At 71.1% G+C, this 53,156-nt stretch carries 62 protein-coding genes (1 of these 62 running past the window's edge); 30 read left to right on the forward strand and 32 right to left on the reverse strand.

The features are described from left to right. Nucleotides 1-477, reverse strand: a 477-nt coding sequence (locus tag Ade02nite_RS24885) for a hypothetical protein (RefSeq protein WP_203768575.1), incomplete at its 3' end; no start/stop codon positions are given. Between the two features lie 190 nt (nucleotides 478-667). On the opposite strand from Ade02nite_RS24885, the gene Ade02nite_RS24890 reads away from it, so the two are divergent. From Ade02nite_RS24890 to Ade02nite_RS24900, 3 genes are all read left to right on the forward strand, one after another. Then, entirely contained in the window at nucleotides 668-1,906 is a 1,239-nt protein-coding gene (locus Ade02nite_RS24890) for a serine/threonine kinase C-terminal domain-containing protein (protein ID WP_203768577.1), read from the forward strand. A 64-nt stretch (nucleotides 1,907-1,970) separates the two neighbouring features. Next, nucleotides 1,971-2,186, forward strand: a complete 216-nt coding sequence (locus tag Ade02nite_RS24895) for a hypothetical protein (RefSeq protein ID WP_203768579.1) — start codon at nucleotides 1,971-1,973, stop codon at nucleotides 2,184-2,186. Between the two features lie 36 nt (nucleotides 2,187-2,222). Then, on the forward strand, nucleotides 2,223-2,954 hold the full coding sequence (locus Ade02nite_RS24900; protein ID WP_203768581.1) for a M50 family metallopeptidase: 732 nt from the start codon (nucleotides 2,223-2,225) through the stop codon (nucleotides 2,952-2,954). Nucleotides 2,955-2,958: 4 nt separating this feature from the next. Here Ade02nite_RS24900 and Ade02nite_RS24905 read toward each other — a convergent pair whose 3' ends face one another. The 3 genes from Ade02nite_RS24905 to Ade02nite_RS24915 are packed head-to-tail and all read right to left on the reverse strand — an operon-like array spanning nucleotide 2,959 to nucleotide 5,668. Then, nucleotides 2,959-3,540 (reverse strand): LytR C-terminal domain-containing protein, encoded by a 582-nt coding sequence (locus tag Ade02nite_RS24905; protein ID WP_203768583.1) that lies wholly within the window; start codon nucleotides 3,538-3,540, stop codon nucleotides 2,959-2,961. Next, nucleotides 3,521-4,054 (reverse strand): SigE family RNA polymerase sigma factor, encoded by a 534-nt coding sequence (locus Ade02nite_RS24910; RefSeq protein ID WP_239169028.1) that lies wholly within the window; start codon nucleotides 4,052-4,054, stop codon nucleotides 3,521-3,523. The genes Ade02nite_RS24905 and Ade02nite_RS24910 overlap by 20 nt, the downstream gene beginning before the upstream one ends. A gap of 27 nt (nucleotides 4,055-4,081) precedes the next feature. Beyond that, a complete protein-coding gene (locus Ade02nite_RS24915) occupies nucleotides 4,082-5,668 on the reverse strand; it encodes an acyl-CoA carboxylase subunit beta (RefSeq protein WP_203768585.1) in 1,587 nt (528 codons plus the stop codon). A 120-nt stretch (nucleotides 5,669-5,788) separates the two neighbouring features. Here Ade02nite_RS24915 and Ade02nite_RS24920 point away from each other — a divergent pair, with 120 nt between their 5' ends. From Ade02nite_RS24920 to Ade02nite_RS24930, 3 genes are read left to right on the forward strand one after another with little or no spacing between them, the layout of a single operon-like run. Further along, a complete protein-coding gene (locus Ade02nite_RS24920) occupies nucleotides 5,789-6,868 on the forward strand; it encodes a hypothetical protein (RefSeq protein WP_203768587.1) in 1,080 nt (359 codons plus the stop codon). A 19-nt stretch (nucleotides 6,869-6,887) separates the two neighbouring features. Beyond that, nucleotides 6,888-7,742: a biotin--[acetyl-CoA-carboxylase] ligase gene (locus Ade02nite_RS24925; RefSeq protein ID WP_203768788.1), complete on the forward strand. Its 855-nt coding sequence runs from the start codon at nucleotides 6,888-6,890 to the stop codon at nucleotides 7,740-7,742. 4 nt (nucleotides 7,743-7,746) lie between these two features. Beyond that, nucleotides 7,747-8,331 (forward strand): PH domain-containing protein, encoded by a 585-nt coding sequence (locus tag Ade02nite_RS24930; RefSeq protein ID WP_203768589.1) that lies wholly within the window; start codon nucleotides 7,747-7,749, stop codon nucleotides 8,329-8,331. Here Ade02nite_RS24930 and Ade02nite_RS24935 read toward each other — a convergent pair. From Ade02nite_RS24935 to Ade02nite_RS24945, 3 genes are read right to left on the reverse strand one after another with little or no spacing between them, the layout of a single operon-like run. Continuing rightward, on the reverse strand, nucleotides 8,328-8,861 hold the full coding sequence (locus tag Ade02nite_RS24935; RefSeq protein ID WP_203768591.1) for a GtrA family protein: 534 nt from the start codon (nucleotides 8,859-8,861) through the stop codon (nucleotides 8,328-8,330). The genes Ade02nite_RS24930 and Ade02nite_RS24935 overlap by 4 nt on opposite strands. Before the next feature lie 27 nt (nucleotides 8,862-8,888). Further along, nucleotides 8,889-9,446 (reverse strand): GtrA family protein, encoded by a 558-nt coding sequence (locus tag Ade02nite_RS24940; RefSeq protein ID WP_239169029.1) that lies wholly within the window; start codon nucleotides 9,444-9,446, stop codon nucleotides 8,889-8,891. Between the two features lie 51 nt (nucleotides 9,447-9,497). Then, complete coding sequence (locus Ade02nite_RS24945; protein WP_203768593.1) at nucleotides 9,498-10,259, reverse strand: sigma-70 family RNA polymerase sigma factor; 762 nt, start codon at nucleotides 10,257-10,259, stop codon at nucleotides 9,498-9,500. A 304-nt stretch (nucleotides 10,260-10,563) separates the two neighbouring features. Between Ade02nite_RS24945 and Ade02nite_RS24950 the strand changes: the two genes are divergently transcribed. From Ade02nite_RS24950 to Ade02nite_RS24960, 3 genes are read left to right on the forward strand one after another with little or no spacing between them, the layout of a single operon-like run. After that, on the forward strand, nucleotides 10,564-12,369 hold the full coding sequence (locus tag Ade02nite_RS24950) for a phosphoenolpyruvate carboxykinase (GTP) (protein ID WP_203768792.1): 1,806 nt from the start codon (nucleotides 10,564-10,566) through the stop codon (nucleotides 12,367-12,369). Nucleotides 12,370-12,385: 16 nt separating this feature from the next. Then, on the forward strand, nucleotides 12,386-13,510 hold the full coding sequence (locus Ade02nite_RS24955) for a geranylgeranyl reductase family protein (RefSeq protein ID WP_203768595.1): 1,125 nt from the start codon (nucleotides 12,386-12,388) through the stop codon (nucleotides 13,508-13,510). A gap of 32 nt (nucleotides 13,511-13,542) precedes the next feature. Beyond that, complete coding sequence (locus Ade02nite_RS24960; protein ID WP_203768597.1) at nucleotides 13,543-14,325, forward strand: isoprenyl transferase; 783 nt, start codon at nucleotides 13,543-13,545, stop codon at nucleotides 14,323-14,325. A gap of 7 nt (nucleotides 14,326-14,332) precedes the next feature. On the opposite strand, the gene otsB is transcribed toward Ade02nite_RS24960, so the two are convergent. Beyond that, nucleotides 14,333-15,139 carry a trehalose-phosphatase gene (gene otsB, locus Ade02nite_RS24965; protein WP_203768606.1) on the reverse strand — a complete coding sequence of 269 codons (807 nt, stop codon included), beginning with the start codon at nucleotides 15,137-15,139 and terminating at the stop codon, nucleotides 14,333-14,335. 340 nt (nucleotides 15,140-15,479) lie between these two features. On the opposite strand from otsB, the gene phoH2 reads away from it, so the two are divergent. The 3 genes from phoH2 (at nucleotide 15,480) to Ade02nite_RS24980 (ending at nucleotide 18,702) form a co-directional block, all read left to right on the forward strand. After that, on the forward strand, nucleotides 15,480-16,784 hold the full coding sequence (phoH2, locus tag Ade02nite_RS24970) for an RNA 5'-3' helicase PhoH2 (protein WP_307871232.1): 1,305 nt from the start codon (nucleotides 15,480-15,482) through the stop codon (nucleotides 16,782-16,784). Between the two features lie 325 nt (nucleotides 16,785-17,109). Then, entirely contained in the window at nucleotides 17,110-17,844 is a 735-nt protein-coding gene (locus Ade02nite_RS24975; protein ID WP_203768610.1) for an aggregation-promoting factor C-terminal-like domain-containing protein, read from the forward strand. A 96-nt stretch (nucleotides 17,845-17,940) separates the two neighbouring features. After that, a complete protein-coding gene (locus Ade02nite_RS24980; protein ID WP_239169030.1) occupies nucleotides 17,941-18,702 on the forward strand; it encodes a S1 family serine peptidase in 762 nt (253 codons plus the stop codon). A 5-nt stretch (nucleotides 18,703-18,707) separates the two neighbouring features. On the opposite strand, the gene Ade02nite_RS24985 is transcribed toward Ade02nite_RS24980, so the two are convergent. Both Ade02nite_RS24985 and glpX read right to left on the reverse strand, forming a co-directional pair. Beyond that, nucleotides 18,708-19,343: a rhomboid family intramembrane serine protease gene (locus Ade02nite_RS24985; protein WP_203768619.1), complete on the reverse strand. Its 636-nt coding sequence runs from the start codon at nucleotides 19,341-19,343 to the stop codon at nucleotides 18,708-18,710. Between the two features lie 64 nt (nucleotides 19,344-19,407). Continuing rightward, nucleotides 19,408-20,451: a class II fructose-bisphosphatase gene (gene glpX, locus Ade02nite_RS24990; protein WP_203768620.1), complete on the reverse strand. Its 1,044-nt coding sequence runs from the start codon at nucleotides 20,449-20,451 to the stop codon at nucleotides 19,408-19,410. Between the two features lie 102 nt (nucleotides 20,452-20,553). On the opposite strand from glpX, the gene Ade02nite_RS24995 reads away from it, so the two are divergent. Then, nucleotides 20,554-21,237, forward strand: a complete 684-nt coding sequence (locus Ade02nite_RS24995) for a DUF4245 domain-containing protein (protein WP_239169031.1) — start codon at nucleotides 20,554-20,556, stop codon at nucleotides 21,235-21,237. 35 nt (nucleotides 21,238-21,272) lie between these two features. Here Ade02nite_RS24995 and Ade02nite_RS25000 read toward each other — a convergent pair whose 3' ends face one another. From Ade02nite_RS25000 to Ade02nite_RS25015, 4 genes are all read right to left on the reverse strand, one after another. Continuing rightward, entirely contained in the window at nucleotides 21,273-21,476 is a 204-nt protein-coding gene (locus Ade02nite_RS25000) for an exodeoxyribonuclease VII small subunit (RefSeq protein WP_203768622.1), read from the reverse strand. Nucleotides 21,477-21,729: 253 nt separating this feature from the next. Continuing rightward, on the reverse strand, nucleotides 21,730-22,956 hold the full coding sequence (xseA, locus tag Ade02nite_RS25005) for an exodeoxyribonuclease VII large subunit (protein ID WP_203768624.1): 1,227 nt from the start codon (nucleotides 22,954-22,956) through the stop codon (nucleotides 21,730-21,732). Between the two features lie 9 nt (nucleotides 22,957-22,965). Beyond that, the gene (locus Ade02nite_RS25010; protein ID WP_203768626.1) at nucleotides 22,966-23,526 is read right to left on the reverse strand and encodes a hypothetical protein; all 561 of its coding nucleotides are present in this window, start codon (nucleotides 23,524-23,526) and stop codon (nucleotides 22,966-22,968) included. A 30-nt stretch (nucleotides 23,527-23,556) separates the two neighbouring features. Continuing rightward, nucleotides 23,557-23,856 carry a hypothetical protein gene (locus Ade02nite_RS25015; RefSeq protein ID WP_203768628.1) on the reverse strand — a complete coding sequence of 100 codons (300 nt, stop codon included), beginning with the start codon at nucleotides 23,854-23,856 and terminating at the stop codon, nucleotides 23,557-23,559. A 20-nt stretch (nucleotides 23,857-23,876) separates the two neighbouring features. On the opposite strand from Ade02nite_RS25015, the gene Ade02nite_RS25020 reads away from it, so the two are divergent. Then, the gene (locus Ade02nite_RS25020) at nucleotides 23,877-24,890 is read left to right on the forward strand and encodes a 4-hydroxy-3-methylbut-2-enyl diphosphate reductase (protein WP_379037261.1); all 1,014 of its coding nucleotides are present in this window, start codon (nucleotides 23,877-23,879) and stop codon (nucleotides 24,888-24,890) included. On the opposite strand, the gene rmuC is transcribed toward Ade02nite_RS25020, so the two are convergent. Then, on the reverse strand, nucleotides 24,887-26,023 hold the full coding sequence (rmuC, locus tag Ade02nite_RS25025; protein ID WP_203768632.1) for a DNA recombination protein RmuC: 1,137 nt from the start codon (nucleotides 26,021-26,023) through the stop codon (nucleotides 24,887-24,889). The two genes, Ade02nite_RS25020 and rmuC, sit on opposite strands and share 4 nt — an antisense overlap. A 54-nt stretch (nucleotides 26,024-26,077) precedes the next feature. Between rmuC and Ade02nite_RS25030 the strand changes: the two genes are divergently transcribed. Next, nucleotides 26,078-26,821 (forward strand): hypothetical protein, encoded by a 744-nt coding sequence (locus Ade02nite_RS25030; protein ID WP_203768640.1) that lies wholly within the window; start codon nucleotides 26,078-26,080, stop codon nucleotides 26,819-26,821. Here the strand turns inward: Ade02nite_RS25030 and Ade02nite_RS25035 are convergent. The 3 genes from Ade02nite_RS25035 to Ade02nite_RS25045 all read right to left on the reverse strand — a co-directional run bounded on the left by Ade02nite_RS25035 (nucleotide 26,818) and on the right by Ade02nite_RS25045 (nucleotide 30,901). Continuing rightward, the gene (locus Ade02nite_RS25035; protein WP_203768642.1) at nucleotides 26,818-27,363 is read right to left on the reverse strand and encodes a hypothetical protein; all 546 of its coding nucleotides are present in this window, start codon (nucleotides 27,361-27,363) and stop codon (nucleotides 26,818-26,820) included. The genes Ade02nite_RS25030 and Ade02nite_RS25035 overlap by 4 nt on opposite strands. Nucleotides 27,364-27,443: 80 nt before the next feature. Then, the gene (gene valS, locus Ade02nite_RS25040) at nucleotides 27,444-29,981 is read right to left on the reverse strand and encodes a valine--tRNA ligase (RefSeq protein WP_203768644.1); all 2,538 of its coding nucleotides are present in this window, start codon (nucleotides 29,979-29,981) and stop codon (nucleotides 27,444-27,446) included. Between the two features lie 182 nt (nucleotides 29,982-30,163). Then, a complete protein-coding gene (locus Ade02nite_RS25045; protein WP_203768646.1) occupies nucleotides 30,164-30,901 on the reverse strand; it encodes an SDR family NAD(P)-dependent oxidoreductase in 738 nt (245 codons plus the stop codon). Between the two features lie 185 nt (nucleotides 30,902-31,086). On the opposite strand from Ade02nite_RS25045, the gene Ade02nite_RS25050 reads away from it, so the two are divergent. Further along, entirely contained in the window at nucleotides 31,087-31,371 is a 285-nt protein-coding gene (locus Ade02nite_RS25050) for a hypothetical protein (RefSeq protein ID WP_203768648.1), read from the forward strand. A gap of 192 nt (nucleotides 31,372-31,563) precedes the next feature. Here Ade02nite_RS25050 and Ade02nite_RS25055 read toward each other — a convergent pair whose 3' ends face one another. The 3 genes from Ade02nite_RS25055 to Ade02nite_RS25065 form a co-directional block, all read right to left on the reverse strand. Continuing rightward, nucleotides 31,564-32,466 (reverse strand): LysR family transcriptional regulator, encoded by a 903-nt coding sequence (locus Ade02nite_RS25055; RefSeq protein WP_203768649.1) that lies wholly within the window; start codon nucleotides 32,464-32,466, stop codon nucleotides 31,564-31,566. 4 nt (nucleotides 32,467-32,470) lie between these two features. Continuing rightward, nucleotides 32,471-33,001 (reverse strand): methylated-DNA--[protein]-cysteine S-methyltransferase, encoded by a 531-nt coding sequence (locus tag Ade02nite_RS25060; RefSeq protein WP_203768651.1) that lies wholly within the window; start codon nucleotides 32,999-33,001, stop codon nucleotides 32,471-32,473. 79 nt (nucleotides 33,002-33,080) lie between these two features. Beyond that, on the reverse strand, nucleotides 33,081-34,595 hold the full coding sequence (locus Ade02nite_RS25065) for a DNA-3-methyladenine glycosylase 2 family protein (RefSeq protein WP_203768653.1): 1,515 nt from the start codon (nucleotides 34,593-34,595) through the stop codon (nucleotides 33,081-33,083). 80 nt (nucleotides 34,596-34,675) lie between these two features. On the opposite strand from Ade02nite_RS25065, the gene ychF reads away from it, so the two are divergent. Then, the gene (gene ychF / locus Ade02nite_RS25070; protein ID WP_203768655.1) at nucleotides 34,676-35,761 is read left to right on the forward strand and encodes a redox-regulated ATPase YchF; all 1,086 of its coding nucleotides are present in this window, start codon (nucleotides 34,676-34,678) and stop codon (nucleotides 35,759-35,761) included. Between the two features lie 13 nt (nucleotides 35,762-35,774). Here the strand turns inward: ychF and Ade02nite_RS25075 are convergent, their stop codons facing one another. Continuing rightward, the gene (locus tag Ade02nite_RS25075) at nucleotides 35,775-36,161 is read right to left on the reverse strand and encodes a squamosa promoter-binding protein 15 (protein WP_203768657.1); all 387 of its coding nucleotides are present in this window, start codon (nucleotides 36,159-36,161) and stop codon (nucleotides 35,775-35,777) included. Nucleotides 36,162-36,231: 70 nt separating this feature from the next. Between Ade02nite_RS25075 and Ade02nite_RS25080 the strand changes: the two genes are divergently transcribed. Together Ade02nite_RS25080 and Ade02nite_RS25085 are read left to right on the forward strand one after the other, a co-directional pair. Next, on the forward strand, nucleotides 36,232-36,516 hold the full coding sequence (locus tag Ade02nite_RS25080) for a hypothetical protein (RefSeq protein WP_203768659.1): 285 nt from the start codon (nucleotides 36,232-36,234) through the stop codon (nucleotides 36,514-36,516). Beyond that, nucleotides 36,498-36,911 carry a PIN domain-containing protein gene (locus Ade02nite_RS25085; protein ID WP_203768666.1) on the forward strand — a complete coding sequence of 138 codons (414 nt, stop codon included), beginning with the start codon at nucleotides 36,498-36,500 and terminating at the stop codon, nucleotides 36,909-36,911. The genes Ade02nite_RS25080 and Ade02nite_RS25085 overlap by 19 nt, the downstream gene beginning before the upstream one ends. Nucleotides 36,912-36,922: 11 nt before the next feature. On the opposite strand, the gene Ade02nite_RS25090 is transcribed toward Ade02nite_RS25085, so the two are convergent. The 4 genes from Ade02nite_RS25090 to Ade02nite_RS25105 are packed head-to-tail and all read right to left on the reverse strand — an operon-like array spanning nucleotide 36,923 to nucleotide 38,922. Continuing rightward, nucleotides 36,923-37,459: a Uma2 family endonuclease gene (locus tag Ade02nite_RS25090; protein WP_239169032.1), complete on the reverse strand. Its 537-nt coding sequence runs from the start codon at nucleotides 37,457-37,459 to the stop codon at nucleotides 36,923-36,925. Nucleotides 37,460-37,472: 13 nt separating this feature from the next. Beyond that, nucleotides 37,473-37,871 carry a GtrA family protein gene (locus Ade02nite_RS25095; protein ID WP_203768668.1) on the reverse strand — a complete coding sequence of 133 codons (399 nt, stop codon included), beginning with the start codon at nucleotides 37,869-37,871 and terminating at the stop codon, nucleotides 37,473-37,475. Then, nucleotides 37,868-38,560 (reverse strand): glycosyltransferase family 2 protein, encoded by a 693-nt coding sequence (locus Ade02nite_RS25100; protein WP_239169033.1) that lies wholly within the window; start codon nucleotides 38,558-38,560, stop codon nucleotides 37,868-37,870. The genes Ade02nite_RS25095 and Ade02nite_RS25100 overlap by 4 nt, the downstream gene beginning before the upstream one ends. Next, nucleotides 38,557-38,922, reverse strand: coding sequence for a DUF2304 domain-containing protein (locus Ade02nite_RS25105; RefSeq protein WP_203768670.1), 366 nt, complete (start codon nucleotides 38,920-38,922; stop codon nucleotides 38,557-38,559). The genes Ade02nite_RS25100 and Ade02nite_RS25105 overlap by 4 nt, the downstream gene beginning before the upstream one ends. Nucleotides 38,923-38,995: 73 nt before the next feature. On the opposite strand from Ade02nite_RS25105, the gene Ade02nite_RS25110 reads away from it, so the two are divergent. After that, nucleotides 38,996-40,699, forward strand: coding sequence for a glycosyltransferase family protein (locus Ade02nite_RS25110; RefSeq protein ID WP_203768672.1), 1,704 nt, complete (start codon nucleotides 38,996-38,998; stop codon nucleotides 40,697-40,699). A gap of 24 nt (nucleotides 40,700-40,723) precedes the next feature. Here Ade02nite_RS25110 and Ade02nite_RS25115 read toward each other — a convergent pair whose 3' ends face one another. Continuing rightward, entirely contained in the window at nucleotides 40,724-41,179 is a 456-nt protein-coding gene (locus tag Ade02nite_RS25115; protein ID WP_203768680.1) for a GNAT family N-acetyltransferase, read from the reverse strand. 66 nt (nucleotides 41,180-41,245) lie between these two features. Here Ade02nite_RS25115 and Ade02nite_RS25120 point away from each other — a divergent pair, with 66 nt between their 5' ends. Then, nucleotides 41,246-41,836, forward strand: coding sequence for a TetR family transcriptional regulator C-terminal domain-containing protein (locus tag Ade02nite_RS25120; RefSeq protein ID WP_203768688.1), 591 nt, complete (start codon nucleotides 41,246-41,248; stop codon nucleotides 41,834-41,836). Here the strand turns inward: Ade02nite_RS25120 and Ade02nite_RS25125 are convergent. Then, nucleotides 41,833-42,318 carry a MarR family winged helix-turn-helix transcriptional regulator gene (locus tag Ade02nite_RS25125; RefSeq protein WP_203768690.1) on the reverse strand — a complete coding sequence of 162 codons (486 nt, stop codon included), beginning with the start codon at nucleotides 42,316-42,318 and terminating at the stop codon, nucleotides 41,833-41,835. The genes Ade02nite_RS25120 and Ade02nite_RS25125 overlap by 4 nt on opposite strands. Before the next feature lie 97 nt (nucleotides 42,319-42,415). On the opposite strand from Ade02nite_RS25125, the gene Ade02nite_RS25130 reads away from it, so the two are divergent. From Ade02nite_RS25130 to Ade02nite_RS25150, 5 genes are all read left to right on the forward strand, one after another. Further along, nucleotides 42,416-42,979 (forward strand): NADPH-dependent FMN reductase, encoded by a 564-nt coding sequence (locus Ade02nite_RS25130; RefSeq protein WP_203768692.1) that lies wholly within the window; start codon nucleotides 42,416-42,418, stop codon nucleotides 42,977-42,979. 107 nt (nucleotides 42,980-43,086) lie between these two features. Continuing rightward, the gene (locus Ade02nite_RS25135; protein ID WP_203768701.1) at nucleotides 43,087-43,944 is read left to right on the forward strand and encodes a G5 domain-containing protein; all 858 of its coding nucleotides are present in this window, start codon (nucleotides 43,087-43,089) and stop codon (nucleotides 43,942-43,944) included. A gap of 8 nt (nucleotides 43,945-43,952) precedes the next feature. Then, nucleotides 43,953-44,696 (forward strand): class I SAM-dependent methyltransferase, encoded by a 744-nt coding sequence (locus tag Ade02nite_RS25140; protein WP_203768703.1) that lies wholly within the window; start codon nucleotides 43,953-43,955, stop codon nucleotides 44,694-44,696. After that, on the forward strand, nucleotides 44,687-45,520 hold the full coding sequence (locus Ade02nite_RS25145) for a nucleotidyltransferase domain-containing protein (RefSeq protein WP_239169035.1): 834 nt from the start codon (nucleotides 44,687-44,689) through the stop codon (nucleotides 45,518-45,520). The genes Ade02nite_RS25140 and Ade02nite_RS25145 overlap by 10 nt, the downstream gene beginning before the upstream one ends. After that, nucleotides 45,517-46,245 (forward strand): Type 1 glutamine amidotransferase-like domain-containing protein, encoded by a 729-nt coding sequence (locus Ade02nite_RS25150; RefSeq protein WP_203768705.1) that lies wholly within the window; start codon nucleotides 45,517-45,519, stop codon nucleotides 46,243-46,245. The genes Ade02nite_RS25145 and Ade02nite_RS25150 overlap by 4 nt, the downstream gene beginning before the upstream one ends. Here the strand turns inward: Ade02nite_RS25150 and Ade02nite_RS25155 are convergent. Next, nucleotides 46,242-46,604, reverse strand: a complete 363-nt coding sequence (locus Ade02nite_RS25155) for a PH domain-containing protein (RefSeq protein WP_203768715.1) — start codon at nucleotides 46,602-46,604, stop codon at nucleotides 46,242-46,244. The two genes, Ade02nite_RS25150 and Ade02nite_RS25155, sit on opposite strands and share 4 nt — an antisense overlap. 23 nt (nucleotides 46,605-46,627) lie before the next feature. Further along, entirely contained in the window at nucleotides 46,628-46,954 is a 327-nt protein-coding gene (locus Ade02nite_RS25160) for a 4a-hydroxytetrahydrobiopterin dehydratase (protein ID WP_203768717.1), read from the reverse strand. A 183-nt stretch (nucleotides 46,955-47,137) separates the two neighbouring features. Between Ade02nite_RS25160 and Ade02nite_RS25165 the strand changes: the two genes are divergently transcribed. Then, the gene (locus Ade02nite_RS25165; RefSeq protein WP_203768720.1) at nucleotides 47,138-47,563 is read left to right on the forward strand and encodes a (deoxy)nucleoside triphosphate pyrophosphohydrolase; all 426 of its coding nucleotides are present in this window, start codon (nucleotides 47,138-47,140) and stop codon (nucleotides 47,561-47,563) included. Here Ade02nite_RS25165 and Ade02nite_RS25170 read toward each other — a convergent pair. Both Ade02nite_RS25170 and Ade02nite_RS25175 read right to left on the reverse strand, forming a co-directional pair. Beyond that, nucleotides 47,549-49,081, reverse strand: a complete 1,533-nt coding sequence (locus Ade02nite_RS25170; RefSeq protein WP_203768722.1) for a long-chain-fatty-acid--CoA ligase — start codon at nucleotides 49,079-49,081, stop codon at nucleotides 47,549-47,551. The genes Ade02nite_RS25165 and Ade02nite_RS25170 overlap by 15 nt on opposite strands. 85 nt (nucleotides 49,082-49,166) lie before the next feature. Then, nucleotides 49,167-50,339 carry an acyl-CoA dehydrogenase family protein gene (locus tag Ade02nite_RS25175; RefSeq protein ID WP_203768730.1) on the reverse strand — a complete coding sequence of 391 codons (1,173 nt, stop codon included), beginning with the start codon at nucleotides 50,337-50,339 and terminating at the stop codon, nucleotides 49,167-49,169. A 63-nt stretch (nucleotides 50,340-50,402) separates the two neighbouring features. Between Ade02nite_RS25175 and Ade02nite_RS25180 the strand changes: the two genes are divergently transcribed. The 3 genes in view from Ade02nite_RS25180 to Ade02nite_RS25190 are tightly spaced (each overlapping or abutting the next) and all read left to right on the forward strand, a layout consistent with a single transcriptional unit that may run on beyond the window. After that, entirely contained in the window at nucleotides 50,403-51,029 is a 627-nt protein-coding gene (locus Ade02nite_RS25180; protein ID WP_203768737.1) for a TetR family transcriptional regulator, read from the forward strand. Beyond that, on the forward strand, nucleotides 51,029-52,438 hold the full coding sequence (locus Ade02nite_RS25185; RefSeq protein WP_203768739.1) for an aldehyde dehydrogenase family protein: 1,410 nt from the start codon (nucleotides 51,029-51,031) through the stop codon (nucleotides 52,436-52,438). Before Ade02nite_RS25180 ends, Ade02nite_RS25185 begins: the two co-directional genes overlap by 1 nt. After that, nucleotides 52,435-53,156: the 5' portion of an alcohol dehydrogenase catalytic domain-containing protein gene (locus tag Ade02nite_RS25190; protein ID WP_203768741.1), read on the forward strand. Its footprint extends 367 nt past the window's final position; the window shows 722 of its 1,089 coding nt (coding positions 1-722); the start codon lies at nucleotides 52,435-52,437; the stop codon falls past the right edge of the window. The genes Ade02nite_RS25185 and Ade02nite_RS25190 overlap by 4 nt, the downstream gene beginning before the upstream one ends.

Here is a 53,156-nt window from a genome sequence, read left to right on the forward strand (position 1 = left end):
GGGTGCGTCGACCGCCGCGGGTGCGTCGACCGCCGCGGGTGCGTCGACCGCCGCGGGTGCGTCGACCGCCGCGGGTGCGTCGACCGCTGCGGGAGGGCCGATAACCACGGCCGGGCCAGACTCTGTCGCCGCGGGCGAGTCTAGTGCCGCGGGCGAGTCGAGCACCGTCGACAAGGGCGAGTCGAGCGTCGCCGGTGGGTCGGAGGCTGCGGAGCAGTCGAGCACTGTGACCGAGGGCGGGCCGAGCGGCCGCGGTAAGAAAGCCGGGCAGAACGCCGCCGAGAAGGCAGCGGACACCGCGGCGGCCTCGAGCGATGCGTCGACGGTGAGCGCCGCGTCGAATGCGAACGGTGCTTCGACGGAGAGTGGGTCGCAGGCGGCGGCGAAGTCCGGCGCTGCCGACAAGGGCAAGACCAACGTCGCCGAGAACGCCGCGCCGGCGGTGAGCGGATCGCCGCAGGCCGCGAGGCCCAGCACAGCCGACGGGGACGAGTCGAGCGCCTCGGACGTCGCGCCTATGGCGGGCGGGCCGCAAGAGAGCGCGGAGTCCGGTGCAGCCGGCGAGGCCGCGCTCGCGGCGGGCGGTTCGCTGGCTGCGGAGTCCGACGCGGCCGACAAGGCCGCGCCCACACAGGGCGCGAAGTCTGGCGCGGCCGACAAGGCTGAGGTGAAGGCCGCAAGTGGGTCACAGCAGGCCGCTGAATCCGAAGCCAATGGCAAGGCGGCGAGTCCCGAGGCCGTCGACAAGGCGGGGAGTGGGTCGCAGCGGGGCGCGCAGCCCGAGGCCGCCGGCAAGGCGCTGAGTGGGTCACAGCGGGGCGCGCAGCCCGAGGCCGCCGGCAAGGCGGATGGCGGATCGCAGCCGAGTGCGAAGTCCGGCGCCGTCGACAAGGCGGAAGGTGCTGTGGCGAGTGGGCGGCAGCAGAAGCCGGGCGCCGCCGACAAGGCCGGGACCAAGGCCGCTGACGCGCAGGCGAAGCCGGCTGCGGAGACCAAGCCCGCGGCTGCCCAGGCGAAGGCCGAGAAGGTCGAGCAGCCTCAGGACCAGAACGCCACCCGGGTCGTTCCGCGGCAGGTGGACGCCGACAAGACGGCGATTGCCGCCGTTCTGCCCCAGGGTGGGGCCGAGCCTCAGGAGCTTCCGCCCATTGCGGGCATCAATCGCTCGAACCGTCCGGCGTGGACGCCCATGCCGGTCGTGCCGACCTATTCGAGCAGCCCGGGCATCACCGTCTTCGGCACCCGTCTCACCTATCGCCAGGCCGCGATCGGGTTCGGCGTGGTGCTGCTCATCGTCGTGCTGGTGGCCGTTCTTGTGGCGCAGGCGTTCGGCAACGACGACGACAACGCGCAGGCCGGCCCCGGCGCGTCCGCCGCCGCCACGCAGCAGGGTGCCGCCGGGCAGGGCTCCGCCAAGCCGTCCACTCCTGCTACCGGCGCGGCGACGCCGAGCAAGGCGCCCAGCACCGCCGCGCTGCCCGCCGGTTGGGCGATGCGCACCGACGCCACCGGGTTCAAGATCCCGTTGCCGGCGAACGCCAAGCGCAGCGAGAGCAGCAGCGGCATCGAGTACAAGTGGAACAACCGGCTGCTGCTCGTCTCGCAGACCACGAGCCCGGCCCCCGACGCGTACCAGGACTGGGTCGACCAGGAGAAGGACCGCTCCGGCACGATCCGGGGCTACCAGAAGGTCCGCGTCGACCGCGTGAACGGCTACTTCAAGAACGCCGCCGACTGGGAGTACTTCTACACCACCAGCACCGGCAACGCGCAGCACGTGATCAGGCGCAACTTCGTCGTCAACGACCACCAGGCGTACTCGCTGAACTGGTATGTCAGCCCGGAGGACTGGACCGCCTCGCAGGCCGACATCAAGGCGATCATCGCGGGGTTCCAGCCGAAGTAGCACTCGGACGAGTGAGTCGCCGGATGAATGGGTAGTTCACGTCGTATCACCGAGGAGGTGCGACATGAACTGCCGACGGTACGGCAGTAAGCCCACGATCGGGTTCTGGGTCATCATCGCGTTCGCCGATCTCGTCGTGCTCACCGCGACCATCGGGCCACTCGCCATGTTCGCCATCATCGCCCTGCTGGCCGTGTTCGCCGGCGGCGTGATCGCCGCCCGTATGCTCAGGAAGCCCGCCGAAGCGCCCGCGAAGGCCGTGGTACGGCGCCGCGCCTGAGAGCGCGCATAGCGTGATCGGCTACAGTTCGGCGCTGTGTCGATCGAAGGCGTGACTGATCTCTGGGACAAGCTGCTCGGCGCTCAGCCGGACCCGCCCGGCCTGCTGGTGCTGCTCACCGCGCTGGCCGGATTCCTGGCCGTGGCGTTCCGCCCGGTGTGGCGGATCGCCCGCAACGCCGTCACGATCGCGCACGAGGGCGGTCACGCGCTGTTCGCGCTGCTGACCGGCCGCCGGCTGCGCGGCATCCGGCTGGAGTTCGACACGTCCGGCCTGACGCTGTCGTCGGGGCGCCCGACCGGGCCGGGCATGATGCTCACGCTGCTCGGCGGCTACATCGCGCCGTCGCTGGTGGGCCTGCTCGGCGCGTGGCTGCTCGGCGGCAACCGGATCACGCTGCTGCTCTGGCTCGCCGTCGTCCTGCTGCTGCTCATGCTGATCAACATCAGGAACCTGTTCGGCGTGGTGTCGCTGGTCGTCACCGGCGCGATCGTCTTCGTCGTGTCCTGGTACGCCTCGCCGCAGGTCCAGGCCGCTTTCGCGTACGCGGGTGTGTGGTTCCTGCTGTTCGGCGGGGTGCGGCCGGTCTTCGAGCTGCAGAGCCTGCGCAGCCGCGGCCGCATGCCCGAGTCGGACGCCGACCAACTGGCGCGCGTCTCGCACGTGCCCGCCCTGTTCTGGGTCGGCGTCTTCCTCATCGTGAACGTGGCGGCCCTGGTCATCGGCGCCTTCATGCTCGCCGGCCAGTGGCTGCCCGCATCGGCCTGAGCGCCTAGGAGCACTCCGGCGGCGCGGTCGGCTCCCCGCCGGTGGCGAGGTTCGTGTTGAGCTCGGTGGTGGTGGCGAGCCGGGTGAACGCCGGCCCGAGGCTCAGGTCGATGACGTCGTCACCGCGCCGAGGGTCGAACCGCATGGTCACCTCGCCGTGCAGCGACGCGCGCGCGACGGTCGCCGTGCCGATCGCCGCGGGGCCGTAGACCAGCATCGCCGCGCCCGAGGAAGCGGGCTCGGTGGGCCCCTGCAGCACGGTGAAGCGGCGTGCCCGCAGCTGAGCGGCCGTTTCCGCGGCGCCGGAGATCCGGATCTTGATCTGGCTCGGGTCGCTCGGCAGCGTGAGAACGCACCGCACGGTGGGGGCGGCGGCCGGAAGCGGTGGGGCGTCGCGCTTCTGCTCGGGCCAGGCGAACGCGACACCTGCCGTGGCCGCCACCACGGCTGCCGCCGTCGTCGTCACGGCCAGCTGCCGCCGGCGCCGGCTCCGGCCGCGGGCACGGATCGCCGCGGCGGGGAGGACGTCGAGGTCGCGCACCTCGGCTTCGAGCTCGCGCAGGCGTTCAGGCACGGTACGGGGCATCGCTGATCTCCTCATCAGGGTTGTCGACGAGCCGGTCGTCGAGCAGCCGGCCCAGGGTCGCCCGCGCCCGGGAGAGCCGCGCCTTGACCGTCCCCTCGGGGACGCCGGTGCTCGCGGCGATCTCGTAGACCGGCATGTCCAGCAAGTAGTGCAGCGCGACGGCCTGCCGCTGCGGCGCGGGCAGCCGCTGCAGCGCGCCGACGATGGCCACCCGGTCCGGTGACGGGCCACCGACCGCTTCGGCCTGCGGCCCGAGGCGCGCCCGGGCGGCGAGCCAGCGCCGGAGACCCCGCCACCTGTTGATCATCAGGCGCCAGGCGACAGCGCGTACCCAGCCCTCGGGATCGTCGTATCGGGACACCTTGGGCCAGTGCTGCCAGGCGCGCGCGAACGCCTCCTGCGCGATGTCCTGGGCGTCGGAGCGATCACCGCAGGCGGCATAGAGGTAGAGCACGACGCGCCGGACCGTCGCTGTGTAGAAGGCGTCGAAGTCGGCTTGCACATGGGAAGACACACCGCACCCGGCGATCCGGTTGCCCCGTTACAGCGGAATGTTGCCGTGCTTCTTGGGCGGCAGGGTCTCCCGCTTGCTGCGCAGCATCCGCAGGGCCTGCGTGACCTGCGCGCGCGTCTCGGAGGGCTGGATCACGGCGTCGACGTAGCCGCGCTCCGCCGCGATGTACGGGTTCGCGAGCGTGTCCTCGTACTCCTGGATGAGCTCGGCACGGCGCACCGCGGGGTCCTCGGCGGTGGCGAGCTCGCCGCGGTAGAGGATGTTGACCGCGCCCTGTGCGCCCATGACGGCGATCTGCGCGGTGGGCCAGGCGAAGTTCATGTCGGCGCCGAGGTGCTTGGAGCCCATCACGTCGTACGCGCCGCCGTACGCCTTGCGCGTGATGACGGTGATCTTGGGGACGGTGGCCTCGGCGTACGCGTAGATGAGCTTTGCCCCGCGCCGGATGATGCCGTCCCACTCCTGTGCGGTGCCGGGCAGGAAGCCGGGCACGTCGACCAGGGTCAGCACCGGGATGTTGAAGGCGTCGCAGGTGCGCACGAAGCGGGCGGCCTTCTCGCTGGCGGCGATGTCGAGCGTGCCGGCGAAGTGCATCGGCTGGTTGGCCACGACACCGACCGGGCGGCCCTCGACGCGGCCGAAGCCGACCACGATGTTCTGAGCGTAGAGCGGCTGCACCTCGAGGAAGTCGTCGACGACGGTCTCGACTACTTTCTTGATGTCGTACGGCTGGTTCGCCGAGTCCGGGATCAGCGTGTCCAGCGCGAGGTCGTCCTCGTCGGCGGCGAGCGAGGCCGGCTCCTCGAAGACGACGGGCTCGTCGAGGTTGTTCGACGGCAGGTACGACAGCAGCGCGCGCACGTAGTCGATCGCGTCGTCCTCGTCGGAGGCCAGGTAGTGGGCGTTGCCGCTGCGGGTGTTGTGGGTGCGGGCGCCGCCGAGCTCCTCGAAGCCGACCTCCTCGCCGGTCACCGTCTTGATCACGTCGGGGCCGGTGATGAACATGTGCGACGTCTGGTCGACCATCACGGTGAAGTCGGTGATCGCGGGGGAGTAGACCGCGCCGCCCGCGCAGGGCCCCATGATCAGCGAGATCTGCGGGATGACGCCGCTGGCCCGGACGTTGCGGAAGAAGATGTCGGCGTAGAGGCCGAGCGCGACGACGCCCTCCTGGATGCGCGCGCCGCCGGAGTCGTTGATGCCGATGATCGGGCAGCCGGTCTTCATGGCGAGGTCGAGCACCTTGACGATCTTTTCGCCGAAGACCTCGCCGAGCGATCCGCCGAAGACGGTGAAGTCCTGGGAGAAGACGCAGACCTGCCGGCCGTCGACGGTGCCGTAGCCGGTGACCACGCCGTCGCCGTAGGGGCGGTTCTTGTCGAGGCCGAAGTTGGTGGAGCGGTGCCGCGCGAGCGCGTCGAGCTCCACGAAGGACCCCTCGTCGAGCAGCATCGCGATCCGCTCGCGCGCCGTCTTCTTGCCGCGGGCGTGCTGCTTCTCGACGGCGCGTTCGCTGCCGGCGTGCACTGCCTCCTCGGTACGGCGGGTGAGGTCGCCGATCTTGCCGGCCGTCGTGTGGATGTCGGCCTGGATCGCGTCGGGCTGCGTCGTCACAGTGGTTCCTCACGTGGTTCCGGCGGAGGATGAAAAGACAGACTTGATCGTAGTGCGACGGGAGTCCACGCGCCGCTACGGGTGCGTTTCGCACTCAATGCCCCATTCGTTACGTCTCTCGTGACGAACTGGATGACCGCGGCCGGCATCGCCCTCATCGCCGGGGGGCTCGCCACATTGATCTGCTTCCGCAGCGTGCTCTTCCGGACCGGCGGGCGCCGGGCCGGGCGCAAGGCGGTTCGCGAGGCCACCCGCAACGCCGTGCTGGCGGCCGAGGCCGATCTGCCGCCCCGCCGCGCGCGGGGGAGCCGTCGCCGTGGCCGGCAGTCGCCGGAGGAGCGCACCGGCGCGATCGCCCTGGCCGGGGAGCGCGGCGGGCTTGCGATGATCGGCCTGGCGGACGAGGAGGACGACGAGGTCCCGCACGGTCGCCGTCGCCGGGACCACGCGGCGTACGGCGGTGAGCGCTTCCCCGAGTTCGGCGAGCCCGAGGATTCGGCCTCCGAGGGGCCAACGGACTTCGAGCACGACGGGGACGTCACGGAGCCGGAGTTCGTCGCGGAGCCGGAGTTCGTCGCGGAGCCGGAGTTCGTCGCGGAGGCGGATTTCGCTGCGGAGGCGGATTTCGCCGCGGAGGCGGAGGAAGTCGCGGCGGAGGAGCCCACGCCGGAGCCTGTCGCCCGCTTGGGCCACCGCGTCGAGGGATGGGTGCGCCCGGAGTACCGGCAGACCCGCGAGGAGCCGCCGTCCGGCGAATACTGGACGCCGATCCCGGTCGAGCTGGACGAGGATCCCGAGCCCTCGGCCAAGGGCTACGGCTGGCCGGTCCCGGTCGAGCGCCTCCCGCCCGTGCCCGACTACGAGCCCGCCACCGGCTTCGACCTCACGCCCGTGCAGCACGAGCCCACCGAGGTCGTGCCGGTCTGGCCGCCGTCCGCCGCCCTGGACGAGGGCGAGGCCGGCGAGCGCCCCGGCCGCATCCGCCTCCCGCGCAGCTGGCAGTCTCGCAACGACAAGCGGCGCGCCGCCCGCGAGCAGCAGCCGCCGGCCCGGGAGTGGCGGGCGGACAACTTCGAGACCGTGGCCGAGGAGCCGCGCCCGGAGCGCCGCCGCCCCCGCCCGCGCCCCCGGCCGGCGGAGGCGCCGCACCATCCCAGCCGCGTCTACGTGAGCCGCCACGCCGCCGACCCGCCGCAATGAACGGGCGGACTACGCTGCACTGATGTCCTCGCCGTACACCGACCTCGACCGTCCGCCGCTGTCGGCCCGCGCGCTCGGCCGGGCCCTGGTGGCGCCCGGCGGCTTCTGGTCGCGGCTCGACCTGCGCGCCGAGACCGCGTCGACGAACGCCGACGCCGCCGCGGCGGCGCAGGGCGGCGAGGCCGAGGGACTCGTGGTGGTCGCCGAGAGCCAGACGGCCGGGCGTGGCCGCCGCGACCGGCAGTGGACGTCGCCGCCGCGTGCCGGGCTGACCCTGAGCGTGCTGTTGCGCCCCCTCGAGCGCAACGACGAGCGGGACTGGCCGGCCGTGCCGCCCGGCGCGCTCGGCTGGCTGCCGCTGCTGGCCGGGGTGGCGCTCTGCGAGGCGGTGACCCGGGTGGCCGAGGTCGAGGCCGCCCTGAAGTGGCCGAACGACCTGCTCGTCGCGGGCGGCAAGTGCGCCGGCATCCTCGCCGAGGCGTCCGGCGGCGCGGTCGTGGTCGGCATCGGCCTCAACGTGAGCACCCGCGCCGACGAGCTGCCCGAGACCAACGGCCTGCCCGCCACCTCGCTCCGGGTCGCCGGTGCGCCGGTCACCGACCGTGACCCGCTCCTGCGGGCGTCACTGCGCGGCATCGCTTCCTGGTACACGGGGTGGCGGGAGGCCGGCGGGGACGCGGAGATGTCGGGGCTGCTCGCCGCGTACCGGAGGAACTGCTCGACGATCGGCCGGCAGGTCCGCGTGCTGCTGCCGGCCGGTGACCCGCTCGAGGGCGAGGCGACCTCGGTGGACGGTGACGGCCGCCTGGTCGTCCGTACGGCGGACGGCGCCGACCATCGCGTCTCGGCGGGTGACGTGCTGCACGTACGCTGACGGCGTGGCGTTCCCCGAGGATGTGCTGGCCGAGGAGGAGGAGCTCGTCCTCCACCTCCATCCGCATTGGAAGGCGGCGATCCGCCCGGCGCTGGTCGCGCTGCTCGCGGTGGTCGTCACCGCCGTGGCCTGGGTGATGCTGCCGACCACCGACGGCGGCCGCATCGCCTTCGCGGTGGTCGCGCTGATCATGCTTTATCAGGGGATCCGGTACGGCGCCGCGCCGCTGGTGCAGTGGCGGTGCACCCACTACGTGCTGACCGACGAGCGGATCCTGCTCCAGGACGGCGTGATCGCCCGGGAACGGCGCGACCTGCCGCTCAACCGCGTCAACGACCACGTCGTGACCCAGTCGGTCCTCGACCGGCTCTTCGGGTCGGGCACGCTCAAGGTCGACTCGATCGGTGAGCAGGCCGCCCTCCTCGCCTCGGTGCCGCGCGCCCAGAGCGTGCAGACGCTCCTCTACGAGCTGATCGAGCAGGATCGTCAGCGGCACCCGGAGGACGACGAGGAGGAAGCGGCGGAGGAGCCGGAGCTGCCGGCCCAGCGGCGGGGTCTCTTCCGGCGCCAGGCCAGGCGCGGCGACTAGCGTGTCGTCGCGGTGACCTGAGGCTCTTCCTCGGTGCTCAGTTCGGCGAGGCCCGCGGCGGCGTCGAGCTCGGCCAGCTCGGTCTCGTGGCCGTCGACCGGCGGCTTGAGGAAGACGAAGGTGCGGTAGGCCCAGAAGCGGAAGATCGTCGCGATCACGATGCCGAGCAGCGTGACGGCCATGAACTCGTACTTGTTGGTCTCTTCGGTGAGACCGAAGCCGTACTTGCCGATGGCGATGGCGCCGGACTGGATGACCATGCCGATCAGGTTGAACCCGAAGAACAGCGTGTACTCACGGCGCAGCGCCGTGCGCGTGTGGTGACGGTATGTCCAGTAGCGGTTGGCGAAATATGCCAGGGTGGTCGTGATGACCGTGCCGACGACGCTGGCCTTGACCGCGCCGATCGGCAGCAGGGCCCAGGTGATGGCCATGTAGAGCAGCGTGTTACCGGCGCCGATGACACCGAAGGCGATGGCTTCGGGGGCTACACGGCGCAGGCGTGTCGTCAGCGAGCTGACTGAGGGCATTGGGCAACCTTAGCGGGAGAGTGGGCTTTACGCCGTGTCACGGAGGGGGGAAGGTGGCGGCGTCACAGTAGCCGCACGTGGGTCCTGACGTTGTGGCGTGCCCGGCGGAGCCGCGGCCGGCGGTGCCGCTGAGGGGAACACGAACCGGCGGTACGACCAGAAGCGGAACAGCGTGCCGACGGCGGTGCCGACCAGCTGTCCCGAGATGTTGTCCGCGAGCTTGGTCTGGAAGATCGGCCACACACTGCCGAGACCGTAATGGCTGATCGCCAGGCAGGCGAGCCCGATGCCCAGGCCGATGGCGTTGAGCACGAAGAACATCGTGTACTGCCGGGTGATGTTGCTGTGGGCCGCGTGCCGCCAGGTCCAGAAGCGGTTGCCGGTGAACGCGACGGTGGTCGCCAGCACAGTCGAGATGGTCTTGGCGAACAGCGTTTCGACGCCGGCCTGGAGCAGCACGTTGAAGATGGCCAGGTCGATGGCGAACGCGATGGTCCCCACCGTGCCGAACTTGCTCACCTCGCGGACGAGTGCCCGGATCTTGGCGCGCAGGCCGGAGGGCTGCGTCGGCGAGATGTCGGGCACGATCCGAGAGTACCGGGGGCCGTCACCTGCCGCTGTTTTCGTTTGCGAGTCTTAACCGCCGGACCCGGCGTGGTGACGCTGCCGGTACGGAGGGTGCATGTCGCTGACCTCGGCGATCTCCGCCACCCGTCCGCGGCACTCGGCGCACCAGCCCAGGTGCAGGCGCATCCGGTTGCTGTCCCGCGGCGCGAGCCGCCCGCGCAGGTGCACGCCGAGGCGGTCGCCGGCCCAGCGGCACTCCGGGTGCTTGACCACGCCGACGTGCTGCTGCAGGTAGAGGCTGCGCAGGCCCTCGCGGGCGCGGTGGGCCAGCACGGCCACGGCGTTCGGTGTCATGCCGAGCATGCCGGCCACCTCGGCGGGGCTGTTGCCCTCGACGGCGGTCTGCCAGAGCACGTCGCGCCAGCGCTCCGGGAGTTGCCGGAACGCCGCCGCGGCGTACGCGCGCTCCAGCCGGTCCAGCGCCGGGTCGGTGTACGGCTGACCCTCGTCGTACCTGGTCAGGTCGTCGGTGAACTCGAGCCGGCGGTCGCGGCGTGCCCGGTGGTAGCAGACGTGCCGCATGGTGGTGGCGAGGTAGGCGCGGAAGGCGACCAGCGGCCCGCGGCCGGCGCGCAGGGCGGCGAAGACCTTGGCGAACGTCTCGGCGACCAGGTCGTCGGCGTCGGCGGGGTCTCGAGTGAGGCCGTACGCCAGGTGCCGCGCCGCGGCATGGTGCCGCTCGTAGAGCGTGCCGTACGCCGCGGTGTCACCTGCGCGGACCGCCGACAGCAGTTCGGTGTCCGTGTCCGTGGCCCTGCCCGGGATGGTCATTCCTGCCTCCTGCGGCGGGAGTAAGAGGAAAGCCCGATTACCCAAGCTTAGGGTGTTAAGTCCGTTTTGCGAAAGTCGCCGATCGGCCGGGCGTGCCCCTGGCCGTTCCGGCAATGCTGCGCGGAACTGCGCTGTGCGGCGAAGAATCGATCGTCTGCAAGCAAAGTTGCCGAGGATTGTGCAGTTGTCCACAGCATCTTCCGATGAACAGAACGTCCATCGGCTTTAGGCTCTGGTAACTCCCCATGACCCGGCCGCTACCGGTCGAACTATCAGTGGTCCTGGTCAACGAAGACCGAAGGAGATCACCGTGCCCCCGACTTCTCATCCCCGGCTCCTCGCCTGGATCGACGAAGTGACCGCCCTGACCACCCCGGATCGCGTCGTCTGGTGCGACGGCTCCGAGGAGGAGTGGCGAGAACTCACCGACGCCCTGGTCGAATCGGGCTCGCTCGTCCGCCTCGACCCCCAGAAGAAGCCCAACTCGTTCTGGGCGCGCACCGACCCCGGCGACGTCGCCCGCGTCGAGGAACGCACCTTCATCTGCTCGGCCGACGAGGCCGACGCCGGCCCCACCAACAACTGGATGGCGCCGGCCGAGATGAAGGCGACCATGACCGAGCTCTACCGGGGCTGCATGCGCGGCCGGACGATGTACGTCGTCCCGTTCTGCATGGGCTCGCTGGACGCCCCGCGGCCCATGTTCGGCGTCGAGCTCACCGACAGCCCGTACGTCGTCGCGAGCATGCGCATCATGACCCGGATGGGGGCCGCGGTCCTGACGGCGATGGGCGACGACGCCGACTTCGTGCCCGCGCTGCACTCGGTCGGCGCCCCGCTGGAGCCGGGACAGGCCGACGTGCCGTGGCCGTGCAACGAGACCAAGTACATCTCGCACTTCCCGGAGACCCGCGAGATCTGGTCGTTCGGCTCCGGCTACGGCGGCAACTCGCTGCTCGGCAAGAAGTGCTACGCGCTGCGCATCGCCAGCGTGGCCGCGCGCGACGAGGGCTGGCTCGCCGAGCACATGCTGATCATGAAGCTGACCTCGCCGGAGGGGCAGGTCCGCTACGTCGCGGGCGCCTTCCCGTCGGCCTGCGGCAAGACCAACCTCGCCATGCTCGAGCCCACGCTGCCGGGCTGGAAGGTCGAGACCATCGGCGACGACATCGCCTGGATGCGGTTCGGCGAGGACGGCCGGCTCTGGGCCACCAACCCGGAGTTCGGGCTCTTCGGCGTCGCGCCCGGCACCGACTTCCACACCAACCCCAACGCGATGCGCACCCTGGCGCGGGGCAACTCGGTCTTCACCAACGTCGCCCTCACCGACGACGGCGACATCTGGTGGGAGGGCATGGGCGAGCCGCCCGCCCACCTGACCGACTGGAAGAACCAGGACTGGACGCCCGGGTCGCCAACCCCGTCGAGCCACCCCAACAGCAGATTCTGTACGCCGATCGAGCAGTGCCCGATCCTCGCCGAGGAGTACCACGACCCGCGCGGCGTGCCGATCGACGCGATCCTGTTCGGCGGGCGCCGCCGCACCACCGTCCCGCTGGTCACCGAGGCCCGCGACTGGGTGCACGGCGTCTACCTGGGCGCGACGCTCTCCTCGGAGACCACCGCGGCCGCTGTCGGCCAGGTCGGCGTGGTGCGCCGCGACCCGATGGCGATGCTGCCGTTCATCGGCTACCACGCCGGCGACTACTTCCAGCACTGGATCGACATGGCCAAGGGCGCGTCCGGCGACGCCGCCAAGCTGCCCAAGGTGTTCTACGTCAACTGGTTCCGCCGCGGTGACGACGGCCGGTTCCTCTGGCCGGGCTTCGGCGAGAACAGCCGGGTCCTCAAGTGGATCGTCGACCGGCTCGACGGCAAGGGCGACGGCGTCGAGACCCCGATCGGCCACGTGCCCACCCCCGAGGCCCTCGACCTGACCGGCCTCGACCTCGACGAGGCCGACGTGGCAGCCGTCCTGCGCGTCGACCGCGACGAGTGGCTGGCCGAGATTCCCCAGGTCACCGAGTGGTTCACCAAGTTCGGCGACAAGCTCCCCGCCGTCCTCTGGGCCGAGCTCGACGCCCTGCGAGCCCGCCTGGCCGACGCCTGAGGTCCATAGTGGCCGAGTGAGAACCTACGACCTCGTGGTGGCCGGCGCCGGTCCGGCCGGCGCCGCCGCCGCGATCGCCGCCCGCCGGGCGGGCGCCGACGTGCTCCTGCTCGACCGGGCCGGCTTCCCGCGGGACAAGCCGTGCGGCGACGGCATCGCTGCCGAGGCCGTCGCCGTGCTCGAATCCCTGGGCGTGACCGGCGTGACCGATGGTTACCCGGCTATCGATCGTTTGCGCCTGGTGGGACCGGACGGCGCGGCGGTGGCCCGGCAGCTGCCCAGACCGGCGCACACCGTGCCCCGGCTGGTCTTCGACGAGCGGCTGGTCCGGGCGGCGGTCGCGGCCGGTGCCGAGTTGCGGCGTCATGCCGTGCGCCGGGTGAGCGATCGCGGCGACGGGGTGGTGATCGACGATGTCGCGCGGGCACGCGTGCTGATCGGGGCCGACGGTGCGGGCTCGGTGGTGCGGCGGCAGCTCGGTCATCCGGTCAACCCGCCGGGACATCTCGCCGTGGCGATCCGGGGCTACGCGCCGACCGGCAACACGAGCGAGCAGGTCATCGTCACCACTCGGCAGCGCTGGCCCGCGTACGCCTGGGAGTTCCCGATCGGCGACGGCACCGCCAACGTCGGCTACGGGGAGGTGCTGCGCGGCGAGGCGCTCACGAAGGCGTACCTCCTGGAAAGGATGCGGGATCTCCTGGCCGGCGCCGAACCGGCCGGCGTGCGCGGGCACCACCTGCCGCTGTCGACCCGGCGGCCGCGGCCGGGACGCGGGCGCGTGCTGCTCGCCGGCGACGCCCTCTCGCTGATCAACCCGTTCACCGGGGAGGGGATCTTCTACGCGGTGCTCTCCGGCTCGCTCGCGGGCGCCGCGGCCGCGGCCGGACCGGAGGGGGTGGCCGAGCGCTATCGCGACGCGCTGCGCGGGCGACTCGGGCGGCATCTGCGGCACTCGGGCTTCGCGGCGTGGCTCAGCCGCCGGCCGCGCGTGGTCGACGCCGCGGTGGACGCCGCTGCCCGAGATGGTGATGTTTTCGACCGGATGGTGGAGTTGGGCCTGGGTGACGGCGTTTTCGACCTTCGCACGATCGGGCGCATCTCCCTGCGGTTGGGTCACCGGCGCCCGGCCCACCCTTGAGTCGCTACCGGGGCGGGCTAGGGTTTGATGCGATGAGTCTGCGGTCCCTGATCTCCACTCCGTTCTACCGTGTGTACGAGCGGCGGCTGGCCGGCAAGCTGGCCGGCAAACCCGTGCCCCAGCACGTCGGCGTCATGTGCGACGGCAACCGCCGGTGGGCCCGTGAGATGGGGTTCGTCGACCCCAACGACGGCCACCGGGTCGGCGCGGCCCGCGTCAAGGAGCTGCTGACCTGGTGCGACCAGGCCGGCATCAAGCACGTCACGCTCTACCTGCTGGCCACCGACAACCTGCGCCGCCCGGCCGCCGAGCTCGACCCGCTGCTCCAGATCATCGAGGACCTCGCGACCGAGCTGGCCGAGGACGGTAACCCGTGGCGGCTGCGCATCGTGGGCGCGCTCGACGTGCTGCCGGCGTCGACGGCCGCCACGCTCAAGGCCGCTCAGGAGAAGACCCGCGACCGCACGGTCGGCGTCGAGGTCAACATGGCGGTCGGATACGGCGGCCGGCGCGAGATCGCCGACGCGGTGCGCTCGCTGCTGCACGAGCAGGCCGCCGCCGGTCGCACGATCGAGGAGATGGCCGAGATCCTCGACGTCGAGCACATCGCGGAGCACCTCTACACCCGCGGCCAGCCCGATCCCGACCTGGTCATCCGCACCAGCGGCGAGCAGCGGCTCTCCGGCTTCCTGCTGTGGCAGTCGGCGCACTCGGAGTTCTACTTCCACGACGCCAACTGGCCCGACTTCCGCCGGATCGACTTCCTCCGGGCGCTGCGGTCGTACGGCAACCGGCAGCGCCGCTTCGGCGCCTGACCCGCCCTCAGAAGCGGCGAAGGCCCTCGGTCAGGAACTCGGCGACCGCGTCGGGCGACTCGAGCGTGAGGTCGGCGGCGCTGGAGACCTCGGCGCCGGTCTCGGGGTTGGCCACGGCCACCGCGACGCCGACGAAGGACGGGTCGACCGCCTCGCGGGCGCGCAGCGCGTCGAACGCCTTGATGTCGGACATGTCGTCGCCGAAATACCACGCGCAGCCGGCGTTGCGGACGCCCTCGGTGATGACCATGCCCTTGTCCTGGTCGACCGGCGGCTTGAGCTCGACGACCATGCGGCCGCCCTGCACCCGCAGGCCCTGGCGCTCGGCCTGCTCGTGGCCCCAGCGCTCGACGGCCGCCGCGTGCTGCGGGGCCGTGCGGTAGTGCAGGGCGACGGAGAGGCGCTTGTATTCGACCAGAACGTCGCCGGGCAGCTCGGTCCTGGCCCGCTCGGCCAGCTCGGCCATGGCGGGCACCCAGGGCAGCGCGGCCGGCTCGGTGACGACCTCGCCCTCGTGCCACACCTCGAGCCCGTAGAGACCGTAGAGGTCGACCCGCTCGAGCGCCGAGAACCGGGACCGCAGGAAGCTGACCGGCCGGGCCGAGACGATGGCGACCCGCTGCACGACCGTCGCGAGCTTCTCGAGGACGCCCGGCACGGACGGCGCCGGCTGTGAGGCGTCCGGATCGTCGGTGACCGGCGAGAGAACGCCGTCGAAGTCGAAGAAGAACGTTGTCTGCGGGCCGTGCTCTGCGGTGAAAGCCCAGGCGTCGGCGATGCTCAGCGGATGGTTCGGACGCGGAGTCTGTGCCACGAGGTCAGATTACCCGCAGCCGGTGGGGATTCATGCGTGGTCGATCGGGCGAGAGTTGAGCGTCACCCGTTTTCGCCTACTACCGCGTACGGCTGATGACCGCTAGCGTTTGAGTCATGGCACGGGGTCATCCCGAGCCAGCCGGCCGGCCCGGACCTGCGACAAGTGCGCCACGGGGCCCGCAATCCGTCCCCGTGCATGAGATCGGGCGCCGGAGGTGGCGGACCGCGGGCGTACCGGGTTGCACGCCCGCTGGAGCAGGCCTGTGACATCACGCCGATCTGACGCCGACGTCGCTACTACATCCCCGCGCGACGCGGCCGCCAAAGTCTCCGGAACCATGCAACCGGCCCGTCAGGGCCGTGTTTTCGTTCTGGACACCTCGGTCCTGCTGTCCGACCCGGCGGCGTTCCGCCGGTTCTCCGATCACGAGGTGGTCATCCCCCTCGTCGTCATCTCCGAGTTGGAGGGAAAACGCCACCATCCCGAGCTGGGCTGGTTCGCGCGGCAGTCCCTGCGCCTGCTGGACGAGCTGCGCATCAAGTTCGGCCGGCTCGACGAGCCGGTGCTCTGCAACGACGAGGGCGGCACGCTGCGGGTCGAGCTCAACCACGCCGACCAGAGCGTCCTGCCGCACGGCTTCCGCAACGACTCCAACGACACCCGGATCCTCTCCGTGGCGCTGGGGCTGGCCGCCGAGGGCCGCGAGGTCACCCTCGTCAGCAAGGACATGCCGCTGCGGGTCAAGGCCGCCTCGGTCGGCCTGACCGCCGACGAGTACAGGCACGGCCAGGCCAGCGACCCCACGTGGACGGGCATGGCCGACCTGAAGCTCGGCGAGGAGGAGGTGAACGCGCTCTACAGCGGCGAGGAGCTGGAGCTCGAGGAGACCGAGCACCTTCCCTGCCACACCGGCTTGGTGATCCACTCGCCCCGGGGGTCGGCCCTGGGCAGGGTCAACCCCGACAAGACGGTACGGCTGGTGCGCGGCGACCGGGAGGCGTTCGGCATCCGTGGCCGCTCGGCCGAGCAGCGGGTGGCGCTCGACCTGCTGCTCGACGAGTCGATCGGCATCGTGTCGCTGGGCGGCCGGGCCGGCACCGGCAAGTCGGCGCTGGCGCTCTGCGCGGGCCTCGAGGCCACGATGGAGCGCAACCGCCACAAGAAGGTCATCGTGTTCCGCCCGCTCTACGCGGTCGGCGGCCAGGAGCTCGGCTACCTGCCGGGCACCGAGAACGAGAAGATGTCGCCCTGGGCGCAGGCCGTCTTCGACACACTCGGCGCCGTCGCGCACGCCAACGTGGTCGAGGAGGTCATGGCCCGCGGCATGCTCGAGGTGCTGCCGCTGACCCACATCCGCGGCCGGAGTCTGCACGACGCCTTCGTGATCGTGGACGAGGCCCAGTCGCTCGAGCGCAACGTGCTGCTGACCGTGCTCTCCCGCATCGGGCAGGGCTCGCGGGTGGTGCTGACCCACGACGTGGCTCAGCGCGACAACCTGCGGGTGGGCCGGCACGACGGCGTCACGGCCGTGATCGAGGCGCTGAAGGGTCACCCGATCTTCGCCCACGTGACGCTGACCCGTTCGGAGCGCTCGCCCATCGCGGAGGTCGTCACCGACCTGCTGGAGGAGATTCCACTTTGAGTGATCGCTACACTCCGTAAGGTGACAATGGTGTCCCCTTCGGAGTGACGCGATTTCTGCGCTCTTTCACCCGATTTGAGCGTGAAATTGGAGTGAGCAAAGTCACATCAGCGCTCTGATGTTTCACATCCACTTCACGTTGCGCCATGGTGTCTGGCGAGCGCCATGCGTGGTCATCGTCGTCGGAGATCGACTTCGGCCACCCTCTCGATCGACCCGGATCGAGTTGCCGGCCCGAGTGGTCGCGGTGCTCGCGGCACGCCCAACCGCCGTTTCCCCCGGTGGAGGACGTGCCGCGTCATTGCCCCCGACGAAGGGAAACTTCGTGAATCGGCTCTGGAGCCGGGTCGGAGTACGGGTTACCTCGGTCAGTCTGCTCGTGGCGGGCGCGGCCGGCGGTGTCTATCTCGGACAGGACCGGGAAGTCCAGCAGGCGAGCGCCGAAGCGCAACTGGTCGTGCAGGCCGACGTCGACGACACGCTGCTGCTGAAGCAACGTCAGGCCGAGCATGCCGCCGCGCGAGCGTGGCAGCGCAAGGCCGAGGGCGACGCCGCCGAGAAGGCGGCCGCGGCCGCCAAGGCCTCCGCGGCCCAGGCGCACCAGCTCGAGCTCAAGGTGATCGCCCAGAAGAAGGCGGCCGAGGAGAAGAAGAAGGCGGAGGAGGCGGCCAAGAAGGCCGAGGAAGCCGCCAAGAAGGCCGAGGAGAGCGGCGGCCCGGTCGAGTACACCGGCGACATCCCCGCTTCCTGCGACGAATACTCGGGCGCCCGGGCGACCGGCTGCGCGCTGATGCTCAGCGCCGGCTTCGGCATCGACCAGTTCCCGTGCCTGGACAAGCTGTGGACCAAGGAGAGTGGCTGGAACTACAAGGCCACCAACCCCAGCTCCGGCGCGTACGGCATCCCGCAGGCGCTGCCCGGCGACAAGATGGGCTCCGTTGCCGACGACTGGAAGACCAACCCGGCCACCCAGATCAAGTGGGGCCTCAACTACATCGAGGGCCGGTACGACACTCCCTGCGGCGCCTGGGCGCACTCGCAGGACGTCGGTTGGTACTAAGTAGACAAGCTTCATGAACGGGCCGCGCGGCTAACCGCGCGGCCCGTTTCATTGTGATCAAATGTCTTTATGGTCCGAAATGCCGCATCGTGGGTCGTGCTGGGTCTCCTCGCGGCCGTGCTGGGCGCCGGCGACCGGCCGGCCCTCGCGGGCGGTGAGGACCGCCCGGTCCGGGAAGTGGTCGGGGGCACGGTCGCGCCGCAGGGCAAGTTCCCCTGGGCGGTGCGGCTCTCGATGGGCTGCGGCGGCACGCTGATCGCGTCCCGGGTCGTGCTCACCGCGGGCCACTGCGTCGACGGCACCGGCGACACCGACAAGATCGAGGTCACCGCGGGGGTCGCCGACCTCAAGTCCCGTCGCGCGCTGACCGCCCGCAGCGTCTCGGTCATCCGGGCGGCCGGCTTCAAGGACGAGACCAAGGGTGACGACTGGGCGGTGGTGCAGATCGACCGCTCGCTGCACCTCCCGGTGCTGCCGCTCGCCACGGAACCGGTCCGGAAAGGCCGGTACACGGTGATGGGCTGGGGGCAGACCCGCGAGGACTCGATGAAGCAGGAGCGGCGGCTGCACTACGCGTCCGTGCCGATGGTGTCCGACGCGAGCTGCGCGAAGGCGTACAAGAAGGCGGGGGTGAAGCTCGTCGACGACGAGCAGATGTGCGCCGGGGACCAGCGCGTGGACACCTGCCAGGGTGACAGCGGCGGGCCGATGGTCGGGCAGAACCGGCGCGGGCAGTGGGAGCAGGTGGGCATCGTGAGCTGGGGGCTCGGGTGCGCGCGCGACGGGTATCCGGGCGTCTACACCCAGATCTCCACCTTTCGGCCCGCCATCGTGGCGGCGGTGCAGAAGCTGCAGTAGCGGCTTCAGTGGGCGATCGGCTTGGGGCGCTTGCGGCGGAACAGGATCGCGGCGATCACGCCGCCGAGCAGGCCCAGCAGGTGGCCCTGCCAGGAGACCGGCTGGTCGGTCGGCAGGATGTTGTAGAGCTGGTACCAGTACAGCAGGCCGATGAACGCGGCCACGCCGAGGTTCCACCAGCTGCGCTCGACCAGGCCGCGGGCGAGCAGCAGGCCGAGGTAGCCGAAGATGACGCCGCTCGCGCCCACCACGACGCTGTTGGGGTCGCCGACGAACCAGACGCCCAGCCCGCTCACCAGCATGATCACGAAGGTCGACCAGATGAACCGCCGGACGCCGCCGGCCAGCGCGAACGTGCCGACCAGGATGAGCGGAACCGCGTTGCCGTAGAGGTGGTCCCAGCCGGCGTGCAGGAACGGGCTGAACAGCACGCCGTCGAGCCCGGCGATGCGGTGCGGGATGATGCCGCCGGCCACGTCGAGCTGGCCGGAGCCGATGCCGACGTCGATCGCCTCGATGAGGAAGAGAACGGGCACAACGGCACACATGGTGAGAAAAGCGCGCCCGAGCGACGCGTAGAACGCGTCCGTGCCGAACTTGGCCTCGGCTTCGATGCGGGTTGTGTCTGCCCCGTAACTCATCCGTCAATGGTTCCAGGGCCGGGCAAGGCCCGCCAACAGATGGCGGGCCTCGCCTTCCTGAGAGTTAGATGACCGGCTCGCCGTCACCGAGGGGCACGGTCGGCAGGTGGCCGTCGAAGTCGACAGCCGAGTAGAGGGCGAGCTTCTCCAGCCGGTGGTACGAGTCGATCACGCGGATCGTGCCGCTCTTGGACCGCATGACGATCGACTGGGTGTGCGCGCCGCCGGAGCGGTACCGCACGCCCTTGAGCAGGTCGCCGCTGGTCACGCCGGTGGCCACGAAGAAGCAGTTGTCACCGGTGACCAGATCGTCGGTGGTGAGCACCCGGTCGAGGTCGTGGCCGCCGGCCAGCGCCTTCTCGCGCTCGGCGTCGTCGCGCGGCCACAGCTTCGCCTGGATCATGCCGCCCAGGCATTTGATGGCGCAGGCGGCGGTGATGCCCTCCGGGGTGCCGCCGATGCCCATCAGCACGTCCACGTCGGACTCGGCGCGCGCCGCGGAGATCGCGCCGGCGATGTCGCCGTCCGAGATGAACTTGATGTTCGCGCCGGCCTGGCGCACCTCCTCGACCAGCTTTGTGTGGCGAGGACGGTCGAGGATGCAGACGGTGACGTCCGAGACGCTGGACCGCTTGGCCTTGGCGATACGGCGCAGATTTTCGGCAGTGCCGGCGTTGATGTCGATGACGTCGGCGCAGTCCGGCCCGACGGCGATCTTGTCCATGTAGAAGACGGCGCTGGGGTCGAACATGGCGCCGCGCTCGGCAACGGCGAGAACCGACACCGAGCCGGGCATGCCCTTGCTCATCAGAGTCGTGCCGTCGATCGGGTCCACCGCCACGTCCACCTCGGGACCGGTGCCGTCGCCGACCCGCTCGCCGTTGTAGAGCATGGGCGCCTCGTCCTTCTCGCCCTCGCCGATCACCACCGTGCCGCTCATCTGAATCGAATTGATCAGCTTGCGCATGGCGTCGACGGCGGCACCGTCACCACCGTTCTTGTCACCGCGGCCGACCCACCGGCCGGCTGCCATCGCGGCGGCCTCGGTGACACGGACCAGGTCGAGGGCGATGTTGCGGTCGAGATCCTGCGGGACCCGGGCTGGCATATGGGCGCCTCCTCGCGACTCTGCGGGGTCGGTGAATTACCCGATCCTCACATGTACGGATGTGCAAAGTCCCGCCTCAGCGACATGGTTAACAATGGGTGAGTGGAACCAGCCTCGCCCGCACCCGTCTCCGGCCCGCCCGCCCCTCAGGCCGAGCCTTCCGGCACCGCCGCCGCGGCTCCCGCGCCCACCGGCTCCACCTCCGCCGCGGGCGCCACCTCTGTCGCCGCGGCCGCGTCTGGTTCCGCCTCCGACGGTGCCCCCGTTCGGCTGGCGCGCGGGCAGGAGCGGTCGCCGAAGGACATGGCGATGTCGCTGCTGGTCCTGCTCGTCCCGATCGCCCTCCTGCTGATCTTCTACCGCACCGTCCTCAACGGCGACGCCCCGATCACGGTCGATCCCGCCCCGTCGCTCCAGGAGGCTCGCCGGGCGAACGTCTTCACGGTGGTTGAGCCCCGCGGCCTCGGCGACGACTGGCACGTGTCGAGCGCGACCTTCCGCCGCGACACCGAGGGCGCCACCCTGCGCATCGGCTACGTCGACCCCGACAAGGACGCCCTCCAGCTCGTCGAGAGCAACGTGCCCTCCGCGACCCTGCTCCCCACCGAGCTGACCAAGGCCGCGAAGCCCGCCGGCGAGTTCCGCTCGGACGCCGGCGTCTGGCGTCTCTACGACACCCGCCCCGGCGAGAAGGCCCTGGTGCTGGCCGACCAGACCCGCACGGTCATCGTCATCGGCAAGAGCGACGTCGAGAGACTGGAAACCCTCGCCGGCTCCCTCAGCTGAGCCACCCTCGGCCAGCTGAGCCCTCGCGGCGGTCGTCAGTCGTCGGCGCGGGCGGCGCGGGCCGCCTCGATGCGCTCGCGGGCGCCGTCGAGCCAACGCTGGCAGACGTCGGCCAGCTTCTCGCCGCGCTCCCACAGCGCCAGCGACTCCTCCAGGGAGCTGCCACCCTGCTCGAGCCGCTCCACCACGGTGGCCAGCTCGGTGCGCGCCTGCTCGTAGCTCAGCTTGTCGTCGCTCACTCGTCCTCCTTGTCGTCACTCATCGCCTGGTCACTCGCCCCCGGGGGTGGGCTCTCGCCGCAGTTCGCTCGTCCCCAGGGCTCTCGCCGCAGTTCGCTCGCTTCCGGGGTGTCGCCGCAGTGCGCTCGCCTCCGGGGCTCTCGCCGCACGTTCGCTCGCTCCCGGGGCACTCGCCGCACGTTCGCTCGCTCTCGGGGCACTCGCCGCAGCCCATTCGCGCTCCGGCGGTGGCTCGCCGAAGTCCGCTCGGTGCTCATTCGGTCTCTTTGACGGCGGCCCGGAGCTCGCCCTCGGCCAGCCGCACCCGGAGGAGGTCGTCGGGCTTGACCTCGTCGGCCGCCCGCACCACGTGGCCGTCGGAGCGCTGGACGATCGCGTAGCCCCGTTGGAGAGTCGCCGCCGGTGACAGCGCGCGCAGGCGGGCCACCGTGTGCCGCAGCTCGTCGTCGGCGCGGCGCAGGCGGTGGTCGAGGCTGCGCGTCGCCCGGTCGCGCAGCGCCGTCACGTCGGCGGCCCGCTGGTCGACCAGCAGCTCGGGGCGGGCCAGCGACGGGCGGGAGCGCCACGACTCGATGCGGTGGGTCTCGCGGTCGATCAGGGTGAGCACCGCTCGTTCGAGCCGCCGGCGGGCCACGTCGATCAGCTGCCGCTCCTCGCCCAGGTCGGGCACGATCCGCTTGGCCGCGTCGGTCGGGGTCGAGGCGCGCAGGTCGGCCACGTAGTCGAGCAGCGGCGTGTCGGTCTCGTGCCCGATCGCGCTGACCACCGGCGTACGGCATGCGAAAACCGCACGGCAGAGCGCCTCGTCGCTGAAGGGCAGCAGGTCCTCGACGCTGCCGCCGCCGCGGGCGATCACGATGACGTCGATCGTGTCGTCGTTGTCGAGGACCTTGAGCGCCTCGATGATCTGGGGCACCGCGGTCGGGCCCTGCACCGGCACGTTGAGCACCTTGATGTCGACAGCGGGCCAGCGACGGCGCGTGTTCATCAGCACGTCGCGCTCGGCCGCGCTGGCCCGGCCCGTGATCAGGCCGACCCGCCCGGGCAGGAACGGCAGGCGGCGCTTGCGCTCGCGGGAGAAGAGCCCCTCGGCGGCGAGCAGCTTTTTGAGCCTCTCGAGCCGGGCGAGCAGCTCGCCGAGGCCGACCTGGCGGATCTCGTCGGCGCGCAGGCTCAGCGTGCCCCGGGCGGGATAGAACTCCGGCTTGGCGTGCAGCGTGACCCGGGCGCCCTCGGCCAGCTCGGGAGCGCCGGCGTCGAGCACGTCGCGGTGAGCAGTGACGGTGAGGCTCAGGTCGGCGGACGGGTCGCGCAGGGTCAGGAACACCACGCTGGACCCCGGTCGCCGGCTGATCTGGGCGACCTGGCCGTCCACCCAGACCCAGCCCAGCTTGGAGATCCAGGCGCCGATCTTTTGGGTGACGACGCGCACCGGCCACGGCTCGTCGGCGGTGCTCTTGCCTCCTGCTGGCTCACTCACCCGGCCAGATTACGGAAGCCCTCTGACATTCTCGTCGTCCGCGGTGCGCGTCCCGCGTTCCTCGGCGTGCTCGGCCCGCCTCGGCGGCGCGGCTAGCCGGGCCGGCGCGGGCCCGGCCGGAGCGGGGGTGAGGCGGGCGACCGCGATCAGCACGAGCATCCCGGCGAGCGCCCAGAAGAGCACGTCGATGAGGATCCGGGCGCCGTCGGCGTGCCAGCCGCCCGGGTTGCGGGCGATCATCGTGAACGGGAATCCGTGCCGCACGGAGTATTCGCGGGAGCAGCAGTCGACGGCGGCCTCGGGCAGCGCCGAGACGACCAGGCCCAGCGCGGCGACCGCCCCGCCGGTCAGCCAGGCGGCGCGGCGCGGGCGACGGCCCACGCGCTGGAGCCCGAGCATCGCCAGCCCGGCGAGCAGCAGCACCAGGTGGAAGGCCACGTACGGGAACGAGTCCAGGCCCATGGCCAGGTTGAGCAGGGCGAGCCCCACGAAGGCCCACCCGGCGATGAGCCGGAGCGTCGTCACGGCCGACGCCGAGATTCCGGGGTCGTCCGCCGGGGCCTCAGGCATGAAACCGATTATCCCGGCAAATAGGACGCTTTACCCGCGGTTTCTCCGCATCACCAGGGCGATCACGAGGAGCAGCAAGCCGGCGTACGAGAAAAGCAGCAGGTCAGCGAGGAGCGGGAGAACGTTGACGGTCCAGCTCGAGCTCCGCGCGAGGCGTACGGCGGTCTCGGGATCGTCGGCCACCGCGCCCCGGCTCGCCCAGGAGGACGGCCAGCCACGGTCCACGACATAGCCGAACATGCAGCACAGCTGTGCCTTGCCGGCGGCGAGCCCGGCAGCCGTCCCGGCCGGCGCCGAGCCGGCCATGACGATCCCGTACGACCACCGCACGAGTATGTCCTGTGGTGCGGATCGCAGAAAGGCGGGCGCGGGTGCGATCCACGTACCATGGCCGGGTGACTGAGCCTCGGAAGCGTGTATTGCTGGCCAAGCCGCGCGGATACTGCGCGGGCGTCGACCGTGCCGTGCAGACCGTCGAGGAGGCGCTGAAGCTCTACGGCGCCCCGGTCTACGTCCGCAAGCAGATCGTGCACAACAAACACGTGGTCAGCACGCTCGAGGCGGCCGGCGCGATCTTCGTGGAGGAGAACGAGGAGGTGCCCGAGGGCTCCACCGTCGTCTTCTCGGCGCACGGCGTCGCCCCCGAGGTGCACGAGCAGGCCAAGGCCCGCAACCTCAAGGCGATCGACGCGACCTGCCCGCTGGTCACCAAGGTGCACCACGAGGCCAAGCGGTTCGCCGCCGAGGACTACGACATCCTGCTCATCGGTCACGAGGGCCACGAGGAGGTCATCGGCACCTCCGGCGAGGCCCCGCAGCACATCCAGCTCGTCGACGGCCCCGACTCGGTCGACAAGGTCGTCGTCCGCGACCCGTCCAAGGTCGTGTGGCTGTCGCAGACCACGCTCTCGGTCGACGAGACGATGGAGACGGTGGCCCGGCTCAAGACCCGGCTGCCGCTGCTCCAGTCGCCGCCCAGCGACGACATCTGCTACGCCACCCAGAACAGGCAGCACGTCGTCAAGGAGATCGCCCCCGAGTGCGACGTGGTGATCGTCGTCGGCTCGACGAACAGCTCCAACTCCGTGCGCCTCGTCGAGGTCGCCCTCGACGCCGGTGCCCGCGCTGGCCACCTGGTCGACTACGCCTCCGAGATCAAGGACGAGTGGCTCGAGGGCGCGATTACGGTCGGCGTCTCCTCCGGCGCCAGCGTCCCCGACGACCTGGTCATGGACGTCCTGTCCCACCTGGCCGCCCGCGGCTTCGGCGAGGTCACCGAGTTCACCACCGCCGAGGAGCGCCTGACCTTCTCGCTGCCCCAGGAGCTCCGCCGCGACATGAAGGCGGCCGCCGCCCAGGCCTAGTCGACCATCTCGGGCGACTGCGGCTGGCGGGGCGCCACCTCGATCTGCGGCGGCGTCACGAGCTCGTCGTCCGAGACGCCCATCTCGGCCAGTTTCCGGGCGCTCACCAGCACCCGCGCCTCCAGCGACCCCACCGCCCGGTTGTACGCGGTGACGGCGCCACCGAGCGCCGTGCCCACCTTGCCCACGTGGTCGCCGAGCGTCGCCAGCCGGCCGTACAGCTCCCGGGCCAGGCTGTGCACCGCCACCGCGTTGCGGGCCAGCGCCTCCTGCCGCCACGAGTAGGCGACCGTGCGCAGCATCGCGATCAGCGTGGCCGGCGTGGCCAGCACGACGTTGCGCCGGAACGCGTGCTCCATCAGCGTCGGGTCGTGCCGCAGCGCCACGTCGAGGAACGGGTCGGCCGGCAGGAAGAGGACCACGAAGTCGGGCGCCTGGTCGAAGGCCGTCCAGTACTCCTTCGCGGCGAGCGCGTCGACGTGGGCCCGCAGGTGGCGGGCGTGCTGGGTCAGGTGGGTGTCGCGGGTCCGCTCGTCGCGGGCCTCCAGCGCCGACAGGTACGCCTCCAGCGGCGCCTTCGCGTCGACGACCACGGTGCGGCCGCCGTGCATCCGGACGACGAGGTCGGGGCGTACCCCCGCATTGTCGGTGGCGGCGGTGACCTGCTCGGCGAAGTCGCAGTGCTCCAGCAGGCCGGCGGCCTCGACGATGCGGCGCAGCTGATGTTCGCCCCAGCGGCCCCGCACCTGGGGGGTGCGCAGCGCCGCGACCAGCTGCTTCGTCTCGGTGCGCAGCTCGCCCGAGACCTCGCTCATGGAGCGGACCTGTTCGCGCAGTTCGGCGTACGCGTCGACGCGCTCGCGTTCGAGCTCGGCGACCCGCTGCTCGTAGCGGCGCAGCGTCTCGTGCAGCGGGGCCACCGCACGGGCAACGGCCTCCTGGGACTGGGCGGTCGCCTCGTACGACAGCGCTCGCATCGACTGCTCCAGGCGCTCCTCGCCGTCGGCGCGCGCCTGCACGGTCGCCTCCAGCCGGGCGATGTCGGCGGCCGCCCGCAGCCGCGCGGCGAACCAGCCGATCGCGGCCCCGGCGGCCAGACAGAGGAGCACCACGGCCAGCGTCGAGACAGTCACATAACGGAGATTGCCAGACAGCTCCGACGTGATTCACGAGGGTACCGTTGGAACATGAGCGTGTTGCTTGTTCTGGCCATCATCGTCGTGGTCGTCCTGGTGGTCGCCCTCGTGCGGCGGAACGGGGCGGCGTCTCAGCAGACCCGGCTGGAGGACGCGCGTGCCGAGGCCCAGCGCTGGTACGAACGGCTCGGCGGTCAGCTCATGAACCTGCACGGCAGCGACGCCGCCGCGCAACAGGCCCTGGCGGACGCCGGCGAGCGCTACAACGCGGCCGGTGGCCAGCTCCAGCAGGCCAACACCATCCGGCAGTACGAGCTCGCCCGCGAGTCGGCGCTGGAGGGCCTGCAATACGTGCGGGCCGCCCGTGTGGCCATGGGCATCGACCCGGGACCCGACCTGCCGCCGCTGGCGAGCGCGCAGGGCGCGGGCCAGCTGACCAAGGAGCGCGAGGTCAGCGTGCAGGGCCAGCACTACAAGGCGGGCCCGCAGCCCGGCCCTGACACGCCTTACTACTACCCCGGCGGCCGTGTGCAGGGCCGCCCGGTCCCCGCCGGCTGGTATTCGACGCCGGTCTGGAAGACGGCGCTCGGCGCGGGCGCCGGTGTCCTCGGCGGCATGCTGATCTTCGATGCCCTGCTCTCCCCGGGCTTCGGCGACATGGGTTACGCCGACGGCTTCCAGGACGGCTACACGGACGCGGCCGGCGACTTCGGCGGCGGCGACATGGGTGGCGGCGACATGGGTGGCGGCGACTGGGGCGGCGACTTCGGTGGCGATTTCGGCGGCGACTTCTAGCCTTCGGTCTGGCGCAGGTGTTTGGCGAGCTCGCGGCGTAGCCGTCGCGGGCCCGGCCAGATCTCGCTGAGGTCGGCGGTGAAGCCCGGCCCGTCGGGCGTCTCGGTCATCGTCGGCCAGCCCACCCGTTCGCCCTGCACGGGGTGCACAGAGTCGAGGTCGACCGGCGTGACGTCCAGGACGTTGCGCAGCCGGGCCCGCCGCACCCGCACCGAGGCGATGTCGGTCCAGGCCAGCAGGATCGGGTCGCTGTCCTGGGCGGCCAGTTCGAGGCCGCCCGACGAGACCCGCACCCACGTGTTCAGGGAGCCGCGCGCGGACCAGGCGAAGCAGCCCGCTCCGAGCACCGCGACGGCGGCCGCCTGGAGCGCGGTGTGCCACCACGGGTTCCCCGTCCCGCCCACGATCAAGGCCATGATCGGCGAGACGAGCCCGAACGAGAGCATCAACAGCACGAAGACGGTGACGAACGTCCGCACCGGCGACGACCGGAACAGCACGGCGTCGCGCGCGGGCGCCACCACCTGGTCAGGCGCGATCATGCCCTTCATGCTGCCCTGCCGCGCGGCCCCGGCTCCGGCTTTTCGCCAGAGCCGGGACCGCTCCGGCCCCCGATGTGGGGTCAGAAGGCGCAGGCGATGACCAGCTCCGGGGTGCGGTCGGGCAGGGTGTCGAGCTTGGCGATGCGCCCGGCGGACTTCAGGTCGCCCTCGATCAACGCCAGCTTGTCGAGCAGGTCCGCGGGCCCGAGCGCCTCGGCGAGCGGCACGTCGGCCTTCATCGACAGCTTGCGGTCGCTCTTGGCCCGGCGCACCTGGCGCAGCGCGTCGCCGGCCAGGTCGAGCAGGCTCGCGTCACCCTCGGGGGCGACCCGGGTCAGCTCGTACGTCGTCGGCCAGGTCGCCTTGTGCACCGACCCGTACCGCCACCACGACCAAACTTCCTCCGTCACGTACGGGAGGAACGGCGCGAACAGCCGCAACAGCACCGAAAGACCGGCCGCCAGAGCCGCCCGTGCCGAGTCGGCGCCCGGCCCCGACGCGTACGCCCGTTCCTTGACCAGCTCGATGTAGTCGTCGCAGAACGTCCAGAAGAACGCCTCGGTCGCCTGGAGCGCGTCGGTGTGGTCGTAGCGGTCGAACGCCTCGGTGGCCGCGCCGACCACGGTGGCGAGCCGGGTCAGCATCGCCCGGTCGAGCGGTTCGGTGACCGGCTGCCGCAGCGCCTCGGCCGCGCCCAGGCCGAGCGCGAACTTCGACGCGTTGAGCAGCTTGGTGGCGAGCCGCCGGCCGACCTTGATCTGCGCCGGGTCGAACGCCAGGTCGGCGCCGGGCCGCCCGTTCGCCGCCCAGTAGCGGACCGCGTCGGAGCCGTTCTGCACGAGCAGGTCCATCGGCGTGACGACGTTGCCCTTGGACTTGGACATCTTCTTGCGGTCGGGGTCGAGGATCCACCCGGAGAGCACGGCCGTCTTCCAGGGCAGGACGTCGCTCTCCAGGTCGGCCCGCAGGACCGAGGAGAAGAGCCACGTACGGATGATCTCCTGACCCTGCGGCCGCAGGTCCATCGGGAAGACCCGCTTGTGCAGGTCGTCGTCGTGGTGCCAGCCGGTGACGATCTGCGGGGTGAGCGACGAGGTGGCCCACGTGTCCATCACGTCGGGGTCGGCCGTGAACCCGCCCGGGACGTCGCGCTGGGACTCGTCGAAACCCGGCGGACACTCCGAGGAGGGGTCGACGGGCAGCGCCGATTCGTCCGGTATGAGAAGCTGGTCGTAGTCCGGTTCGCCAGCGTTGTCGAGCCGGTACCAAACCGGGATCGGCACGCCGAAGAAGCGCTGCCGGCTGATCAGCCAGTCGCCGGTCAGCCCGTTGACCCAGTGCTCGTAGCGGTGCCGCATGTGCTCGGGAAACCACTGGAGCTCACGCCCCCGCTCGATCAGCCGGGCGCGCAGCTCCGGCTCGCGCCCACCGTTGCGGATGAACCACTGCCGGCTGGTGACGATCTCGAGCGGCGAGTCGCCCCGCTCGTAGAACTTGACCGGATGCGTGATGGGCCGCGGCTCGCCGAGCAGGTCACCCGACTCGGTGAGCAGCCGGACGATCTCGCGACGCGCCGCGTTGACGGTGAGCCCCGCGAACTCCCGGTAGGCGGCCTCGGGAACGCCGTCCGGCCGGTCGGCGAGGAAGCGCCCGTCGCGCCCGAGGACCACCCGCGTCTCGAGCTGGAGGTCACGCCACCAGGTGACGTCGGTGATGTCGCCGAAGGTGCAGACCATCGCGATGCCGGTGCCCTTGTCGACAGCCGCCATCGGATGCGCCTTGACCGGCACCTCGACATCGAAGAACGGGGTACGGACGCTGGTCAGCCCCTCGTACCGCTCGTCGCCCGGGTGGTGGACGAGCGCGACGCAGGCCGGCAACAGCTCGGGCCGGGTGGTGTCGACCTCGACGGGCCCGTCCGGCCCGTGGAACCGCAGCCGATGATAGGCACCGGGCCGGTCCCGGTCCTCGAGCTCGGCCTGCGCGACCGCCGTGCGGAAGCCGACGTCCCACAGGGTCGGTGCTTCCGAGGTGTACGCCTCGCCGCGCGCGAGATTGTTGAGGAAGGCGCGCTGCGAGACGGCCTGGGAATGACGCCCGATCGTCGTGTACGTCATGCCCCAGTCGACGGACAGCCCGAGCCGGCGCCACAGCGCCTCGAACGCCTTCTCGTCCTCGGCGGTCAGCCGCCCGCACAGCTCGACGAAGTTGCGCCGCGAGATGGCGACGGCCTGCTTGGGCGGCGTCGACGGCGGTTGCCAGTCAGGGTCGTACGGCAGCGCCGGGTCGCACCGGACGCCGTAGACGTTCTGCACCCGCCGCTCGGTGGGCAGCCCGTTGTCGTCCCAGCCCATCGGATAGAAGACGGCCTTGCCGCGCATGCGCTGGAACCGGGCGACCGTGTCGGTGTGCGTGAACGAGAAGACGTGCCCCATGTGCAGCTCGCCCGATACGGTCGGCGGAGGCGTGTCGATCGCGTATACATCCGCCCGCTCCTTCGAGCGGTCGAACGCATACGTGCCCTCCTCCTGCCAGGTGCGCGCCCACTTGTCCTCGAGGCCCTCCAGCGAGGGCCGCTCGGGGAGACCGGCGCGCCCGGTCGTTCCCGTATCAGTCATGTGCGGAATGCTACGGCGAAACGGCCGCTCCAGCCCCCGATAAAACAGCGACCCGGCCCACAGCCGTGCGGAGGCAGCCGGGACGGCGGCCCCCGCACGGCGCCCGCGTTTCAGGCGGCGAGGCGGCCCCGCACGGCGCCCGCGTTTCAGGCGCCGAACCGGCCCCGCACGGCGCCCGCGTTTCAGACGGCGAGGCGGCCGCCGTCGACCGGCAGGACGGCTCCGTGCACGAAGGACGCCCGCTCGCTGACCAGGTAGGCGACGGCGTCCGCGATCTCGCGAGGCTCGGCCACGCGACCGGCCGGCGCCGCCCCCGCGAGCGAGTCGCCGAAGCCTGCGGTGCCCTCGGTCGCGGTCGGCCCCGGGCTCACGGCGTTGACCCGCACGCCGGCGCGCCCGTACTCGGCGGCCCACGCCTTGGTGAGCAGGACGATCGCGGCCTTGCTCGACCCGTAGAGCGCGGCACCCGGCATGCCGAAATCGGCCACCATCGTGCTCAGGTTGACGATGGCGCCACGCCCCCGCTCGGCCATGGCCGGAGCCAGCTCGGCGACGAGGAAGAACGGCACCCGCACATTGATGTCGTAGACCGCGTCGAACTGCTCCCCGATCACCTCCTGGGTAGCCGCGAACGGATAGACCCCGGCGTTGTTCACCAAGATGTCGACCTGCCCGCCGACCCGCACGGCAGCCCGCGCCAGCTCCCGCGCCCCGGCTTCCCCACGAAGCTCAGCGGCGATGAAGTCCGCCTTGCCACCCGCACCCCGGATGTGCGCCACGGCGGCCTCCCCGCGCGCCAGATCACGCCCGGTGAGAATGACGTGGCTGCCCAACTCCGCCAGCCGATAGGCGGTAGCCCGCCCGATCCCACTGGTGGCCCCGGTGACAAGGGCGGTGGTCCCGCCCAGTTCCTGCTCCACGCTACGCACCTGTCTCTCGCGGCCGGGCACCTCGCGCACCCGATCCACCCGGTGCAACCGCCGTCCCAGATGCCCACTTCCATCCGAGTTGTCGGTGTTTCCTTATGGCCCCCATCAGTCCTGCTTAGACCGCCCCGCCCGGCCGCTCTCGGCATCCGCCTCCGCTCACCGCCTGCCGCCGGCTGATGCCGCCCAGTGCCCGCCGCCTGAAGCTGCTGCTCACCGCCTGCCGCCCGCTGGTGCCGCCCAGTGCCCGCCGCCTGAAGCTGTTGCTCACCGCCTGCCGCCCGCTGGTGCCGCCCAGTGCCCGCCGCCTGAAGCTGCTGCTCACCGCCTGCCGCCGGCTGGTGCTGGGTGGTGGCGAGGCTGCTGATGTGGTGCGGCGACGCGGCTGGAGGTCCGGGTGCCACGAGGCTGTTGCCCTCGGTGGGCGCGCTGGGATGTGGGTCGCTGGGCTGGGGTGGCGGTGATGGGCGCCGGCGAGAGGCGGGACGCGTGGTCGGTGGATGTTGCGGCGGCCGTGTGGCGGACGCCTTGTGGCGGATGTCGGCCGCGGTGTCTCTTTCGGCCGCTTGGACATGGGTCTTGGGGACCTGTGGGTGGTGATGCGGGCCGGGCCGGAGCGTTGGCTTCGCGCGGCGGGGTGGAGGAGGGGAGGGGCGCTAGGTCGTTGGGGTGGTGAGGCGGGGCTGGTCGAGGGCGGCGATCAGGCGGCCCAGGTCGCGGCGGCGTGAGGTGGACTGCCAGGTGGCCCAGGTGCGGCGGACCAGAGGGGCGCCGGCGAGGGGGAGCCAGGCGACGCCTTCGGGGAGGGGCTGGGGCCAGTCGGCTGGGGCCAGCGAGAAGACGTTGCCGGACAGGACCGAGGTCAGCTTCACCTCGGGGATGAGTGCCTGGCCGGCCGCCGTGGTTGTGGTGGGGCGTAGGCCGTGGCTGCGCAGGACGGCGACGATCTCGTCGAACCAGGCTGGGCTGTCCGTGCGGGCGAAGCTGAGCCAGCGCAGGCCGGCCAGCTTGTCGAGGCGGACTCCCTCGGAGGTGGCCACCTCGTCGGCGAACCGGCTGGCCAGCAGGACGCCCAGCGGCTCCGCGGCGACCTGGATGGCGTCGAGGTCGTCGCCGTCGGGGCGTTCGCGGAGCAGGCCCAGGTCGAGCTCGCCGGCTCGCAGCGCGGCCAGCTGGGCGCTGGTCGAGAGGTGGCGCGCCTCGACGCGGGTGTGCGGGGACAGCTCGGCGAGCGGGGCGGCCAGCAGGTCGATGCCGGCCTCGAGCGGTATGCCCAGCCGGAGCGGGCGCTGGTCGGCCGCCGGATCGCGGGTGACCGCGGCGATCGCCTGCTCGTAGCGGGCGAGCACCGCCCGTGCCTCCTCGGCCAGAACCGTGCCGGCCGGGGTGGGCCGGACCCCCGTGGCGCCGCGGACCAGCAGCGCGGTGCCCAGCTCCCGCTCGAGAGCGGCGGCGATCTGGGACACCGCGGGCTGGCTCAGCCGGAGCCGCCGGGCGGCCGCGGAGAGGCTGCCCTCCTCGACGACGGCGACGAACACCCGCATCTCGCGCAAGTCCACGAGCTCATCGCACCACACCGGCCTCGACCGCGGCGGTGCTGTGGCCGGCCTCGTGTGCCAGCAGCCACGTCTTCACCGGCAGGCCCCAGCGGTAGCCGCCGAGCGTGCCGTCGAGCCGCAGCACCCGGTGGCACGGCGTGAAGAGCGCCACGGGGTTGCGGGCGCAGGCGGCAGCGGCGCCCCGGACCGCGGCCGGGCGGCCGGAGAGGCGGGCGAACTCCGAATAGGTCACCGGGGAGCCCGGTTTGATGTCGCGCATGACCTGCCACGCGTGGCTTATGAAGCTGCCGCCGATGACCTGCTCGACGTGCACGGCGTCGATCGCGGTGTGGTCGCCGTCGAGATAGGAGCGAACGTGGCGGGCGACGGGCCCCACGTCGTCCGCCGGCTCGGCGGGGGCGAGCAGGCTCGGATGGACCAGGCTGAGCAGGTCGGCGACGTCGGTCGTGAAGCCGGCCGCGCGCACGGCGCCGGTCGGGGACACCACGACGGTCAGCGGGCCGGTGGGGGTGTCGAGCGTGCGGTATTTCAACATCGGGTCCTCCTGGGGTTGCGGTCCAGCCTGACGAAGTCGGGCCGGCCGTGGGAAAAATCTTGGGAGGCTGTGGACAACGTCAGGCGGCTCTCCACAGCCGGACAAGTGCGTATGAGCGCCAGGGGCGCCACCGCTCGGCGTGCGCGGCCAGCGCCTTCGGAGCGCTCGGCAGCCCGAGGGCCGCTGCTCCGCGGCGTACGGCCAGATCGGTCGGGAGAAAGACGTCCGGATCGCCGATCGCCCTCATCGCGACATATCCGGCGGTCCACGCGCCGATCCCGGGCAGTTCCTCCAGCCGGGCCACCGTCTCGGCCCGGTCCGCTCCCGGCTCCAGATCGATCTTGCCGTCCGCGACCGCCGCCGCAAGCCGCCGGATCGTGTCGCGCCGCGCCGCCGGCATCCCGAACGCCTCATCAGGCAGGTCGGCCACTACGGCCGCGGAGGGAAAGGCGCCGAGGCTGGAAAGGCCGGCCGCCGCCAACGAGCCGGACGCCCGCGAGGTGGATGGGGGCAGGTCAGGCGACGAGCCGGACGGCGACCGTGGATCGGCCGGCGGCATCGTTCCCGCGGCGCGGATCAGCCTGGTCAGGGTCGTTCGCGCGCCCGCAACGGAGACCTGCTGCCCCACGATCGCCCGGACCGCCATCTCGAAGCCGTCGACCGAGCGTGGCACACGTACACCCGGCTCCTGGGCGACGGCCGCGGCGAGCGCGACGTCGGCACCCAGCGTGGCGTCGACGGCGTCGGGGTCCGCGTCGAGGTCGAAGAGCCGTCGGCAGCGGGCCACGGCCGGCGCCAGGTCACGCACGTCGCCGAGCCGCAGCGTCGCCGAGATGAAGCGGTCGGCCGGGGTCAGCGCGACGGTCGCGCTTCCATGGGGCAGGGTCAGGCCCCGGCGGTACGTGTTCCCGGTGCGTTCCTCGACGCCCGGCAACGCCCGCGTCTCCAGGAACCCGAGCAGCGACGGCACATGCAGCGGCGACCGATAGGCCAGCCGTACGGTGATCGTGCCCGGCTCGTCGTGCCCGCCCGCCGAGCCGCGGGCGCGCAACTGGCCGGGCGCTTGCGCGTACACCTCTTGGATCGTGCCGTTGAACTGCCGCACGCTGCCGAAACCCGACGCGAACGCGATCTCGGCCAGGCCGAGGCTCGTGGTCTCGATGAGGATCCGCGCCGTCTGCGCCCGCTGCGCGCGGGCCAGCGCCAGTGGCCCGGCGCCCAGCTCCGCGGTGAGCAGCCTGTTGAGGTGACGCTCGGTGTAGCCGAGGCGGCTCGCCAGCCCCGGCACGCCCTCGCGGTCGACCACGCCGTCGCCGATCAGGCGCATCGCGCGCCCGACCAGGTCGGCGCGCACGTCCCACTCGGGCGAGCCGGGTGCGGCGTCCGGCCGGCAGCGCTTGCAGGCGCGGAAGCCGGAACGCTGGGCGGCCGCCGCGCTCGGGTAGAAGCGCACGTTCTCGCGCTTCGGCGTGATCGCGGGGCAGGACGGGCGGCAGTAGATGCCCGTGCTGGTCACGGCGGTGAAGAACCAGCCGTCGAAGCGCTGGTCCCGGCTGTCCACGGCTCGGTAGCACCGTTCGAAGTCCAGTTCCATGCCGTTGAGTCTGCTCCGCCGGGGTACCCGTTGGCTGGCGGGATTCGGACATGGCCATGGACCCCGTAGACTGACGCTCCGTGAGCCTCACCATCGGAATCGTCGGCCTGCCCAACGTCGGCAAGAGCACCCTGTTCAACGCCCTGACCAAGAACGACGTGCTCGCCGCGAACTACCCGTTCGCGACGATCGAGCCGAACGTCGGGGTCGTCGGGCTGCCCGACGAGCGCCTGGAGAAGCTCGCCGAGCTCTTCAAGAGCGAAAAGGTCATCCCGGCGCCGGTCAGCTTCGTCGACATCGCCGGCCTGGTGCGCGGCGCCTCCAAGGGCCAGGGCCGGGGCAACGCGTTCCTCGCGAACATCCGCGACGCCTCGGCGATCTGCCAGGTCGTGCGCGCGTTCTCCGACCCGAACGTGCTGCACGTCGACGGCAAGGTCTCGCCCGCCGACGACATCGAGACGATCAACACCGAGCTCATCCTCGCCGACCTCCAGACGGTGGAGAAGGCCCTGCCGCGGCTGCAGAAGGAGGCGAAGCTCAAGAAGGACCGCGCTCCCGTGGTCGCCGCCGCGGAGGCCGCGTTCAAGCTGCTCAACGACGGTGTCACGCTGCACGCGGGCGCCGCCGCGGCCGGCATCGACGTGGATCTGCTGGGTGAGCTGCACCTGCTGACGACCAAGCCGTTCCTGTACGTCTTCAACGTCGACGAGGACGAGCTCGGCAACGCCGCGTTCCTCGACGAGCTGCGCGCCCTCGTCGCGCCCGCCGAGGCCGTCTTCATGGACGCCAAGATCGAGTCCGAGCTGATCGACCTGTCCCCCGAGGACGCGCAGGAGCTGCTGGAGTCGACCGGCCAGGCCGAGCCGGGCCTCAACCAGCTCATCCGGGTCGGCTTCAACACGCTGGGCCTGCAGACCTACCTGACCGCCGGCCCCAAGGAGGCCCGCGCCTGGGTGATCCCGGTCGGCGCCACCGCCCCCGAGGCCGCCGGCGTCATCCACAGCGACTTCCAGCGCGGCTTCATCAAGGCCGAGATCGTCAGCTACGACGACCTGATGGCCGCGGGCTCGATGGTGGCCGCCAAGGCCGCCGGCAAGGTCCGCATGGAGGGCAAGGACTACATCATGAAGGACGGCGACGTGGTGGAGTTCCGTTTCAACGTGTGACTTCGCCCAGCGCTCATTCGTCAGCGCCGAAGTCGGGGAGGGGTGCGTACTGGCGGACCCCTCCGTCGCGGATCATCCAGAGCCGGAAGGCGCCCTGTTCCTGGTCCTGCACGAGGAGCTGAGCCAGCCGCGGAACGCGCCAGCGGGTGGCGCCGAACCGCTGGACGACGGCGGAGACGTCGGCCTTGTTCAGCACTCCGGCCCACACCAATGCCTCCGGATACTTCGCGCCACCCCACGCTTCGGGGGTGTCGTTCAGGGCCCGAAGTGACCCGACGCCCGTGACCTCGGGTTGCTCCCGCCGCGGGGCGAGGGTCCGAAGCCAGCGGTCGAAGTCGTGGATCAGTGCGCTGTCCTCGGTGAAGTCCACCGACAGCAGAATGGTGGTAACCCAGCTCACAACGCCATCATGTCAGCGGACGGCATCGCAGATCGTGGCGGGTTTCCTACTCGTTTGACACACTTGGGGCATGGGCGAGACGACGTACAGCATCGGGGAAGGGCCGGCGACGCGGGTCAGCCTGTCGCTGCCCGAGGGGACCGCCGAGGCAATCCGCGCACGCGTGGGCAAGCGAGAGTTCTCCTCGTTCATCGCCGAGGCCGTCGAGCGGGAGCTGCGCGGGCAGATTCTCGACGAGTATCTCGCGGACTATGAGAGCCGCAAGGGGCCGGTCTCCGAGCAGGCACGCAAGCGGGCGCGTCAAGTCTTCGACGAGGTGTTCGCCGAGGAGGACGAGTGGCCCGCCGCAGGCTGAGTCACGAGGGAACGCTGGTCCTCGACAGCGAGGGGCTCTCGAAGCTGCTCGCCGATGACGAGCAGGTGGTGGCCCTGGTGGCCGAGGCGCGATCGCGCGGCATGGAGGTCGTGATCAGCGCACTCACGATCATCGAGGCAGTCCACGCCCGTACGAACAAGTCTCGGTTGAATTGGGTGCTGTCGGGCCTGCGCGTGGTCCCGGTGGGCGAGGAGGAGGCGAGGGCGGCGTCAAGGCTGCTCATGGACGCCGGCCCGCATGGGCACAAGTACGCGATCGACGCGGCGGTCGCCGAGGCCGCGCTGCGTCAGCACCGCCCCGTGGTCATGCTGACCTCCGACATCGATGACTTAGCCAAGCTCTGTGGCGACCGCATCCGCCTCGTGGCGGTGTGAGGCTGCCAGTCTCACCTCCTGCCGCGGGGCACCAACCTGTCCAAGTCCAGCGTGATCGCGAACGGCTTTGTGGTGTGCAGCTCGTGGCGATGGATGGCGGTCGGCACGTAGGAGCGGGTCGGCTCGTCGAGCTCGTAGGCGTGGACCGCGGGTGAGGTGTCCTCGTCCTCGACGCGCCAATAGTTTGCGATGCCGGCTTCCGCGTATTTGCGCAGCTTGACGTTGCGGTCGCGGTGGGCGGACTCCGGCGAGACCACCTCGACAACCAGTGACACCGTGTCGGCTGTGAAGAACGTGGTGTCGGGATCGTACGGCGCCGTTGTGGCGAGGACGTCGGGCTCGGGGCGGTTCCAGTCGTCGAGGCGGATGGTGATCTCTCGCTCGATCTCTGTGCCGGGCGGCGCCTGTTCGGCCAGTGCCCGTTGCAGCGCTGTGACGAGCCGGGAATGCCACGCCCGTTGGGGAAGTGACCTGAAGACGAGCGTTCCGTCGATCACCTCCGTGTGACGCGGCATTTCCCGAAGGTGGTCGAGGTCGTCGGCGTGCACCCCCGGTGTGCTTCTAGACAAAGATCCACCTCCGCGAGATGAAGTAGTTGATGGTGGCCAGGGTGGCTGTGGTCAGCAGCTTCGCGGCCAGGTACAGCATGCCGAGTGCGGTCAGTGCCTTGACCAGCAGGACGGTGACCAGCAGGTTCGCGGCGACCAGGGCGAGGTATCTGGCGAACTGGTGTCGCAGGTGGCCGTCGGTCGCGGCGAAGGCCCACTGGCGGTTGAGGGCGAAGTTGACCACGAAGCCGGTCAGGAAGGCCAGGGCGGTGGCGGGGGAGAGCCACATGCCGAGCACGCCGTGCAGGAGCCAGAGCAGGCCCGCGTCGACGAGGACGCTGGTGCCGCCGGCGATCACGAAGCGGAAGCCGCTGCTGCGGGTCACCCGGCCCGGGTCGAGGCCGGCCGTCACCGGCGGACCAGCGCGAGGAGCAGCGCGAGGACGGAGCGGAGCAGGTAGATCATCGACTTGGCGGGGGAGGCGCTCGGCCGGCCGCCCTGGCGGGGGCGCATCGAGACGGGGACCTGTCTGATCCGGAAGCCGGACCGTTTGGCCTGGACGAGGGTGTCGATCGTGTCGCCGAGGTATTCGACCGGGAAGTTGCGGGCGTAGAACGCGATCAGCTCGCCCCGGCACTCCCGGAAGCCCGATGTGGTGTCGGTCAGCCTCGTCCTGGTGATGACCGACAGCGCCCCCGACAGCAGCCTCATCGCCCACTGTCGCGGGCCGCGGACCCGGTAGCCGCCCTCGCCGGCGAACCGGGCGCCGATCACCAGGTCGGCGCCGGACAGGGCGTCGACCATGCGGGGAATGTAGCGGGGGTCGTGCTGCCCGTCGGCGTCCATCTGCACGGTGATGTCGTAGTCGTGCTCCGCCGCGTACCGGTAGCCGAGCCGGCGCGCGCCGCCGACGCCGAGCTTGTACGGCAGCCGCAGCACCTTCGCCCCTTCGGCCCGCGCCACCTCGGCGGTCGCGTCGCGCGAGCAGTCGTCGACGACGAGGACGTCCATGCCGGGAGCTTCCCGCCGGAGCTCCTTGATCACGGCGGCGATGGAGTCCGCCTCGTTCCAGGCGGGCATGATGGCGAGCGCGCGCGTCACGGCGCTTTTACTTTCTCCTGGAATTCCTGCAATTCGGCCACATCGGCCCGCAGCAGGGCAATTTCCTCGGCGAGGCTGCGGGTCTCCTCCTCGAGCCGGCTGCTCTCCCAGGACAGGTGCATGGACACCAGCAGCAGGAAGACGACGCTCAGGAAGAGGAACAGGCTCAGCCCGGACGCGATGCCGAGGAGCGAGGAGAAGCCGTCGAGCAGCGTCGGCACGACGGCCAGTGGCAGGATGGCAATGGCCACGAGCAGCCACAACGCGCCGTACTTCTCCCGGAGTTGTCGCCGGCGCAACAACTCCACCATCACGGCCAGCATGACAAGTCCTGTCGTGGCCGTCACGAAGATAAGCCTCATCGTCCGCCCCCGCGGTGCCGGGTACCGAGGAGCGGACACTACCGCAAGATCTGCCCCCGTTTAGGATCGAGCAGTGCCGATCTCTATCTCCAGCGCGGCGCGCGGAAGGGTCGCCGTAGCCGCTGTACTGGTGCTCGGCTGGCTGGCCGGCGTCCTGTGGCGGCTCTGGCTCGGTCAGCCGCTGACCCACCCCATCGCCCACACCGACGAGGACAGCTACCTGAACGTGGCGCGGGCCCTCGCCGGCGGGCCGGGCGGCTTCAGCTCCGAGACGCCGCTGTTCCGCCGCGCCGGCTATCCGTTGCTCATCGCGCCGGCCTACCTGCTCGGCTCGGACTTCGCCGCCACGTACAAGATCATCCAGATCGTGAACGCCGCCGTCAGCGCGCTGAGCCTGCCGCTCGCCTATCTGCTGGCACGCCGCATGTTCGGCCTGGGGAGGTGGGCCGGGCTGGCCGCCGCGTTCGCCGCCGCCACCGTTCCGGCCGGGGTCTTCTGGTCGCTGGTGGGCATGACCGACGCGATCATGGCACCGCTCCTGCTCGGCTGGTTCCTCGCGATGCATTGGTGGCTGCGGGACGCCGGCCGCAAGCGCGCCGCGGTCACCGTGGGACTGCTCACCGGCATCCTGTACGCGGTGCACATCCGCGGCACGATCCTGCTCGCCGTCTACCTCGGGTTCCTCGCGCTGGCGCTCTGGCGGCGCCGGGTGCCCGTACGCCTCGCGGGACTGTCCCTTGTGCCCGTGGCGCTGTCGGCCGCGCTCAACCAGGCGATCATTCTGTGGCTCGGCGACAAGGTGCACCTTCGCGGCGACATCGTCGGCGCCGGCACGCTGGAGGTGTTCACGGACGCCGACCGGCTTCGCGTCTTCGCCGGCTCGTTCGGCACCAACGTCTGGTACATGTGCGTGGTGACTGCCGGCCTGGCCGGTCTCGCGTGGACGGTCAGCGCCGTCGAGATGTTGCGGCCGGCGCGTGACGCGGCGTTCCGGTGGACCGCCGGCCTCGCCCTCGCCGGCACCTTCGCCGTCACCGCGGGGGCGGCGCTGATCCTGGCCGGCCTGCCGGGCGACGGGGACGCGCTCTACTCGCGCTACGTGCAGGCGTTCGTGCCGTTCTGGCTTCTCTTCGGAGTCGCGGCGCTGATCAATGAAGCGGCGCTGCTTCGCAAGCCGGTGCTGAGATACACCGTCGTGCCTGTGCTGCTTCTCGTGGCCGGCGGTCTGTTCGTCGCCTACCGGCTGCGCTATGCCGCCGAGCACGGCCAACGGCTCGGCTACGGCACCTTCGGCGGCCCCGACCTCATCACCGTCACCGCCGGCTGGGCGAGGCTGCGCCCGTACGCGGGCACCGTCATCGCCCTGGCCGGCCTGGCCGTGCTCGTGCTGCTCACCCGGCTGCGCGCGCTGGTGATCCCGGCGCTGGCGCTGATCGTCGCGGCGAACGCCGTCACCATGTCGGTGATGCGTGATCGTCTCGTCGAGCCGCTCGGCGAGCGCTTCAGCACCCCGATCGATCTGGCGGCGCTCGGCGTCGGGCCGGGCGACCGGGTCGCGCTCGGCGGCGGGATGACCCGCGAGGGCTATTTCGTCATGTACCACGAGGTGTACTGGCAAGACCTCGCCCACGTCCCCGCCGGCGAGCCGCCCGCCGACGTCGACGTCGTGATCGGCCGCTACGCCCCCGGCGTCACCTGGGACGGTGCCGCGTACGGCTTCGTGCTGCTCCAGGCGAGCCCGAAGAAGGGCCAGATCGCCGTGTGGCGACGCCAGTAGAACGACGCGATGCCCGGAGAGGTTTCAGGCGAGGGCGCGCTCGTAGCAGACCGAGAGGTCGGAGCCGACGTACGGGCCGTAGAGCGGGATCTCGCGGTAGCCCTCGCGCTCGTAGAAGCGCATGGCGTCGGGCTGGGCGGGCCCGGTCTCGAGGCGCAGGGTGGTCCAGCCGCGGGCGCGGGCCGCGTCCTCCAGGGCGCGCAGCAGGGCGGTGGACACGCCGGTGCCGCGGCTCGACGGCACCACGTACATGCGCTTGACCTCGGCGCTGGTCCGGTCGAGCCGGCGGAGGGCGCCGCAGCCCAGGGCGCGGCCGTCGCCGTCGACGGCCACCAGGAAGACGTCGATGTCGGCTGCCGAGGGCGGCGTGCCGGGCTCGTGGTCGTCGCTGCCGTAGCGCTCGTCGAGCTCGGCGCGTTGCGCCGCGCGCAGGCCGGCGCCGGCGGGGTCGTCCCAGGGCCGTTCCTCGATCGTGATCATGGCGTCCTCCGTCTCGTAACAAGCGTTACGATAACATCCGTTACGGTTATGGGGGAGGTGCGAGTCATGTCACGCACGGCGGATCGGGCGGCTCAGGAGGCGGCGCTGTCCCGCGCGGTCTGGGACGTGCTCGGCGAGCAGGGTCTCGAGCGATTGACCGTACGGGCGGTGGCCGCGGCCGCGGGGTGCACGACCGGCCTGGTGATGCATCGCTTCCCCAACCGGCAGGCCCTGTTGCGGCACGCCCGGCACCTGCTGCACGAAAAGACGCGGGCGCGCGTGGAGGCCCTGGAGAGCGAGGCGCCGTCGCCGAGGGCCGCGCTGCGCAGCGTGCTCCGCCAGGGGCTCGCCACCGACGCCGAGACGCGCCACGAGAGCGTCGTCTGGATGGGCTTCCTCGCGGCCGCCGTTGCCGACGACGAGCTCGTCGAGATGCACCGGGCCAACAACCGGGCCTGGCGGCGGCGGGTGGAGCGCCTGGTCGGCGCCGCCGCGCCCGAGTGGCCGGCCGAGCGCGTGTCCACTGTGGCGCTCGGCCTGATCGCGATGGCCGAGGGCGCCGCCGCCTTCGCCGCGGCCGACCCGGAGGCCTATCCGCCGCGAGCCCAGGAGCGCATGCTCGACGAGGCCCTCACCTCGTACGGCCTAGGGGTCTAGCGAGGCGCGTCCCCGGCGATCTCGTTGAGGGCGACGGCCAGCTTGTCGAGGTCGATGTCGCCGAGGTGGTCGAAGATGTGCCGGCGCACGCTGGCCAGGTGGGTGGGCCACGCCTCACGCAGCCGGGCCAGGCCGCGCTCGGTGAGCACCGCGTTCCAGCCGCGCAGGTCGTCCTCGCACTTCACCCGGGTCAGATAGCCGAGCGACTCGAGCTTGGCCGCGAGCCGCGTCATGCCACTCAGCGACATGTCGCACGCCTGCGCCAGCTCGCTCATCCGCATGTGCCCCTCGGCCGACTCGGAGAGGTGCCGCAGCACGTTGTACTCGCTCGCGGACATGCGCTGCTCGCGTTCGAGGTCGGCGTTGAGCTGGCGGGGGAGCAGCTGCAACATCCGGCCGATGCCCCGCATGACCGCCTCCTCCGAGGGCGTCAGTGCGGTGAGGCCCGGCGGCAGTGCGGGGTCGGGTGTTGTGGCGGACATGACATTGATCGTACGGCCGAACCGCAGGAATACTTCTTTGACGTAGCAAGTTTAGTGAGCGTCACAGGAACTTGAGAAACAGAGATCGGAGCCTCCGATGACCACCAAGATCGGCATCATTCTGGGCAGCACCCGTCCCGGCCGTAACGGCGAGGCCGTCGCCAAGTGGGTCCTGGACATCGCGTCCAAGCGCACCGACGCCGAGTTCGAGCTGGTGGACCTCCTCGACTACAACCTGCCCCACCTCGACGAGGCGATCCCGCCGTCGATGGGCCAGTACACCAAGCCGCACACCCTCGAGTGGGCCAAGAAGATCGCCTCCTTCGACGGCTTCATCTTCGTCACCCCCGAGTACAACCACTCCACCTCCGGCGCGCTGAAGAACGCGATCGACTTCCTCTTCGCCGAGTGGAACAACAAGGCCGTCGGCTTCGTCGGCTACGGCTCGGTCGGTGGCGCCCGCGCCGTCGAGCACCTGCGCCTCATCGCCGGCGAGCTCATGCTGGCCGACGTCCGGGCCCAGGTCCTGCTGTCGCTCGCGACCGACTTCGAGAACTACAGCAAGTTCCTCCCGGGCGCCCACCAGGAGGCGGCTCTCACCACCGTCCTCGACCAGACGGTGGCCTGGAGCGCGGCCCTCAAGCCGCTCCGCAACGCCTGATCAAAAAGGACACAGGGCGGGGGATGCTTGCATCCCCCGCTCCGGGCAGCACAATGCCTAGGGTGCAAAACCAGACAACTAGTGACTCTTTGCAGCAACTGCTTGAAATGCCACGAAAGTCTTGGTGGGCCCGGCTGCCGTTCGGGGTACGGATGGCGGCCGGTGGCAGTGCTCTGGTCATCACCATCGGCAGCGCGGTGGCCGGCGCCGCCGCGCTGACGAAGGAGCGTCCCGGCGCCCCGCGGATCGTCACCGCCGTCGGGCAGGCCGCCGCGTCACCGGCGGAACAGCAGCAGCAACCCGGGCCGAGCGTCCCGGCGGCAGCGCCCCCGCATCGCGCGAAGCCGCAGTACGACGCCGCGGCGAGCCTGCCGCGGATCAGCAACGAGGCGGACCGCACCGCCACCCGCGAGCCCCAGCCCGCGACATCGGCCCAGGCCACGACCCCGCAGGCGCAGAGCCGGCAGCAGCAACAACAGCAGCAGCAGACCTCGCTTCCCGTGCCGCCGCCCGTGGCCGCCGGCGACCCGCGCCCCGTGCTGACCACCCGCACGGAGATCGAGACGCGCGAGATCCCGTTCCAGACGCGCCTCGTGCGCGACCCGTCGCTGCCCCGTGGCGCCAAGAAGATCCAGACCGCCGGCGTCCCCGGCGAGGAGACCCTGCGCTACCTGGTCACCTTCGCCGACGGCAAGCAGACCGAGCGCCGCCTGCTCGACTCCACGATCACCAAGCAGCCGCAGCACCGCGTGGTCGCCTTCGGATCGCGCCGGGGCCCGGCCAAGGGCGGCAACCAGCGGCCGCCCAAGGGCTGCGACGACTTCTGCATCCCGCTCGGCCGGTCGGCGGACTGCCGGCGCGAGGAGAGCGCCGTCCACCTCGGCGGCTCCGTCACGATCCTCGACCAGGACCTCGAGCTGCTCGACGCGAATTCGCTGGGAGAGTTGGCCTGCGGCCCGCGATAATCCCGCGCATGGCGGACTTCGACACCCTGCTCGAGGAGGCCGCGGCCGTGCCCCTGGAGGGGTGGGACTTCTCCTGGTTCGACGGCCGCGCCACCGAGGAGCGCCCGTCCTGGCACTACGCCGACCGGGTCGCGCGGCGCCTGCGCGACGCCGGGTCCGCGCTCGACCTCCAGACCGGCGGGGGCGAGGTCTTCGCGTACGCCATCGGCCGGGCCCCCGGCGAGCGCATGCTGGTCGCCACCGAGGCGTGGCAGCCCGAGGTCGCCGCCCGCCGCCTCGACGGCGTGCGGGTGGTCGAGGCGGACGACAACCTGCCGTTGCGCGATGCCACGTTCGACCTCGTCGTGAGCCGCCATCCGGTGAGCACGCCGTGGGCCGAGATCGCCCGCGTGCTGCGCCCCGGCGGGACCTTCCTGTCCCAGCAGATCGGCGCCGGCTCCAACCGGGAGCTGTCGGAGGCGATGCTCGGGCCGCTTCCGCCTCCGGCGCGCAACCACCCCGAGCAGATCGCGGCGGCCGCCGAGGCCGCGGGCCTCGAGATCCTGGAGGTACGAGGTGAGCGTCTGCGCGCCGAGTTCTTCGACATCGGGGCCGTCGCGTACTTCCTGCGCAAGGTGATCTGGACCGTGCCGGGCTTCACGATCGAGAAGTACCGCGACCGGTTGCGCGCGGTGCACGAGGAGATCACCGTGAAGGGCATGTTCGTCTCGCACGCGACGCGGGTGCTCGTCGAGGCGCGCCGGTGGCCCTGACCGACGGCCGGCTGGCCGAGATCGCCGCCGAGCTGATGCTCGTGCCCGGCATCACCGGGGTGGTGCTGGGCGGCAGCCGTGCCCGCGGCACGCACGGGCCCGGCTCCGACACCGATCTCGGGCTCTACTACCGCAAGCCGCTCGACGTGGACCGGCTCACGCGCGCCGCCCGGGCGATCGCCGGGCCGTCCGCGCAGGTCACCGACCCGGGCGGCTGGGGGCCGTGGGTGGACGGCGGCGGCTGGCTCGACGTCGACGGCGACGCCGTCGACCTGATCTACCGCGATCTCGACCGGGTCACCGCCGTCTGCGCGGCGGTCGAGCAGGGCCGGTACGCGTTCCACGTGCAGGCCGGGCATCCGCTCGGGTTCGCCGACCACGCCTACGCCGGGGAGATCGCCCTGGCCCGGGTGCTCGCCGACCCGACCGGCGAGCTGGCCGCGCTGCGCGACCGGCTGAAGGTCTACCCGCCCGCCCTGGCACGGGAGCTCGTCGCCGGGCTGTGGGAGGCCGACTTCCTCGTCATGCTCGCCCGCAAGGGCATCCCGCGCAGCGACAGCGCGTACGTGTCCGGTTGCCTCTTCCGCCTGGTCGGGGTCTGCGCGCACGCGCTGCACGGCGCCGCCGGCCGCTGGCTGATCAACGAGAAGGGCGCTGTCGCCGCCGCGGCCGCCCTGCCCGGCGCGCCCGCGCACTTCGGCGAGCGCGTCGACAAGGCGTTCGCCGCGGTGGACGGCGATCCGCTGCGGCTGCGGGTGGCCATCGACATCGCCGCGGACCTCGTGCTCGACACGGCGGACGCCTGCATGATGATGGTGCGATGACCGCCGACGAGCCCACCATCCTCGCGACGAGCGCCTTCTTCGAGGTTGGCGGCTTCGGCGACTTCGCCTGGCGCCCCGGCAAGATCCATCGCTTCGCCGCCGAGCTGGCCGGGGTCTCGCGGCCGCGGATCTGCTTCCTGACCCAGGCGAGCGGCGACTTCCCGCACGTGATCGGCGCGCACTACGCCGCGTTCGCGGGCACCGAGTTCGTCGCGTCCCACCTTCAGCTCTTCCCGATGCCGAACGTCGCGGACATCCGGTCGCACCTGCTCGCGCAGGACATCATCTGGGTGCACGGCGGCAGCGTCGCCAACCTGTGCGCGCTGTGGCGGGTGCACGGCGTCGACCGGGTCCTGCACGAGGCGTGGCAGGCCGGGGTGGTGCTCGGCGGGGTCTCGGCCGGCTCGATCTGCTGGCACCAGGGCGGCACCACCGACAGCTTCGGGCCGCGGCTGCGCGGGTTCACCGACGGGCTGGGCTGGCTGCCGTACAGCAACGGGGTGCACTACGACGCCGAGGAGCAGCGCCGGCCGAAGATGCACGAGCTGATCGCCGACGGCACGCTGGGCGACGGCTACGCCACCGACGACGGCGCAGGCCTCGTCTATCGCGGCACGACCCTGGCCGAGGTCGTGGCCGACCGGCCGGGGCCGCGCGGATATCAGCTGACGCGGGCGGCGGACGGTGCGGTCGTCGAGACCGCGCTGCCCACGAGGGTGCTCTAGCTGGCGTAGTGCAGGATCACGTTGTGCACGTGATGGGCCTTGTCGGACCCGCGGAACTCCACCTCGTACGTATGTGTGCCGACCGTGACGGCGATCGTGCCGCTGGAGAAGAACTGACCGGCCCAGCTCTTGTTGCTCACCACGCTGACGCTGCTGACCTTGGAGTAGGGGATGCTGGTGATCGCGAAGCGCTTCCCGACGAAGGACTTGTCCTGGATGATGATCCGGCGGTTGGTCAGCCCGATGAAGCCGGTGCCGGCGCCGATCGCGTCGTAGACGGCGATGATCATCTCGCCCTCGAGCAGCCCGCTCCGCACCTGCTCGAACTGGCCCTTGCTGTCGTAAATCACGTCGCTCATGGCGCGAGCGTAGCGACGCACGGCTATTGCGGGTTGGTCACCTGCGTGTCGGTGACCGTGCGGTAGAAGTCCTCGATCCGGGCCGCCAGCGTCACCTCACCGTCGGTGAGGGCCTCGCCGTCGCGGGCGCCCAGGCAGATCTGTGTGTGACCGTTGGTGCGCCTGATGTCGGGGCGTATGCGAAGTGTGTCCGCCGCCACCTTGATTCGTTCCGTCAATGCGGCATGCTGACTGTCGTCGCACGCGAGCTCCCGCCGGAGCTGTACGCCGTCACGCCTCCATTCACTCAGCACCGTCAGAGCGTCGCTCAGGTAGTCGGAGCGGTTCACTCGCTGTCTTCTGGCCCGCATCGCCCATCCCCCTAGGCGTCGTTGCCGGCTTGTGGCCAAACTGTCGCCGTGTCGTCATGGTCGGTGCCTCACAGTCTTGCTCTCCGAGACAGGCATGTCCACGCCCACATATATGTGTTTGCGTGACGATCGGGACGGCTCGGGCACCCGGAACGGTAAACTTTTGTGGGAAGCTCTGATCTCATGCGGCCGGAACAGCAGGTTAAGTCGTCTAAGTCACGCAGAGTCATCGTGGCGGCGGTGATCATCAGCGATGGCCGTGTTCTCGCCTGCGAGCGGTCGGCTCCGCCCGAGGTGGCGGGCCGCTGGGAGTTCCCCGGGGGCAAGGTCGAGCCGGGTGAGACCGAGGAGCAGGCGCTCGCCCGCGAGTGTGTCGAGGAGCTGGGCGTACGGGTCGAGGTCGGCGCCCGCGTCGGGCCGGACGTCTCGCTCGCGCACGGCCGGGCCGTCCTGCGGGTCTTCAACGCGCGGCTGCTCGACGGCGACATGCCGCGGGCGCTGGAGCACACGTCCATGCGCTGGCTCGGTGTTGACGAGCTGGACAGCGTGCACTGGCTGCCCGCGGACAAGCCGATCGTCGCGGAGCTACCCGCCTTACTGACTGTCTGACGCGTACGTCTTGCGCAGCTCCCGCTTGAGCACCTTGAAGCTCGGGCCGAGCGGGAGCGACTCCGCAAAGCGGATCTTGCGGGGGTACTTGTGCTTGCCGAGCTTCTCGCGGGACCACTCGATCAGCTCGTCGGCCGAGACACTGCCGGGCTCGGCAACCACCACGGCGCAGATCTCCTCGCCGTGCACCTGGTCGGGCACGCCGATCACGGCCACCTGTTGCACGGCCGGGTGCCGGGCCAGCGCCTCCTCCACCTCGCGCGGATAGACGTTGAAGCCGCCCCGGATCACCAGGTCCTTCTTGCGGTCGACGATCGCGATGAAGCCGTTCTCGTCCTTGGTGCCGAGATCGCCGGTGCGGAACCAGCCGTCGACCACGGCCTCCTTCGTGGCCTCCGGGTTGTTGAGGTATCCGGCGAAGACGTTGTGCCCGCGGATCACGATCTCGCCGAGCTCGCCGTCGGGCAGCAGCTCGATCCGCTCGTCGATCTCCGGCCGCGCGATCTCGACCTCCACGCCCCAGATCGGGTGGCCGACCGAGCCCGCCTTGACGCCGAACGCGGGCTGGTTGGTGGTGGCGGTCGGCGAGGTCTCCGAAAGGCCGTACCCCTCGAAGATCTCGGCGTGGAAGGTCTCGTTGAACTTCTCCAGCACGGCGACCGGCAGGGACGCGCCGCCCGAGACGCAGAGCCGCAGCTCGGGCAGCTTCTCGGCCTTGGCGGCGGCCTCCAGCAGGCCGATGTACATCGTCGGCACGCCGTGGAAGATGGTCACGTTCTCCTTGACCATCAGCTGGATGGCGGCCTCGCCGCTGAAGCGGGCGAGCAGCACGAGGGTCCCGCCGAGGCGGAACGTGCCGTTCATGCCGACCGTCTGGCCGAAGGTGTGGAACAGCGGCAGGCAGCCCATCGTCACGTCGTCGGGGTGCAGGTCGTGGATGTCGAAGACGTTCACGATCGTGTTCATGACGAGGTTGAGGTGGGTCAGCAGGGCGCCCTTGGGCTTCCCGGTGGTGCCGCTCGTGTAGAAGATGACAGCGACGTCCTCGGCCTCGCGGCTGACATACGTGCGCATCCTCTCGCCGCCGGCCTCCTCCAGCCTGGGCAGACCGGGCACGGCGGGACCCACCGAGACGATCGGGACGTCGGCGATCTTGGCGGCGGCCACCGCGTTCTCGAGCTGCGACGAGTGGGCGACGAGCAGCTTCGCGCCGCTGTCCTCGAGGACGTACGCGTTCTCCTCGGGGGTGAGGAGCAGGTGCATCGGTACGAGCGTCGCGCCGACCGCCAGCGTGGCGTAGTAGACGCGCGGGAAGTCGGCCAGGTTGGGGATCTGGATCGCGACCACGTCGCCGGGGCCGATGCCCAGCTCGCGCAGCGCGGAGGCGTACGACAGGGTCTGCTGCCAGAGATCGCGGTAGGTGATCCGCTCGGTGGTGACGCTGTCGATCACGGCGATCTTGTCGGGAAACTTGCGAGCCGACTCGGCCAGGACGGTGGCGAGCGACAGTTGGGTCATACTGAGCTCACCTCCGGCATGCCCTCCTGGCCCTCGCCCGCGAGGCCGTTACGAGGTGCGGCTGGGTGCCGCTCGGTGCAGTCGCTCATGCCAAATGACCTCCGATCTTGGTGTAACCGCGGAGCAGGTCCCTAGAGATGATGAGGCGCTGCATCTCGTCGGTTCCCTCATAGATACGCATCAGTCGCACCTGGCGGTACCACCGTTCGATCGGAAGCTCACGGGTGTATCCCATGCCGCCGTGGATCTGCATGACCCGGTCGACGACCCGGTTGACCATGCCGGCGCCGTACAGCTTCGCCATCGACGACGAGTGCCGCGGGTCCCAGCCCTGGTCGACCGTCCACGCCGCGCGCAGGATCAGCCAGCGGGCCGCCTCGAGCTCGACCTCCGAGTCGGCGATCATCCACTGGATCGCCTGGTTCTCGCCGATCGGCTTGCCGAAGGTCTCGCGGGTGTTCGCGTAGTCGATCGCCATGCCGAGGGCGCGCTCAGCGATGCCCAGGGCGGCCGACGGGATCAGGTAGCGGCCCTTGCCGATCCACTTCATGCCCAGCTCGAAGCCCTGGCCGATCTCACCCAGGATGTTGCGGGACGGCACCCGGACGTTGTCGAAGACCAGCGCCGCCGGCCCGCCCTCGCCCATGGTCTGGATGAACTCGGAGCGCCAGCCCATCTCGCGGTCGACCAGGAACGCCGTCGTGCCGCCGCCGCGGACGCCCTTCTCCCTGTCGGTGACCGCGACCACGATGACGAAGTCGGCGTCGTTGCCGTTGGTGATGAACGTCTTCTCGCCGTTCAGCACCCAGTCGTCGCCGTCCTGGCGGGCGCTGAGCTTGATGTTCGCCGCGTCCGAGCCGGCGCCGGGCTCGGTGATCGCGAAGCAGGAGATCCGGTCACCCTCGATGGTGGGGATCAAATACTCCCGCTTCTGGTCCTCGTTGGCGTAGTACAGGATGTTGTCCGCCTCGCCGCCGAACTTGAACTGGATGAAGGTGCGGCCCACCTCGGTCCAGATCAGGGACTGGAGTACGGCGGGCAGGTTCATCCCCCCGTACTCCTCGGGGGTCGACAGGCCCCAGAAGCCGAACTTCTTGGCCTTGAGCTGCAGCTCGCGCATTTCGCTGCGCTCCAGGCCGGGCTGATGCCGCCGCTCGCGGAGCAGCGCCTCCTGCTCCAGCGGCATGACCTCGCGGGTGATGAACTGGCGGGCGGTGTCGCGAATCGCGCGTTCCTCGTCGGTGAGCGAGAAGTCCATGTCCGTTAAACTAGCGGTGTAAGTTTTTACACGTCCAGTGCTTCTTTCTGCGGGAGATCAACTTTGGCGCGGCCACGGCAGACGCTTCTGACTCGTGAGCGGATCATCGGCGCGGCCTCCGCGCTGATCGACGCGGAGGGGCTGGACGCGCTCTCCATGCGGCGGCTCGCCACCGAGCTGGGCGTGCAGGGCCCGTCGCTCTACAACCACTTCGCGACCAAGGCCGAGATCGTGGACGCGGTCGCCGACGCCGTCGTCGCGCAGGTCGACGTGTCGTTCTTCGCGACCTGTGCCTGGCCGGACGCCCTGAAGAGATGGGCCATGTCCTACCGCGCGGTGCTGGCCGAGCACCCGAACATCGTTCCGGTGCTCGCGCAGGGCCCCGGCCGCCGCCCGGCCGCGCTCGCGATGGCCGAGGCCGTCTACGGCGCCCTGATCGAGGCCGGCTGGAGCTACGCGCGGGCCACGCACATCGGCGCGCTCATGCGCTACCTGGTCACCGGCTCGGCCCTCGGCTCCTTCGCGCTCGGCTTCGACGTCGATCCACAGCTCTACGAACGTTATCCACACCTGCACTACGCCCCGCTTCTGGCGGAGCATCATGAGGCCGTGGACGAGGGCGCCTTCGAACTCGGCCTGGACCTGCTGATCACCGGCCTCGCGGCCCGACAAGAGATGGGGACACGCTGATGACATCGCTCGATCGCCCACACCTCTACCTCGGCGGGGAGTGGGTGCAGCCCTCCTCGCCCGAGACCGTCGCGGTGGAAAATCCGGCGACCGAGGAGATCCTGGCCCACGTCCCGGCCGGCACGGCGCTCGACGTCGACCGCGCGGTGGCGGCCGCCAGGGGCGCGTTCGACGGCTGGGCGGCGACGCCGATGGCCGAGCGTGCCCGGGTCCTCGACCGGCTGCACGCCTCGCTCAGCGCGCGGGCGGGCGACATCGCCAAGACCGTCGGGCTCGAGCTGGGCACGCCGCTCAAGGTCGCCCAACGGGTGCAGGCGGGCCTTCCGCTCGCGGTCCTCCGGGGTTATGCGGACCTTGCCGCCCGCGAGGCGCGCGAGGAGACGATCGGCAACTCGCTGATCGTGCACGAGCCGGTCGGCGTGGTCGGCGCGATCACCCCGTGGAACTACCCGCTTCACCAGGTCGTGGCCAAGGTGGCGGCGGCCCTGGCGGCGGGGTGCACCGTGGTGCTCAAGCCGAGCGAGCTGACGCCCCTGGTGGCCTACCTGCTCTTCGACGCGGCCGACGAGGCGGGCGTGCCGGCCGGCGTGCTCAACCTGGTGACCGGCACCGGCCCGGTGGTGGGCGCGGCCATCGCGGGACACCCCGATGTGGATATGGTGTCGTTCACCGGCTCCACCGCCACCGGCAAGGCCATCTCGCACGCCGCCGCCGACCGCATCGCCAAGGTCGCGCTCGAGCTGGGCGGCAAGTCGGCCAACGTGATCCTCGCCGACGCCGACGTGACCCGGGCCGTCAAGGTGGGCGTCGGCAACGCGTTCCTCAACTCCGGCCAGACCTGCACGGCCTGGACGCGGATGCTGGTCCACCGGAGCCTCTACGACGAGGCGGTCGAGCTGGCGGCAAAGGCCGCGTCGGGCTACACCGTGGGCGACCCGTTCGACGAGGGCACGCGCCTCGGGCCGCTGGTCTCGGCCGCGCAGGCCGACCGCGTCCGCGGCTTCGTCGAGCGCGCCTCCGCGCGGCTGGTGGCCGGCGGGCTCGACGCGCCCGTTCCCGGCAAGGGGCATTTCGTCGCGCCGACGGTCTTCGCCGACGTCGACCCCGACAGCGAGCTGGCCCAGGAGGAGATCTTCGGTCCAGTGCTGTCGATCATCCCGTTCGCGTCGGACGACGAGGCGGTGTCCATCGCGAACAACTCGCGCTACGGCCTGGCCGGCGGCGTGTGGGGCTCCGACGAGCGGGCGCTCGCGGTGGCCCGGCGCATCCGCACGGGCGCGATCGACGTCAACGGCGGGGCGTTCAACCCGTTCGCGCCCTTCGGGGGCTACAAGCAGTCCGGTGTCGGCCGCGAGCTGGGCGAGTACGGTCTCGCCGAGTTCCAGCAGGTGAAGGCGATCCAGCGATGACGGCATACTTCAACGGTCTCGTCCTGCGCGAGGCGGGCGCCCGGCCCGCGGTGGCCGAGCTACGCCTGCCCGAGGTGGGGCCGGGCCAGGTCCGCATCAAGGTGCGCGCGGCCGGCGTGTGCCACTCCGACCTGTCGATGGTCAACGGGACGATCCGCCCGTCGTACCCCCTGGTCCTCGGTCATGAGGCGGCGGGCGAGGTGGTCGAGGTCGGCGAGCGGGTCAAGCGGGCGTCGGTGGGTGACCGCGTGGTGCTCAACTGGCAGCCGGCGTGCCGCAGCTGCTGGTTCTGCGAGGGCGGCGAGCCGTGGCTGTGCTCGACGTCGTCCGGCGTGGCCTCGCTCGAGAACGGCGTGACCCTCGACGGCGTGCCGGTGCACGTCGGGCTGGGCCTCGGCGCCTTCGCCGAACAGGTCGTGGCACCCGAAAACGCGGTCGTCCGGGTCCCGTCCGAGCTCGACTTCGAGCGCGCGGCGCTGCTCGGCTGCGGCGTCCTGACCGGTTTCGGCGCGGTGCGCAACACGGCCCAGGTCGCCGCGGGCGAGTCGGTCGTGGTGATCGGCCTCGGCGGTGTGGGCCTGTCGGTCGTCGCGGCCGCCCGGGCCTCGGGCGCCGCCCAGGTGATCGCGGTGGACGTCTCCGAGGCCAAGAAGGGCCTGGCCGAGTCCGCCGGCGCCACGGACTTCGTGGTCTCGTCCGACACCCTCTCCAAGGACAT

Source organism: Paractinoplanes deccanensis (assembly GCF_016862115.1).
Lineage (GTDB): Bacteria > Actinomycetota > Actinomycetes > Mycobacteriales > Micromonosporaceae > Actinoplanes > Actinoplanes deccanensis.

What these genes read in the sequence shown, in the direction of transcription:
- Ade02nite_RS25010 (WP_203768626.1), bottom strand. Translation starts at nt 23,526, where the DNA reads ATGCCTGAGGCCCCGGCGGACGACCCCGGAATCTCGGCGTCGGCCGTG.
- phoH2 (WP_307871232.1), top strand. Translation starts at nt 15,480, where the DNA reads ATGCAACCGGCCCGTCAGGGCCGTGTTTTCGTTCTGGACACCTCGGTC.
- glpX (WP_203768620.1), bottom strand. Translation starts at nt 20,451, where the DNA reads ATGCCAGCCCGGGTCCCGCAGGATCTCGACCGCAACATCGCCCTCGAC.
- Ade02nite_RS25185 (WP_203768739.1), top strand. Translation starts at nt 51,029, where the DNA reads ATGACATCGCTCGATCGCCCACACCTCTACCTCGGCGGGGAGTGGGTG.
- Ade02nite_RS24960 (WP_203768597.1), top strand. Translation starts at nt 13,543, where the DNA reads ATGAGTCTGCGGTCCCTGATCTCCACTCCGTTCTACCGTGTGTACGAG.
- Ade02nite_RS25120 (WP_203768688.1), top strand. Translation starts at nt 41,246, where the DNA reads ATGTCACGCACGGCGGATCGGGCGGCTCAGGAGGCGGCGCTGTCCCGC.
- Ade02nite_RS25050 (WP_203768648.1), top strand. Translation starts at nt 31,087, where the DNA reads ATGCCGCCCAGTGCCCGCCGCCTGAAGCTGCTGCTCACCGCCTGCCGC.
- Ade02nite_RS25065 (WP_203768653.1), bottom strand. Translation starts at nt 34,595, where the DNA reads ATGGAACTGGACTTCGAACGGTGCTACCGAGCCGTGGACAGCCGGGAC.
- Ade02nite_RS24895 (WP_203768579.1), top strand. Translation starts at nt 1,971, where the DNA reads ATGAACTGCCGACGGTACGGCAGTAAGCCCACGATCGGGTTCTGGGTC.
- Ade02nite_RS25150 (WP_203768705.1), top strand. Translation starts at nt 45,517, where the DNA reads ATGACCGCCGACGAGCCCACCATCCTCGCGACGAGCGCCTTCTTCGAG.
- Ade02nite_RS25080 (WP_203768659.1), top strand. Translation starts at nt 36,232, where the DNA reads ATGGGCGAGACGACGTACAGCATCGGGGAAGGGCCGGCGACGCGGGTC.
- Ade02nite_RS25155 (WP_203768715.1), bottom strand. Translation starts at nt 46,604, where the DNA reads ATGAGCGACGTGATTTACGACAGCAAGGGCCAGTTCGAGCAGGTGCGG.
- Ade02nite_RS25135 (WP_203768701.1), top strand. Translation starts at nt 43,087, where the DNA reads ATGCCACGAAAGTCTTGGTGGGCCCGGCTGCCGTTCGGGGTACGGATG.
- Ade02nite_RS25030 (WP_203768640.1), top strand. Translation starts at nt 26,078, where the DNA reads ATGAGCGTGTTGCTTGTTCTGGCCATCATCGTCGTGGTCGTCCTGGTG.
- Ade02nite_RS24905 (WP_203768583.1), bottom strand. Translation starts at nt 3,540, where the DNA reads ATGCCCCGTACCGTGCCTGAACGCCTGCGCGAGCTCGAAGCCGAGGTG.
- Ade02nite_RS25105 (WP_203768670.1), bottom strand. Translation starts at nt 38,922, where the DNA reads ATGAGGCTTATCTTCGTGACGGCCACGACAGGACTTGTCATGCTGGCC.
- Ade02nite_RS24985 (WP_203768619.1), bottom strand. Translation starts at nt 19,343, where the DNA reads ATGAGTTACGGGGCAGACACAACCCGCATCGAAGCCGAGGCCAAGTTC.
- Ade02nite_RS25140 (WP_203768703.1), top strand. Translation starts at nt 43,953, where the DNA reads ATGGCGGACTTCGACACCCTGCTCGAGGAGGCCGCGGCCGTGCCCCTG.
- Ade02nite_RS25035 (WP_203768642.1), bottom strand. Translation starts at nt 27,363, where the DNA reads ATGATCGCGCCTGACCAGGTGGTGGCGCCCGCGCGCGACGCCGTGCTG.
- Ade02nite_RS24935 (WP_203768591.1), bottom strand. Translation starts at nt 8,861, where the DNA reads ATGCCCTCAGTCAGCTCGCTGACGACACGCCTGCGCCGTGTAGCCCCC.
- valS (WP_203768644.1), bottom strand. Translation starts at nt 29,981, where the DNA reads ATGACTGATACGGGAACGACCGGGCGCGCCGGTCTCCCCGAGCGGCCC.
- Ade02nite_RS25175 (WP_203768730.1), bottom strand. Translation starts at nt 50,339, where the DNA reads ATGGACTTCTCGCTCACCGACGAGGAACGCGCGATTCGCGACACCGCC.
- Ade02nite_RS25115 (WP_203768680.1), bottom strand. Translation starts at nt 41,179, where the DNA reads ATGATCACGATCGAGGAACGGCCCTGGGACGACCCCGCCGGCGCCGGC.
- Ade02nite_RS25165 (WP_203768720.1), top strand. Translation starts at nt 47,138, where the DNA reads ATGCGGCCGGAACAGCAGGTTAAGTCGTCTAAGTCACGCAGAGTCATC.
- Ade02nite_RS25160 (WP_203768717.1), bottom strand. Translation starts at nt 46,954, where the DNA reads ATGCGGGCCAGAAGACAGCGAGTGAACCGCTCCGACTACCTGAGCGAC.
- Ade02nite_RS25130 (WP_203768692.1), top strand. Translation starts at nt 42,416, where the DNA reads ATGACCACCAAGATCGGCATCATTCTGGGCAGCACCCGTCCCGGCCGT.
- Ade02nite_RS24945 (WP_203768593.1), bottom strand. Translation starts at nt 10,259, where the DNA reads ATGACCATCCCGGGCAGGGCCACGGACACGGACACCGAACTGCTGTCG.
- Ade02nite_RS25060 (WP_203768651.1), bottom strand. Translation starts at nt 33,001, where the DNA reads ATGTTGAAATACCGCACGCTCGACACCCCCACCGGCCCGCTGACCGTC.
- Ade02nite_RS25125 (WP_203768690.1), bottom strand. Translation starts at nt 42,318, where the DNA reads ATGTCCGCCACAACACCCGACCCCGCACTGCCGCCGGGCCTCACCGCA.
- Ade02nite_RS25170 (WP_203768722.1), bottom strand. Translation starts at nt 49,081, where the DNA reads ATGACCCAACTGTCGCTCGCCACCGTCCTGGCCGAGTCGGCTCGCAAG.